This is a genomic window from Arthrobacter sp. alpha11c, from assembly GCF_054149985.1.
The window spans coordinates 572512-630182 of the sequence record NZ_CP196747.1 but is presented as its reverse complement, the minus strand read 5'-3'; the positions used below and the strand labels follow the sequence as shown (position 1 = coordinate 630182).

Annotated in this window: 50 protein-coding genes and 2 pseudogenes (1 of these 52 running past the window's edge); 13 read left to right on the top strand and 39 right to left on the bottom strand. The window is 61.8% G+C overall.

Annotation, left to right across the window (positions count from 1 at the left end):
• Window positions 1–87: 87 nt before the first annotated feature.
• A complete protein-coding gene (locus ACTAQJ_RS02910; RefSeq protein WP_498700566.1) occupies window positions 88–2040 on the top strand; it encodes a M13 family metallopeptidase in 1953 nt (650 codons plus the stop codon).
• A gap of 96 nt (window positions 2041–2136) precedes the next feature.
• Here ACTAQJ_RS02910 and ACTAQJ_RS02905 read toward each other — a convergent pair whose 3' ends face one another.
• The 5 genes from ACTAQJ_RS02905 to ACTAQJ_RS02885 all read right to left on the bottom strand — a co-directional run bounded on the left by ACTAQJ_RS02905 (window position 2137) and on the right by ACTAQJ_RS02885 (window position 7642).
• Window positions 2137–3708, bottom strand: a complete 1572-nt coding sequence (locus ACTAQJ_RS02905) for an LCP family protein (protein WP_431115342.1) — start codon at window positions 3706–3708, stop codon at window positions 2137–2139.
• A gap of 104 nt (window positions 3709–3812) precedes the next feature.
• Window positions 3813–4808 carry a GTPase Era gene (gene era, locus ACTAQJ_RS02900; RefSeq protein WP_498700564.1) on the bottom strand — a complete coding sequence of 332 codons (996 nt, stop codon included), beginning with the start codon at window positions 4806–4808 and terminating at the stop codon, window positions 3813–3815.
• Window positions 4759–6090, bottom strand: coding sequence for a hemolysin family protein (locus ACTAQJ_RS02895; protein ID WP_498700562.1), 1332 nt, complete (start codon window positions 6088–6090; stop codon window positions 4759–4761). Before ACTAQJ_RS02895 ends, era begins: the two co-directional genes overlap by 50 nt.
• Window positions 6087–6560 (bottom strand): rRNA maturation RNase YbeY, encoded by a 474-nt coding sequence (gene ybeY, locus ACTAQJ_RS02890; RefSeq protein ID WP_224090475.1) that lies wholly within the window; start codon window positions 6558–6560, stop codon window positions 6087–6089. The genes ACTAQJ_RS02895 and ybeY overlap by 4 nt, the downstream gene beginning before the upstream one ends.
• Window positions 6557–7642, bottom strand: coding sequence for a PhoH family protein (locus ACTAQJ_RS02885; protein WP_223946156.1), 1086 nt, complete (start codon window positions 7640–7642; stop codon window positions 6557–6559). The genes ybeY and ACTAQJ_RS02885 overlap by 4 nt, the downstream gene beginning before the upstream one ends.
• A 431-nt stretch (window positions 7643–8073) precedes the next feature.
• Here ACTAQJ_RS02885 and ACTAQJ_RS02880 point away from each other — a divergent pair, with 431 nt between their 5' ends.
• Window positions 8074–8946, top strand: a complete 873-nt coding sequence (locus ACTAQJ_RS02880; RefSeq protein ID WP_477515712.1) for a GerMN domain-containing protein — start codon at window positions 8074–8076, stop codon at window positions 8944–8946.
• Window positions 8947–8985: 39 nt separating this feature from the next.
• Here ACTAQJ_RS02880 and ACTAQJ_RS02875 read toward each other — a convergent pair.
• From ACTAQJ_RS02875 to hrcA, 3 genes and pseudogenes are all read right to left on the bottom strand, one after another.
• Window positions 8986–9758 (bottom strand): annotated as a pseudogene (locus ACTAQJ_RS02875) (16S rRNA (uracil(1498)-N(3))-methyltransferase).
• A 2-nt stretch (window positions 9759–9760) separates the two neighbouring features.
• Entirely contained in the window at window positions 9761–10888 is a 1128-nt protein-coding gene (dnaJ, locus tag ACTAQJ_RS02870; protein WP_216925593.1) for a molecular chaperone DnaJ, read from the bottom strand.
• Window positions 10889–10939: 51 nt separating this feature from the next.
• Window positions 10940–11947, bottom strand: coding sequence for a heat-inducible transcriptional repressor HrcA (hrcA, locus tag ACTAQJ_RS02865; protein ID WP_216925592.1), 1008 nt, complete (start codon window positions 11945–11947; stop codon window positions 10940–10942).
• A 173-nt stretch (window positions 11948–12120) separates the two neighbouring features.
• Here hrcA and ACTAQJ_RS02860 point away from each other — a divergent pair, with 173 nt between their 5' ends.
• Window positions 12121–12981, top strand: a complete 861-nt coding sequence (locus tag ACTAQJ_RS02860; RefSeq protein WP_498700556.1) for a DUF3097 domain-containing protein — start codon at window positions 12121–12123, stop codon at window positions 12979–12981.
• 135 nt (window positions 12982–13116) lie between these two features.
• Window positions 13117–13530, top strand: a complete 414-nt coding sequence (locus ACTAQJ_RS02855) for a DUF4870 domain-containing protein (protein WP_159699313.1) — start codon at window positions 13117–13119, stop codon at window positions 13528–13530.
• Window positions 13531–13560: 30 nt separating this feature from the next.
• Here ACTAQJ_RS02855 and hemW read toward each other — a convergent pair whose 3' ends face one another.
• On the bottom strand, window positions 13561–14790 hold the full coding sequence (hemW, locus tag ACTAQJ_RS02850; protein WP_498700554.1) for a radical SAM family heme chaperone HemW: 1230 nt from the start codon (window positions 14788–14790) through the stop codon (window positions 13561–13563).
• Window positions 14791–16644 carry a translation elongation factor 4 gene (lepA, locus tag ACTAQJ_RS02845; protein ID WP_442005675.1) on the bottom strand — a complete coding sequence of 618 codons (1854 nt, stop codon included), beginning with the start codon at window positions 16642–16644 and terminating at the stop codon, window positions 14791–14793.
• Between the two features lie 238 nt (window positions 16645–16882).
• On the opposite strand from lepA, the gene ACTAQJ_RS02840 reads away from it, so the two are divergent.
• Together ACTAQJ_RS02840 and rpsT are read left to right on the top strand one after the other, a co-directional pair.
• Window positions 16883–17425 carry a type II toxin-antitoxin system PemK/MazF family toxin gene (locus ACTAQJ_RS02840; protein ID WP_498700551.1) on the top strand — a complete coding sequence of 181 codons (543 nt, stop codon included), beginning with the start codon at window positions 16883–16885 and terminating at the stop codon, window positions 17423–17425.
• A 168-nt stretch (window positions 17426–17593) separates the two neighbouring features.
• Window positions 17594–17854 (top strand): 30S ribosomal protein S20, encoded by a 261-nt coding sequence (gene rpsT, locus ACTAQJ_RS02835; RefSeq protein ID WP_216925588.1) that lies wholly within the window; start codon window positions 17594–17596, stop codon window positions 17852–17854.
• Window positions 17855–17917: 63 nt separating this feature from the next.
• Here rpsT and holA read toward each other — a convergent pair whose 3' ends face one another.
• Window positions 17918–18934, bottom strand: a complete 1017-nt coding sequence (holA, locus tag ACTAQJ_RS02830; protein WP_498700547.1) for a DNA polymerase III subunit delta — start codon at window positions 18932–18934, stop codon at window positions 17918–17920.
• A 172-nt stretch (window positions 18935–19106) separates the two neighbouring features.
• Between holA and ACTAQJ_RS02825 the strand changes: the two genes are divergently transcribed.
• A complete protein-coding gene (locus tag ACTAQJ_RS02825) occupies window positions 19107–19358 on the top strand; it encodes a hypothetical protein (protein ID WP_498700545.1) in 252 nt (83 codons plus the stop codon).
• Complete coding sequence (locus ACTAQJ_RS02820; protein ID WP_477515719.1) at window positions 19358–19582, top strand: hypothetical protein; 225 nt, start codon at window positions 19358–19360, stop codon at window positions 19580–19582. The genes ACTAQJ_RS02825 and ACTAQJ_RS02820 overlap by 1 nt, the downstream gene beginning before the upstream one ends.
• Window positions 19583–19627: 45 nt before the next feature.
• Here the strand turns inward: ACTAQJ_RS02820 and ACTAQJ_RS02815 are convergent, their stop codons facing one another.
• From ACTAQJ_RS02815 to ACTAQJ_RS02785, 7 genes are all read right to left on the bottom strand, one after another.
• Window positions 19628–21268 carry a ComEC/Rec2 family competence protein gene (locus tag ACTAQJ_RS02815; RefSeq protein WP_498700543.1) on the bottom strand — a complete coding sequence of 547 codons (1641 nt, stop codon included), beginning with the start codon at window positions 21266–21268 and terminating at the stop codon, window positions 19628–19630.
• Entirely contained in the window at window positions 21261–22124 is an 864-nt protein-coding gene (locus tag ACTAQJ_RS02810; protein ID WP_498700542.1) for a helix-hairpin-helix domain-containing protein, read from the bottom strand. Before ACTAQJ_RS02810 ends, ACTAQJ_RS02815 begins: the two co-directional genes overlap by 8 nt.
• A 62-nt stretch (window positions 22125–22186) precedes the next feature.
• Window positions 22187–23218, bottom strand: a complete 1032-nt coding sequence (locus ACTAQJ_RS02805) for a DegV family protein (protein ID WP_498700539.1) — start codon at window positions 23216–23218, stop codon at window positions 22187–22189.
• A 16-nt stretch (window positions 23219–23234) separates the two neighbouring features.
• Complete coding sequence (leuS, locus tag ACTAQJ_RS02800) at window positions 23235–25763, bottom strand: leucine--tRNA ligase (RefSeq protein WP_431115360.1); 2529 nt, start codon at window positions 25761–25763, stop codon at window positions 23235–23237.
• A 309-nt stretch (window positions 25764–26072) separates the two neighbouring features.
• The gene (glpK, locus tag ACTAQJ_RS02795) at window positions 26073–27587 is read right to left on the bottom strand and encodes a glycerol kinase GlpK (RefSeq protein ID WP_498700536.1); all 1515 of its coding nucleotides are present in this window, start codon (window positions 27585–27587) and stop codon (window positions 26073–26075) included.
• 78 nt (window positions 27588–27665) lie between these two features.
• A complete protein-coding gene (locus ACTAQJ_RS02790; protein WP_498700533.1) occupies window positions 27666–28418 on the bottom strand; it encodes an MIP/aquaporin family protein in 753 nt (250 codons plus the stop codon).
• Window positions 28419–28587: 169 nt separating this feature from the next.
• Complete coding sequence (locus ACTAQJ_RS02785) at window positions 28588–30372, bottom strand: glycerol-3-phosphate dehydrogenase/oxidase (protein WP_498700531.1); 1785 nt, start codon at window positions 30370–30372, stop codon at window positions 28588–28590.
• A gap of 121 nt (window positions 30373–30493) precedes the next feature.
• Here ACTAQJ_RS02785 and ACTAQJ_RS02780 point away from each other — a divergent pair, with 121 nt between their 5' ends.
• The 4 genes from ACTAQJ_RS02780 to ACTAQJ_RS02765 are packed head-to-tail and all read left to right on the top strand — an operon-like array spanning window position 30494 to window position 34430.
• Window positions 30494–31456, top strand: a complete 963-nt coding sequence (locus tag ACTAQJ_RS02780; RefSeq protein WP_498700529.1) for a sugar-binding transcriptional regulator — start codon at window positions 30494–30496, stop codon at window positions 31454–31456.
• A 34-nt stretch (window positions 31457–31490) separates the two neighbouring features.
• Window positions 31491–32372: an aldo/keto reductase gene (locus ACTAQJ_RS02775; RefSeq protein WP_498700527.1), complete on the top strand. Its 882-nt coding sequence runs from the start codon at window positions 31491–31493 to the stop codon at window positions 32370–32372.
• Window positions 32373–32382: 10 nt separating this feature from the next.
• A complete protein-coding gene (locus ACTAQJ_RS02770) occupies window positions 32383–33327 on the top strand; it encodes an alpha/beta fold hydrolase (protein ID WP_477515728.1) in 945 nt (314 codons plus the stop codon).
• A complete protein-coding gene (locus ACTAQJ_RS02765; protein WP_477515729.1) occupies window positions 33324–34430 on the top strand; it encodes a glycosyltransferase family 4 protein in 1107 nt (368 codons plus the stop codon). The genes ACTAQJ_RS02770 and ACTAQJ_RS02765 overlap by 4 nt, the downstream gene beginning before the upstream one ends.
• Here the strand turns inward: ACTAQJ_RS02765 and ACTAQJ_RS02760 are convergent.
• The 13 genes and pseudogenes from ACTAQJ_RS02760 to pyrR form a co-directional block, all read right to left on the bottom strand.
• A pseudogene (locus ACTAQJ_RS02760) lies at window positions 34397–36497 on the bottom strand (primosomal protein N'). The gene ACTAQJ_RS02765 and the pseudogene ACTAQJ_RS02760 overlap by 34 nt on opposite strands.
• 158 nt (window positions 36498–36655) lie before the next feature.
• Entirely contained in the window at window positions 36656–37885 is a 1230-nt protein-coding gene (metK, locus tag ACTAQJ_RS02755) for a methionine adenosyltransferase (RefSeq protein ID WP_224090531.1), read from the bottom strand.
• 88 nt (window positions 37886–37973) lie between these two features.
• The gene (gene coaBC / locus ACTAQJ_RS02750; RefSeq protein ID WP_498700523.1) at window positions 37974–39233 is read right to left on the bottom strand and encodes a bifunctional phosphopantothenoylcysteine decarboxylase/phosphopantothenate--cysteine ligase CoaBC; all 1260 of its coding nucleotides are present in this window, start codon (window positions 39231–39233) and stop codon (window positions 37974–37976) included.
• A 27-nt stretch (window positions 39234–39260) separates the two neighbouring features.
• Entirely contained in the window at window positions 39261–39521 is a 261-nt protein-coding gene (gene rpoZ, locus ACTAQJ_RS02745; RefSeq protein WP_017197559.1) for a DNA-directed RNA polymerase subunit omega, read from the bottom strand.
• 39 nt (window positions 39522–39560) lie between these two features.
• Window positions 39561–40133, bottom strand: a complete 573-nt coding sequence (gene gmk, locus ACTAQJ_RS02740; protein WP_224090532.1) for a guanylate kinase — start codon at window positions 40131–40133, stop codon at window positions 39561–39563.
• A 21-nt stretch (window positions 40134–40154) separates the two neighbouring features.
• A complete protein-coding gene (gene mihF / locus ACTAQJ_RS02735; RefSeq protein WP_216925571.1) occupies window positions 40155–40481 on the bottom strand; it encodes an integration host factor, actinobacterial type in 327 nt (108 codons plus the stop codon).
• Window positions 40482–40580: 99 nt separating this feature from the next.
• A complete protein-coding gene (pyrF, locus tag ACTAQJ_RS02730; RefSeq protein WP_498700520.1) occupies window positions 40581–41456 on the bottom strand; it encodes an orotidine-5'-phosphate decarboxylase in 876 nt (291 codons plus the stop codon).
• A complete protein-coding gene (gene carB, locus ACTAQJ_RS02725) occupies window positions 41449–44757 on the bottom strand; it encodes a carbamoyl-phosphate synthase large subunit (RefSeq protein WP_431115372.1) in 3309 nt (1102 codons plus the stop codon). Before carB ends, pyrF begins: the two co-directional genes overlap by 8 nt.
• Window positions 44757–46007: a glutamine-hydrolyzing carbamoyl-phosphate synthase small subunit gene (gene carA, locus ACTAQJ_RS02720; RefSeq protein WP_498700516.1), complete on the bottom strand. Its 1251-nt coding sequence runs from the start codon at window positions 46005–46007 to the stop codon at window positions 44757–44759. Before carA ends, carB begins: the two co-directional genes overlap by 1 nt.
• Window positions 45988–46509 (bottom strand): PH-like domain-containing protein, encoded by a 522-nt coding sequence (locus ACTAQJ_RS02715; RefSeq protein ID WP_477515734.1) that lies wholly within the window; start codon window positions 46507–46509, stop codon window positions 45988–45990. Before ACTAQJ_RS02715 ends, carA begins: the two co-directional genes overlap by 20 nt.
• Window positions 46509–47864, bottom strand: a complete 1356-nt coding sequence (locus tag ACTAQJ_RS02710) for a dihydroorotase (RefSeq protein ID WP_416416026.1) — start codon at window positions 47862–47864, stop codon at window positions 46509–46511. The genes ACTAQJ_RS02715 and ACTAQJ_RS02710 overlap by 1 nt, the downstream gene beginning before the upstream one ends.
• Complete coding sequence (locus ACTAQJ_RS02705) at window positions 47864–48892, bottom strand: aspartate carbamoyltransferase catalytic subunit (RefSeq protein ID WP_498700512.1); 1029 nt, start codon at window positions 48890–48892, stop codon at window positions 47864–47866. The genes ACTAQJ_RS02710 and ACTAQJ_RS02705 overlap by 1 nt, the downstream gene beginning before the upstream one ends.
• Complete coding sequence (pyrR, locus tag ACTAQJ_RS02700; RefSeq protein ID WP_431115377.1) at window positions 48889–49473, bottom strand: bifunctional pyr operon transcriptional regulator/uracil phosphoribosyltransferase PyrR; 585 nt, start codon at window positions 49471–49473, stop codon at window positions 48889–48891. Before pyrR ends, ACTAQJ_RS02705 begins: the two co-directional genes overlap by 4 nt.
• Before the next feature lie 154 nt (window positions 49474–49627).
• On the opposite strand from pyrR, the gene ACTAQJ_RS02695 reads away from it, so the two are divergent.
• Window positions 49628–50881, top strand: a complete 1254-nt coding sequence (locus ACTAQJ_RS02695; RefSeq protein WP_498700510.1) for a PrsW family intramembrane metalloprotease — start codon at window positions 49628–49630, stop codon at window positions 50879–50881.
• A gap of 61 nt (window positions 50882–50942) precedes the next feature.
• Here ACTAQJ_RS02695 and nusB read toward each other — a convergent pair whose 3' ends face one another.
• From nusB to mltG, 8 genes are all read right to left on the bottom strand, one after another.
• The gene (gene nusB, locus ACTAQJ_RS02690) at window positions 50943–51353 is read right to left on the bottom strand and encodes a transcription antitermination factor NusB (protein WP_216925562.1); all 411 of its coding nucleotides are present in this window, start codon (window positions 51351–51353) and stop codon (window positions 50943–50945) included.
• Complete coding sequence (gene efp, locus ACTAQJ_RS02685; protein ID WP_011774957.1) at window positions 51353–51916, bottom strand: elongation factor P; 564 nt, start codon at window positions 51914–51916, stop codon at window positions 51353–51355. Before efp ends, nusB begins: the two co-directional genes overlap by 1 nt.
• Before the next feature lie 167 nt (window positions 51917–52083).
• A complete protein-coding gene (locus ACTAQJ_RS02680) occupies window positions 52084–52605 on the bottom strand; it encodes a tetratricopeptide repeat protein (protein WP_477515738.1) in 522 nt (173 codons plus the stop codon).
• The gene (gene aroB / locus ACTAQJ_RS02675; protein ID WP_431115381.1) at window positions 52602–53693 is read right to left on the bottom strand and encodes a 3-dehydroquinate synthase; all 1092 of its coding nucleotides are present in this window, start codon (window positions 53691–53693) and stop codon (window positions 52602–52604) included. Before aroB ends, ACTAQJ_RS02680 begins: the two co-directional genes overlap by 4 nt.
• Window positions 53690–54199, bottom strand: a complete 510-nt coding sequence (locus ACTAQJ_RS02670) for a shikimate kinase (RefSeq protein WP_498702144.1) — start codon at window positions 54197–54199, stop codon at window positions 53690–53692. The genes aroB and ACTAQJ_RS02670 overlap by 4 nt, the downstream gene beginning before the upstream one ends.
• 56 nt (window positions 54200–54255) lie before the next feature.
• Entirely contained in the window at window positions 54256–55455 is a 1200-nt protein-coding gene (aroC, locus tag ACTAQJ_RS02665; protein WP_431115383.1) for a chorismate synthase, read from the bottom strand.
• A gap of 26 nt (window positions 55456–55481) precedes the next feature.
• Window positions 55482–56336 (bottom strand): shikimate dehydrogenase, encoded by an 855-nt coding sequence (locus ACTAQJ_RS02660; protein WP_431115384.1) that lies wholly within the window; start codon window positions 56334–56336, stop codon window positions 55482–55484.
• Window positions 56333–57671, bottom strand: partial view of an endolytic transglycosylase MltG gene (mltG, locus tag ACTAQJ_RS02655; RefSeq protein ID WP_498700504.1) — the 3' portion only. It continues 380 nt past the right edge of the window; only the last 1339 of its 1719 coding nucleotides appear in the window; the start codon falls outside the window, past its right edge; the stop codon is at window positions 56333–56335. The genes ACTAQJ_RS02660 and mltG overlap by 4 nt, the downstream gene beginning before the upstream one ends.

Here is a 57671-nt window from a genome sequence, read left to right as displayed (position 1 = left end):
TGACATTGCAACACCTCATGCAACGTCCACTATGCAGACGCAGCGACGGTGGCAACGCCGGCTGCAGCGTCCATTCAAGGAGCCACAGTGCCACAGTCGGGGATCACTCTTTCCAACATCGATCACAGCGTCCGGCCGCAGGACGATCTCTACCAGCACGTCAACGGTGCATGGCTGAACAGCACGACGATCCCTGACGACCGCCCGCTGGAAGGCACCTTCACCGCTTTGCGGGACGAGGCAGAATTGGCTGTCAAGGCGATCATCGAGGAAGCCGCGAACAAGGGAGCATCAGCCTCCGGCATCGAACAGAAGGTCGGCGGGCTTTACGCGAGCTTCATGGATGAGGCCGCGGCAGAGGCGAAGGGACTCGAACCCTTGCAGGAGCGACTGGAGGAAGTCCGGTCAGTGGGTTCGGCAGAGGAGTTTGCGGCGTTACTGGGCCGGCTGTTCCGGTGCGACGTGTCCGGTTTGTTCTCCATCTACCCGGCACCCGACGCCGGCAACCCGGAGCGGATTCTTCTTTACATCGGCCAAGGCGGCCTCGGCCTCCCGGACGAGTCCTACTATCGCGATGAAAAGTTTGCGCCGATTGTGGCCGCCTACGGTCAATACGTCGCCAAGTTGTTCCGCCTCGCCGGAGTTGCAGACGCAGAAGCCGCGGCTGGCCGCATCGTTGCCTTTGAAAAGGCCCTCGCATCCCACCACTGGGACAACGTCACCCTTCGGGATCCCCAAAAGACATACAACTTGAAAACGGCGGAAGAAGCAGCGAAGCTGTTCCCCCTGTTGGATACCTGGTTTGAGGCTGGCCGCGTCGATGCCGGCAAACGCGGCGAGATCGTGGTCAGCACGCCGGACTTCTTTGCCGGCGCGGCAGCGCTTCTGGAATCGGAACCCCTTGCCGTCTGGAAGGAATGGCTGACCCTGAGGGTGCTCAGCTCTGCGGCGCCTTACCTGTCCTCGGAGTTTGTGGACACGAACTTCGACTTCTACGGGACCACACTCAGTGGCACACCACAGAACAAGGAGCGCTGGAAGCGCGGCGTGGCCGTCGTCGAGGCAGCACTCGGCGAGGCAGTGGGCCAAATCTACGTGGAGCGCCATTTCCCCGAGGGCCACAAGGCCAGGATGCAAACCCTCGTGGCCAATCTGATCGAGGCCTACCGGGAAAGCATTTCTTCCCTTGAGTGGATGGGTGAGGACACAAAGGCCGAAGCTCTTAAGAAGCTGGACGCGTTCCGCCCCAAGATTGGTTTCCCTGAGAAGTGGATCGACTACTCCGCCGTTGAGATCGACCCCAATGACCTCTTGGGTAACGTTGAGCGGGCCCACGACGCCGACGTCGATCGCCACCTGGATGAAATCGGCAAGCCGGTGGACTTGGACAAGTGGCTCATGACGCCACAGACCGTGAACGCCTACTACCACCCGATGCTGAACGAAATCGTGTTCCCCGCCGCTATCCTCCAGCCCCCGTTCTTCACGGCAGAAGCAGACGACGCCGTGAACTACGGTGGCATTGGTGCTGTGATCGGACATGAGATCGGCCATGGATTCGATGACCAGGGATCCCAATTCGACGGAAGCGGAGCCCTCCGCAATTGGTGGACGGAAGAGGACAGGACGGCCTTCGAAGCCCGCACGGCAAAGTTGGTTGCCCAATTCGACGCCCTATCCCCCTACGCGGCACCTGACCACAAGGTCAACGGCAAACTGACGCTGGGTGAGAACATCGGTGACCTGGGCGGACTCACCATTGCGTACAAGGCCTACCTGCTCAGCCTCGATGGTGCCGAGCCCGAGGTCCTGGATGGTTTCACCGGCCAGCAACGGTTCTTCATGTCCTGGGCTGCCGGCTGGCGCCAGGTGATCCGGGCCGAGGAAGCGGTCCGCAGGCTTGCTACCGATCCACACTCCCCCAACGAGTTCCGCACCAATGCGATTGCCCGGAACCTCGACGCCTTCCACGAAACATTCCAGGTCAACGATCAAGACCGGATGTGGATGGCACCTGAGGACAGAGTCAGCATCTGGTAAAGCCACTACGAAGAGTGGCCGGGCCCCAGGTGTGAACCGGGGTCCGGCCATTCGTCTTTGGTCCTGCCTTTGCCGCCAACTGCGCTGCCCTGGCTGCTATTGGGTGATGTAGAGCGGGTTCACCTGTTGGCAGACTGCTTCTTTGGCCGTCTGGTTGACAACATCGGGCGGAACCGATGCCGCCCCGTAGGCTGTCCCCGTTGCGAAGTCCGTACCCACGTAGAGCTGCACGCCCGAAACTCCCCGGGCTTGCTGAACCTGTGCCGCCGGGATGCCGAACAGCGTGGCAACGTCCGTAGCAACATCAGCGAAGTCCGGACCGTAGTAGACCACAGTCTTCTCCACTGGGTTTGCCAAATATGACACTGACTGTGTAAATCCATTGCCGGTCAGGGTCGCCAGGATTTCCTGTGCCCTGGTCCCAACTCCGCTGCCGTTGGCGACTGCCACTGGCTGGATGGCTTTGTTATAAGCCGGGACTGAAGGGGCAGCGGTGGTAGGCGCCGCCGAAGGTGTTCCGTCCCCGGGCGCTGTTGGAGCCGGGCTCGAGGTTGCTCCGGGATTTGTCAGGTCCAGATCGGCGCGAAGGGCCGCGAAGAGCTGTGATGCCTGGGGCTCAACGAGTTCCAACCGGTTGGGGTCCAATGCGGCCGGCTGGGTGGGGACGGCGACAAACGCGACCTTGGAGACATCAATGTCCTTCAGCCTTCCACCAATCGTCAACAGCGATGGCACGGACGCCAACCCCTCATCGACGGTGAGGTTTTGCGTGACGACGTCAGCGATCTGGAGGAGCCTTTGCGGATTGCCGAGCGTGCCGTCGGCCTTCAGCTTCCGCGTCAGTGATGAAAGAAATGCCTGCTGGCCCTTGATTCGACCGAGGTCGCCACCGTCGCCGAAGGCATGCCGGGTACGCAGGAATGCCAGGGCCTGCTCGCCTTCGACCTGGGAGTTGCCCTTCGCCAAACGAAGATGAGAGTCGGGATCAAAGACGGGATCACTGACACAAACATCCACTCCACCGACAGCCTTGGAGAGCTCCTTCACCGCGTTGAAGTCCGCCATCATGAAGTGATCAATTTCCAGGCCAGTGAGCTTGTTGATCGTGTCCACAGCGCAGCCGATTCCGGCTTCTGCCATGGCTTCGTTGATCATCACGCCGCTCCGCGCCGGGAACGTCTGGTTGTTGGTATGGTCCGTACACTGGGGCACATCAACCAGGAGGTCACGTGGGAAACTCATGACGCTGACCCGTTTATTGTCCGCAGAAATGTCCAGCAACATCATGACATCCGAGTGGCCGTAGCCCGTCGAATCGTCCGCATTGCCATACTGGGAGTTTTTCCCATCGCGGGTATCCGAGCCGAGGATAAGGATCTGCAGGCGGTCCGACTTGTCATTGACCACGGCGTCACTGCTATCGCGCGATTCGGCCGCCGATAGCGGGGCCTTGGTGATGTTGGTCTGTAGACGGATGAACCAGAAGGCTGCAAACGCAACGCCGGCAACGAGAGCCACCGACACGAGGCCAGTGACAATCTTCAGCCACAAAGGGAGCCCCTTGGGCGCGTTCATGTGGCGCGGAGTTCCCTCGGGGTCCTCCCCATGGCGCGCCGCATCGGCAGCAGCGGTGCCGGGGCCCAGCGGGCGGGCGTCACGACGTCGCACTATTCGGTTACCTTTCCTCAAACACGTGGATCCCCGCAATCATAGTGGCCGATTCTGGGAAGTTCCTTATCGAGCCCAAGCCACGCCGGTGCGGTGACGCCGGGTCAGAACCCGAGTTTTACCAATTGCTTGGGATCCCGCTGCCAGTCTTTGGCAACCTTGACATGCAGATCCAGGTAGATCCTGGTTCCCAAGAGCGTCTCGATTCCCTTACGCGCGTTGGTTCCGACTTCCCGCAGCCTGCTGCCACCCTTACCGATGATGATGGCTTTTTGGGAAGGCCGCTCCACGTAAAGATTGACGCGGACGTCCAGCAAGGGATTGTCCTCCGTACGTCCTTCACGGGGCACTATTTCCTCAACGACGACGGCAAGGGAGTGCGGAAGTTCATCCCGAACACCTTCGAGGGCCGCTTCGCGGATGAGTTCAGCAATCATGACGGCCTCGGGCTCGTCGGTCAGCTCGCCATCCGGGTAAAGGGGCGGCGACGACGGCATGTGCCCGATAAGTACGTCGGCAACAGTGGATACCTGGAAACCATCGGCGGCAGAAACGGGAACAATGTCCGCCCAGCCTTGTTCTCCGAGGACTTCACGGCCCAAAGCAGCGACTGCGAGCAACTGTTCCGTCAGTGCCTGCCGGTCCACCAAGTCAGTCTTAGTCACAATGGCAACAATGGGCTTGCGGCCCACGGCAGCCAGCTGAGCGGCGATGTACTTATCGCCGGGACCGATTTTCTCATTGGCCGGCAAGCAGAAGCCGATAGCGTCCACCTCGGACAACGTGTCAGCCACGAGGTCGTTGAGCCGCTTTCCCAAAAGCGTGCGAGGCCGGTGGAGGCCGGGGGTATCAACCAGGATCAGTTGTGCGTCCTCGCGGTGGACGATGCCACGGATCGTGTGGCGGGTGGTCTGCGGCTTGGCCGATGTAATGGCCACCTTCTGCCCCACCAACGCATTTGTCAGCGTGGACTTACCCGCGTTGGGGCGGCCAACGAGGACCGAGAATCCGGCGTGGAAGCCACCGAAATCGTCATCGGCGTCGAACTTCTTATTTTGCTTGCTCACGTGGAACTCCCTGTTGCGTTGTGTCTGCCTCATCGAGAAGGTCTTCAAAGTCAGTGTCTTCCTTTGGCATGGCTGCCGCAATGATGTGGCTGACCCGGTTTCGGCGACCCTCAAGCCTATCTGCCTTTAGCGACACACCGTTCACTTCAACGGAGCTTCCGACGATCGGAACCTGGCCAAGAGCCTTGGCCAGCAGGCCGCCAACGGTGTCCACTTCGTCGTCGTCGAGGTCGATATCGAACAGCTCCCCGAGGTCATCAATGCTCATGCGGGCACTGACACGGTAGGTTCCGTCGCCGAGGTCCACCGCTTCTTCCGCAGCAGAATCGTACTCGTCAACGATCTCTCCTACGATTTCCTCGATGAGATCCTCCAAAGTAACCAGGCCCGCGGTGCCGCCGTACTCATCGATAACGATGGCTACGTGGGTGGATTCCTTCTGCAGTTCCTTCAAGAGGTCGCTCACGGGCTTGGATTCCGGGACGTACCGAACATCCCGGGCGAGAGAATCGACGTCGTGCGGCTGCAGTCCAGGTTCGCCGCGATGCATCGCCGCAGCAACATCCTTGAGGTAGAGAATGCCGCGGATCTGGTCCGTGTTCTCGCCAATGACCGGTATCCGCGAGTAGCCGGAGCGGAGGAAAAGGGCCATGGCCGCTTCGAGGTCCGAGCCCGTCCCGATGCTGACGATGTCCGTGCGCGGAACCATGACCGAGCGAACCAAGGTATCGCCGAAGTCAAAGACCGAGTGGATGAGCTCTGCCTCGTTGTCTTCGATCATGTCCGATTCCGCCGCGCGGTCGACGAACTCGCGGAATTCTTCCTCGCTGACAAACGCGTCATCACCTGCGGGGGCTCCGGGCGCGACGGCGCTCCCCAACGCGACAAGCCAGCCGGGAATCGGTCCCAGGATCCAGCACAGGAACCTGATCAGCGGCGCGGTAAACCGCACGATGGGACCGGAATGCGCGCGTCCCAACTGCCGGGGCGAGACGCCAACCAAGACGAATCCGATGACAGCCATGATGCCGGTCGCCGCCAGGCCGGCAAGCCACACGTTGTCCAGAAAACTGTGCATGACGACAGCGACGGCGACCGCTGCCGCCATCTCGAACCACACACGCCAGAACCGCAGGGCACGCATATGAGCGATGGGCTTCTTGAGGATGCTCCCCAAGGCCTTGCCCTTGCTGCGGACTACCGATTGTTCAGCCTCGTGCCGGGGCAGGAAATTGAACGCAGCCTCAGCTGCGGTCAGCAAGGCAACGAAACTGAGGAAAACCAGCGCCATGCCGACCAGGATGAGCGAGGTCACTGCATGGTCTCCATGGGGGCATCCTTGCCCAGGAACTCAGACAGCAACTCACGCTGCAAACCGAACATTTCTTCCTTTTCCTCCGGTTCAGCATGGTCGAAACCAAGCAGGTGGAGGATGCCGTGCGTGGCGAGCAACAGCATTTCGTCCTGGGTGGTGTGTCCGGCGTTCCGCGCCTGCACCTCGGCCACCTGGGGACATATGGCAATGTCTCCGAGCATTCCCTGCGGTGTCGGCTTGTCGGGCGTGCCCGGCGTCAACTCATCCATGGGCACCGAGAGCACATCCGTGGCTCCTGGTTCGTCCATGAGCTCGATGTGCAGCTTCTCCATGGCGGGTTCATCCACCAGGAGGATGGACAGCTCAGCCTGCGGATGGATGTAGAGGCGCTCGAAGATGAACCGCGACAATGTCACCAGTTGGGCTTCGTCCACCTCCACGCCGGATTCGTTGTTGATTTCAATGCTCATTTTCGTTCTCCACGTTTGTGATGTGTGCCGGCGGCCCCATCGGTACGGTGCGCGTCATCCCACCTGCTGTAGGCGGAGACGATGTCTGCAACCAAACGGTGCCGGACGACGTCCGCAGCCTCCAGGATGGAGAAATTGACGTCGTCGATCCCACTGAGGATTTCCCGTACGATCCGTAGTCCGGAGGTGGAGCCAAAAGGCAGGTCGATCTGTGTTACGTCTCCCGTTACAACCATCTTGGAACCGAATCCGAGGCGGGTCAGGAACATCTTCATTTGTTCAGGAGTGGTGTTCTGGGCCTCGTCCAGGATGATGAAGGCGTCGTTGAGCGTCCGTCCACGCATGTAGGCCAACGGTGCGACCTCAATGGTGCCGGCGGCCATCAGCCGGGGAATGGACTCGGGATCCATCATGTCGTGCAAGGCGTCGTAAAGCGGCCGCAGGTAGGGATCGATTTTGTCGCTCAGCGTTCCCGGCAGGAAGCCCAGCCGTTCCCCCGCCTCAACAGCGGGCCGGGTCAGGATGATCCGGCTTACTTCCTTGAGTTGGAGGGCCTGAACGGCCTTGGCCATGGCGAGGTAGGTCTTGCCAGTACCTGCCGGGCCAATACCGAAGATCACCGTGTTCGCATCGATGGCATCCACATAGTTCTTCTGGTTCAACGTCTTGGGCCGGATGGTTTTGCCACGGCTCGAGAGAATGTTGTGGGTGAGGACATCCACGGGATTCTGGACTGACTGTGTCCTCAGGAGGGAAACGAGCTGCTGCAGGACATCTGGAGTAACGACCGTTCCCCTGGCCACCAGTCCGCGGACCTCCTCAAGAAGGCGCATGATGCGCGGTATGACCGTGGACGGACCGGACATGGACAATTCATTGCCGCGAACGTGGAAATTGACGTCCGGGAACTGCTCCTCGATGTAGCGCAAGGCTTCGTCATGGCTGCCCAATGAGTGAACCATCTGATCGGAGTTGTCGAACGTGACGATTTCCGTGCGCGTGCCCGGTAAGGTGTGCGGGAACTCGGTGGTGGCTGGGTTCCCGTTTCCGGTCCGCAGCCGCCCATTCAGGGATTCACTCATAGTGGTGGCCGTACGGCCTCTTCTCCTCCGGTCGGATCACAGTTGGTCCATCGTTTCGACAACGGGACTGGCTCAACCGCCAGGCCATATGCCGGAATGCCTTCAATCCTACGCCAGCCCGGCAGACCACGGGCGTTCGCCCGCGCATCCTCCCGTATCTTCCCCGCGGGGCGATCCGTCGGCTGCGACATTTTGTCTCAACTCGGCATCAAGCGGGTATCAATCCTGTTTCAGTTGCCCCCAGTACCCGCAAACCCGGCCAGCCGCCGTCGACGATATGCCAAGCTGGCAGAGCGGGTAGTCAGACTACGCGCGTTCGACGGGCCGGCGACAACCACCGGCCGCAAAGGCAAGGAACCCCCATCGCGCAGTCAGTAAGCCATCAGCCCGTCGGGCGAAAGCGGAAAAAGTCCGCCGTCGCAGCGCCCGCGATGCTTGCTGTCCTTTTGCTGACCGGCTGTATCGCCAACGGTGGACCCACCCAAGCTACCTCCAGTGCGCCGCCAGTCAGCGTCCAGGAAGCTCCGGCCAGCAATGCTCCCCTGGAGACCACCCAGGCGTCCACTAAGATCCCGGTCTACTGGATTGGGCGGAGCAAGGAAGATGTGTACCTGTATCGCGAATTCAGGGACATCTCCGGCGATGGAAACCCGGTCACCACGGCGCTGCGCATCATGATGGCCGAAAAGCCGCTGGACCACGACTTCTTCACCCCGTGGCAAGACCCCGGCAGCCTGGCAACATCCATCTCGGGCAAGAACGTGATCACCGTTGATATTTCCCGGGATGCCTTCAACTCCAACCTTGATGCGGGCATGGCGCAACGGGCTGTACAGCAGCTGGTTTACACGGCCACGGCAGCAGCCTCGTCGTCAGGCCTGATCAACTCCGGGCAGCAAATCCAAGTGGTCATCCTGGTTGACGGTCACACGGATTTCATGGCATTCGGCCAGGTGCGGCTCGGTCAACCGATGGCCAGGGATGCTTCCTTGGTGGCGCCACTATGGATCATCGATCCGCAGGAGGACACCTCCCTGCCCGCCGGCGCCGTTAAGTTCAATGGCCGCAGCACTGACAGCTCCAAGCCGGTCAGCTGGCAGATCCTCCGGGACAACGGCAATGGCGAAAAGGCCAGCCTCCTGACCGGCCAGACAAAAGCCACAGGAGAACCGGGACAATTCGGCGTCTTCTCGTTCAGCGCGACCCTGAAACCAGGGAAATACGAATTGCGCGTGTCCCAGGTTCAGGACTCCGGGCAAGCAGACACATCCACCACGGATACGCGGCTTTTCAGCGTCGGCTAGAGCCGGCGTCCGTTAGCGTTGCCTGGAAGGCGACAGAACCTACCAACGCCCCAGGACGTCGGAGGCGAGGACGACGGCGGCGGTCCCGCCGTCGAGGACCTCAGCACGTGGTGGCCCAAGAGAGCCGTGACCGCCCCGGCGTCGCTGAGGCGGGTTACCTCGCGCGGCGAGATGCCACCTTCGGGCCCTACGATCAAGAGGACTTCACGCGGCGAATCCAGCCCGCGGCCTTCAGCCACGATCGCCGCTTCAAGGACGGTCCGCAAAGGGTTCTTGGCGTCCTCGTGAAGGATCACGGCCAGGTCCGCGGCAGCAACAGCCTTTGCCAAAGCCGCGGAATCCAGAATAGGACGCACCTCCGGTATCCATGCCCGGCGGGCCTGCTTCGCCGCGGCAGTGACCACAGACTGCCACTTCGCGTGGGCCTTCGCAGCGCGATCCCCCTTCCAGCGGACGATGGATCGCTCAGCCTGCCATGGGATAACTGCGTCTATGCCCAGTTCGGTGGCCGTCTCAATGGCCAACTCGTCGCGGTCACCCTTGGCCAATGCTTGGACAAGGACCAAACGCACGTCCGGCTGGTCTTCGAAAATCACACCGGAGGCCATGACGGACAAACTTCCAGGGCCGACCTCTGCCACCGTGCCTGTCAGGCGGGCGCCTGCGCCATCGGCAATGTCCACGGCTTCACCGACAGTGAGCCTCTTCACCGTAACGGCATGCCGGGCTTCTGCACCGTCGATGACGAACAACGCGCCCGGCTCAACACCGTCCAGGCTCCCGGCAGGCGTGAAGAAAACGGGGTTGCTCACCGCTACAGGTTACCGAGCTTGTCCCGCAGCTTGGCGAACATGCCGCCGCTGGCCACGAGTTTGCCTTCGCTGAACTGCTCGCCGCGCAACTTGGCAAGCTGCTGCAGGAGCTCTTCCTGTGCCGGATCCAGCTTGACCGGTGTCTCAACGTGCAGGTGCACCTTGAGATCGCCGCGGCCGTAGCCCCTGAGGTGGGTGACGCCCAAACCGCGAAGCGTGATGACCTCGCCGGACTGGGTGCCAGCCTTGACGTCGATCTCCTGGGGCCCGTCGAAAGTTTCCAGGCTCAGTTCGGTACCCAAGGCTGCTGCCGTCATGGGAACGCTCAACGTAGCGTGCAGATCGTCGCCTTCGCGGATGTAGGTGGAGTCACTGTTGACGCGGATTTCTACATAGAGGTCACCGGCAGGTCCGCCTGCCGGTCCCGCTTCGCCCTGTCCGGAGAGCTGGATCCGCGTACCTGTGGCAACGCCGGCAGGTACCTTGATGGTGAGGGACCGGCGGCTGCGGATGCGGCCCTGCCCGTTGCACTCGTTGCAGGGATCCTTGATGACCGTACCGAAGCCCTCGCAGGAACCACATGGTGCGGTGGTCATGACCTGGCCCAAGATGGATCGAACGGCCCGCTGGACTTGGCCACTGCCGCCACAAATGTCACACCGCTCCGGGTGCGTGCCCGGCCGGCAGCAGCTGCCATCGCACGTCGGGCAGACGACGGCCGTGTCAACTTCAAGCTTCTTGTTGACACCAAACACGGCATCCTTGAGGTCGATGCGGACGCTGATCAGTGCGTCCTGGCCCCTGCGAACACGGGAGGCCGGACCAGCGTGCCCGCCGCCACCGCCGAAGAAGGTATCGAAGATGTCCTGGAACGCGAAGCCCTGGCCGGAGTAGCCACCACCGAAACCGTTGTCAGTGCCGTTCTCGTTACCGGTGGCATCGTAGACGCGACGCTTTTGGGGGTCGGACAGCACTTCGTAAGCATGCGTCACGGCCTTGAACTGCTCCGCGACATCCTCCCCCGGGTTGACGTCCGGGTGAAGCTTGCGCGCCAACTTGCGGTACGCCTTTTTGATCTCTTCCCCGGTGGCTTCCGGCGAGACTCCCAAAACGTCATAGTGGCTGCTCAAAGTCGGTATCTCTTCCTTGTTGTTACTGCGATTCTTATCTCGGGCCTGGCGTCAGCCGCCGAGAATGCGGGAAAGGTAGCGGGCCACGGCGCGCACGGCAGCCATGGTGGTGGGATAGTCCATCCGGGTTGGTCCGAGGATTCCCACCTTGGCACCGGAGCCGTACCCCGTTGCCACGACCGATGCTTCTGCCAGGCCGTCATAGGGATTCTCGCGCCCGATGCTCACTGTCACGCCGCGGGGATCATCACCCATGTCCGACAACAACCGGAGCATGACAACTTGTTCCTCAAGGGCTTCCAGCACTGGCCCGATACTCAACGGGAAATCCACGTTTGAGCGCGCAAGGTTGGCTGTTCCGGCCATGACGATACGCTCTTCACGGCTGGTGTCACTCAGGGCCTGCAGACCATGGGCAAGGTGCTGCGCGAGCCCACGAAGGTCCGGCGGACAAAGCGCAACCACGGACGGCAACACCTGCGGCAGCAATGCCAATTGGGTGCCCGCAATGCTGCCAAGGAACCGGGAACGCAGGGCCATCAAGGCCTCGTTGCTTACATCGGAACCGGCCTCGATGACCTTCTGGCCAACGCTTCCGGTATCTGCGATGAGCACCACGAGCACCTGCTTTGGCGCCAGGAGGACAAATTCGACGTGCCGGACCAGGGCCCGGTTGGAGTGCGGGTACTGAACGACGGCGACCTGGTTGGTCAGTTGCGACAGGAGCCTGACTGTGCGCTCAAGAATGTCATCGAGGTCGTCCGGCCCTTCAAGGAGCGAGTGGATGGCCCGACGCTCCGCGGCTGACAACGGCTTGACCTGCGAGATGCGGTCCACGAACAGGCGATAGCCCTTGTCCGTGGGGATGCGGCCTGCACTGGTATGCGGCGCTGCGATGAGGCCTTCTTCTTCCAGCACAGCCATATCGTTGCGGATGGTGGCGCTGGAAACGCCGAGATGATGCCGCTCCACAAGTGCCTTGGATCCAACAGGCTCACGTGAATGCACATAATCCTCAACGATTGCGCGCAGTACTTCAAGCTTGCGTGGCTCACTCATTGCAACACCTCCTGACGACTGTCCCGGCCTTTCTCGGACGGATAAATAGCACTCACTTAGCACTCAACATGCCCAAGTGCTAACAAGTCTAGTATGAGCCAGCACGTTGCTAGCATTGAAACCGCCCGCGGGAGTTATTCCCAACACAACCAGCGCAACCAGCAAAAAGGGGTATGAAGTCCTTGGCTTTCGATACGTGGGGCCCGCAGGATCTGTCCGTTCCTGCCAAACGCCAACTCCCCGAGGTCGCTGTCCAGCGCGGGATGGTCCTTGAAGACGTCCAGTCCGGCTGGGTGGGCGAAGTCACCCGGGTGGAGAAATCGGGGGGAATGCACATCGTCTCCCTTGAGGACAGGCGTGGTAAGACCAAGTCCTTCCAACTCGGGTTTGGTTTCCTGCTTGAAGGGCAGGCCATCCGTCTCATGCCTCCGGCCGCAAAGGCCCCTGCATCGTCTGTGCAGTCGGGTCGAACGGCATCCGGGTCAGTAAAGGTCCTGGGCCAGCGTGCCCAAGTGGCCAAAGCGAGCCGTATTTGGGTGGAAGGCAAGCACGACGCCGAACTGGTGGAGAAAGTCTGGGGCGATGATCTCCGCCTTGAGGGCATCGTCGTCGAGCCACTGCACGGCGTGGACGACCTCAAGTCAGCTATCGCCGCATTCTCCCCCGGGCCAGGGCGCCGGCTCGGGATCCTGGTAGACCACCTCGTAGCGGGCTCAAAGGAATCACGCATCGCCGCGGAAGCCATGACGGTCCCCGGAGCCGCCGGAAACGTGCTGATCGTCGGCCACCCGTATGTAGACGTCTGGCAAGCCATCCGGCCAAAAGTACTGGGTATTGAGCGGTGGCCGGAAGTTGCACGAGGCACTGACTGGAAGACCGGTATTCTGACCGCTTTCGGTTGGCCCCACGAAACCGCCGAAGACATTGGACTCGGCTGGCAGCGCCTGCTCAGCGGGGTACGCAGCTATGCGGACTTGGAAGCCTCGCTCCTGGGACGGGTGGAGGAAGTCATCGATTTCCTTACCACTCCCTGACTGCCTTGTCCTGATTTGCGTTTCCTGAATTCGCTTTTCCCAGAGACGTAACGGGGCGTTGGTCCCGGGATGACCCGGGACCCAGTATTCTGGGACAGCAACACCGCAGCATCTTTACAGCAAAGGGAAGACACCGTGGCAGAGAACGCTCCTGAAGAACCGGGCAGCGCCGCAGGCCAGCCCCAGTACCATGGCGCGCCCGCGAACGCACTCCCACTGACGGCAAGCGAAGACCGGCAGTGGGCCACCTTGGCGCACTTCGGGGGAATTCTGGGATGCCTGCCGTCCCTGTTGATCTATCTGATCTTCCGTGATCGCGGACCCTTTACGGCGCAGGAATCCAAGGAAGCCCTGAACTTCACGCTTCCTCCGACCATCGCGGCAGTCCTGGCAAATATCCTGGTTCTGCTTCCCGTAGTGGGCAATATCTTCGCAGTCATCGCCACGGGCATCTGGGTAGCACTCACGTGCTTTTCAGTCTCGGCGGGTATTCGTGTCAACCACGGTCAGCCCCACCGCTACAAGCTCAACCTGCGCTGGATCAAGTAGTCCAAGGCTTCCAGCGGATTCTGCCGACGGTTAGTCCGGCAGAATCCTGCGCACAACGGCGTCGGCCAGGAGTCGGCCTTTGAGCGTCAGAACCAGGCGACCCTTGAAGGCCGCACCTGGATCCACGAGTTCTTCAGCGATCAGTCCTGCCATCGCATGGCGGCCAACTTTGTCCAACGCGTCAACGGAGAGACCGGTACCGAGCCGTGCCTCAAGCATGATGCGCTCGACTTCCCGGGTTTCGGCGTCAAGGGTTTCCCTACCAGCTGCCGGCGAGTCTCCTGCAGCCAGCCTGTTGGCATAAGCCGTGGGGTGCTTAACGTTCCACCAGCGGACCCCGCCGACGTGCGAGTGAGCGCCCGGACCGATCCCCCACCAATCGTCTCCCCGCCAATAGGCAAGGTTGTGGCGGCAGGCCTGTTCAGGCGTTTTCGACCAATTGCTGACCTCGTACCACGTCAGGCCGGCCTCCGAAATCAGTTTGTCGGCCAGCTCATATTTGGCGGCGTGATCGTCGTCGTCGATTCCGGGAACTTCGCCACGACGGATTTGGGCTGCCAGCTTGGTTCCGTCCTCCACGATCAGAGCGTAGGCGCTGATGTGATCGGGTTCGTAGGACAGGGCAGTCTCAAGGGACAGTTGCCAATCCGCCATCGTCTCTCCCGGCGTGCCGTAGATGAGGTCAAGGCTAACGGCCAGGCCCGCCTCGCGCGCCCACTGGACCACCAGGGGAACGCGGCTCGGGGTATGGGTGCGGTCCAGCACTTTGAGCACGTGCGGTACCGCGGATTGCATGCCGAAAGAGACACGCGTAAAGCCGGCATCAGCCAGCACCTTGAGCGACTCGGGCGTCACGGAGTCGGGGTTGGCTTCGGTGGTCACCTCTGCGCCCGACTCAAGTCCCCACTGCACGACGGCGGCGCGAAGGATACGCGCCAGGTCCTCGGCAGGGAGCAACGTGGGTGTCCCCCCGCCAAAAAATACAGTACTCAGTGGCCGTTTCGGCAGGCCGGAGGCATCCATGGCCGTGGCTGCAAAGTCCAGTTCAGTGACAGCCGTGCCTGCATAAGCATCCTGCGACGCCCCACCACCCAGCTCCGTGGCCGTGTAGGTGTTGAAATCGCAATAACCGCACCGCACCGCGCAGAAGGGGATATGCACGTACAGGCCGAATTTGCGGTGCTCGACGCCGGTCAGCACCTGCGGGGGCAACAAGCCATCCGCAGGTGCCGGGTCGCCCAAAGGAAGGACGCTGGGCATCTACTTCTTGGCCTTGTCCTTGGACTCGTCGGTGGTCAGCGCGGCAATGAAAGCTTCCTGAGGAACTTCAACCCGGCCCACCATCTTCATGCGCTTCTTGCCTTCCTTCTGCTTCTCGAGCAGCTTGCGCTTACGGGTGATGTCACCGCCGTAGCACTTGGCAAGAACGTCCTTGCGGATGGCCCGAATGCTCTCCCGGGCAATAATGCGCGATCCGATGGCAGCCTGGATGGGCACCTCGAACTGCTGACGCGGGATGAGTTCGCGCAGCTTGCCGGTCATCATTACACCGTAGGCATAGGCCTTGTCACGGTGGGTGATGGCACTGAAAGCATCCACCTGCTCGCCCTGGAGCATGATGTCCACCTTAACGAGGTCGGCAACCTGTTCGCCGTCGGCCTTCCAGTCCAGCGAGCCATAACCGCGCGTCTTGGATTTGAGGATGTCGAAGAAGTCGAACACGATTTCCGCCAAGGGCAGGCGGTACCTGATTTCCACACGGTCCTCGGAGAGGTAGTCCATACCACCCATAACGCCGCGGCGGCTCTGGCACAGCTCCATGATGGCGCCAACAAACTCGTTCGGCGCCAGGATGGTGGCTGAGACCATAGGCTCGCGGACCTCGGAGATCTTGCCCGTGGGATATTCGCTGGGGTTGGTCACGTGGATCACCTTCTTGTCCTCCAGCGTTACCTCGTACTCCACGTTGGGAGCTGTGGAGATGAGATCGAGGTTGTACTCGCGCTCAAGACGCTCACGGGTGATTTCGAGGTGGAGCAGACCCAGGAAGCCAACACGGAAGCCGAAGCCCAGCGCAGCGGACGTCTCGGGCTCATAGACCAGAGCGGCGTCGTTAAGCATCAGCTTCTCGAGGGCATCGCGGAGCACAGGATAGTCAGTTCCATCAAGCGGGTACAGACCCGAGAAAACCATGGGCTTCGCATCGGCGTAGCCGCTGAGCGACTCCGATGCCGGCTTGGCGAGGTTGGTAACAGTATCGCCAACCTTGGACTGGCGGACGTCCTTAACACCGGTGATCAAGTAGCCGACCTCGCCCACACCCAAGCCCTTGGAGGGTGTGGGCTCCGGGGAGCTGACGCCGATTTCCAGGAGTTCGTGAGTGGCACGGGTGGACATCATCTGGATCCGCTCACGCGGGTGCAGCATGCCGTCCACCACGCGAACGTAAGTGACCACGCCGCGGTAGGTGTCATAGACGGAGTCGAAGATCATGGCCCGGGCAGGAGCATTGGCATCGCCCACGGGAGCCGGGAGGTCACGGACGATTTTGTCCAGCAACGCCTCCACGCCCACTCCGGTCTTGCCTGAAACCTTGAGGACATCTTCCGGATCTCCGCCAATAAGGTTGGCCAGTTCCGCCGCGTACTTCTCAGGCTGGGCTGCCGGAAGGTCGATCTTGTTCAGCACCGGGATGATGGTGAGGTTGTTCTCCATCGCCAGGTAGAGGTTGGCAAGCGTCTGGGCTTCGATCCCCTGTGCTGCGTCAACCAGCAGCACGGCGCCTTCACAGGCTGCCAGGGAACGCGATACCTCATAGGTGAAGTCGACGTGGCCAGGAGTATCGATCATGTTCAGGGCATAGCTGGTGCCATCGAGTTCCCACGGCATACGCACTGCCTGGGACTTAATGGTGATGCCGCGCTCACGTTCGATATCCATACGGTCCAGATACTGGGCCTTCATGTCGCGCTGTTGAACGACGCCGGTGTACTGCAGCATGCGGTCGGCCAAGGTGGACTTACCGTGGTCGATGTGGGCAATGATGCAGAAGTTCCGGATGATGGCCGGATCTGTTGCGGCGGGCACCGGTGCGGTGCGGGCCATGGGAGACACGCAGGATCCTTACTGTCGACACTCGCACGGCAAATCCACCGGCTGGGCAAAGGCCAGCCGGGACACGCCGCGCATCTGATCCTCTAGTCTCCCACGAACCGGCCGTTCACCGTACATTCCTGGTTCACCGTGCATTCTTGGTTCACCGCACATTCCTGCCGGAGCAGTACGTTCCAGCCGGACTCGAGGAAACGCTGTGCACCTTGGCTTGGCAAATCATCGCGGTAGCGTTGTCGGCATGGCTTTGGACTTGCGCCCACTGGGCAAACTCATCCTTCGATCCCTCAAGGCGCTCGGCGGCAGCAGTACCAGTAGTAGGAAGCATGCTCCCGCTGGTTCCCCTCGGCAGCAAACCCGGCAACCCGCCGTCGGGCATCAACCGGGCACGTACCCCGGCGACTTCAATGGCGTGACGAAACTGCACTACTCCCCCAAGCCTGATGGTCGGCCCGATCCCGGTGAAATTGTGTGGACCTGGGTTCCGTTTGAAGAGGATTTCTCACAGGGCAAGGACCGCCCGGTGCTGCTGGTTGGCAGGGATGGCGAATGGCTCCTGGGCCTCATGCTGACATCCAAGGACCACGACAACGGCAGGCGGGCTGGGGATTACGTTGATGTTGGGGTGGGGCAATGGGACCGTCAAGGACGCCCGAGTGAAGTCAAACTGGACCGTGTGATCCGGGTGAACCCTCATGCGATCCGGCGCGAAGGTGCAGTCCTCGGCAAGCCGGCATTCCTTGAAGTTTCCCGCGCCCTGAGGGACCATCACGGCTGGAGCTGATCAGTGGGTCCACACTGGGCCCCGCTTTCTGCTATCCTTTATAGCTGTGTGTCCGTGCAGGTCGACGGCCACTCATGGTTGGCTGCCATAGGCATCCCCACGCCGCTCAGTCGATGGCCAACCTGAAAACCCTCTAGACCATTTCCGCAATAAAAAGAGAGTTCATACGTGGCTAATATCAAGTCCCAGAAGAAGCGCATCCTCACCAACGAGAAGGCTCGCCTGCGTAACAACGCCGTCAAGTCCGAGCTGAAGACGGCCATCCGCGCCGTTGCCAACGCCGTTGAGTCTGCTGACAAGGATGCTGCTGCAACTGCACTTGTTGCTGCCAGCCGGAAGCTGGACAAGGCTGTCAGCAAGGGCGTTATTCACAAGAACAACGCTGCAAACCGCAAGTCGGCGATCTCCAAGAAGGTCAACGCACTCTAAGGTTTTTCCAGTTCGACTGAGCTGATCAAAAGGCCGGCACCCATGGGTGCCGGCCTTTTGGGTTTAACCCCGCCGCGCGGATGTGGCGATAACCGTTACGGCGTGTTCCACGGCATACACGGGGTCGCGGGACAGGCCTTTGACCTGGGCGTCGGCCTCGGCGACCACCTGGATTGAGCGGATGAGGCCCTCCGGGGTCCAGCGACGGACGTCCCGCTGCGCCTGCTCAACGAGCCAAGGCTGCATGCCCAGGCTTTTCGCGATCTGAGCAGACGATCCTTGGGCTCCGGCAACCTTGGCCAGCGTGCGGAGCTTTGCCGCAAGCGCAGCCACCAAGGGAACAGGATCAACCCCGGTGGACAGGGCATGCCGCAAGGTGGACAAAGCCACTGCTCCGTTACCCGCCATCGCGGCATCAGCCACCTTGAAAGCAGTGGCCTCGACTCGCCCGCCGTAGTAGCGTTCCACGGTTGCAGCATCCACGGCAGTCGTCGCGTCAGCAATTAATTGGTTGCAAGCGGCCGCAAGCTCGGACAGACTGGCTCCCACTGCATTGACCAGGGCCTGGACAGCTTCGCCATCAATCCGACGACCACCGGCCTTGAACTCCGAGACAACAAACGCAGTTTTGTCCGCATCCTTCTTAAGAGGCTGGCAATCGATCACAGGCCAACCTGCCGATTTCACTGCGTCAAGCAGCTTCTTCCCGCGAACACCACCGGCGTGACGCAGCACCAAAACGACATCCTGTTCCGGATGGGCCAAGTACGACAAACAGTCGGCCAGGAACGCATCATTCATGGCTTCCAAGCCCTCAACTTCAATGAGCTTTCCCTCGCCGAACAGAGACGGGGTCACGGTCATCGCCAATGATCCGGCCTCGTAGGAGCCCGCGTTCAGCCTGCTGAGTTCAACATCCGGAGTCGCCGTCCGCACTTGGGACCTGATGCGGTCCATAGCCCGAATACCGAGGTACTCCTCCGGTCCCGTGATCAGCACCACGGCGGCTGGGGTGGCGTCCCGCCAGCTGACGTTGTTCGCAGCGACGCTCTTGGCCCGGGTGTTTTGGGCAGCAGCCACAGATGGTTCCTTCCGGAGGATTTTTTGCAGACTTCAAGTCTGCCATGCCTTGGCAGCAGCCGGGTCGCCCGTCAGCTTCCCCCATCCTGCGGCACGATTCCACGAATCTCCCTACTAGGTGTGTGTTAGCGTCTGCAAGCAATCTGCCACAGGCACCTGTAAGGGGATACCAATGTACAAGAAATCGTTGCTGGGCCTCGGGGTCGTAGCACTTGTTGGGATGGCGCTGGGTGCATGCTCAGGACCTGGAACATCGCCGGACACAGCTTCCGCTCAGTCCAGTGAGAAGGCAGCGCAGGCGAAACAGTACAGCAACGGGGAACTCCTGGACTTGGTCAAGCAGATCAAGACCGCTGATGGCACCGGTTTGACCACGGTCTCCGGCGAAGAATTGTGGCATCAGTTGACACGCCCGGCGGGGTGATGAGCGGCATAACTCTTGTCTCCGGTGTGGAGGCGGACGCACTTCGGAACACAGTCAAGAACAACAAGTCCCAAGCTGCGGCGTGCGAAAATGTCACGCTCTCCATGGCGGGGCAGTCAATGGATATGACGACAAAACCAGTCGATGGCGTCAGCTCTTTACCTGACACCGTGGCATACAAGACGGCTATCAGCCTGCCCGATGGCAGGACGCAATCCACATAAAGTAACGACCTCGAAGCGCCTGTATCAGGAGCTCCGTAGTGAGCGCTACTTCCTTCGTGGTGGCAGTCCGCGAAACGTGAGGCAACTCCCGTGGCCTGTGACGTTGTGCAGCCTTTCCAAAACAACCATCACCCGGTGGTGAAGGACCATGATCCGCAGAAGCACGCCGCTTGGATGCAGGGCTGTCCAGACCATGAGTACGGTGACGGCCGAGGCGACGGACATGGCAACGATGCCCGCCGGACCTTCTGCCCATGGAAGCGCCGCGCCCGGTAATCCGCCAAAGAACCGCGCGATGCCCGCCACACCACTGGCGCTGGCACCGGCCAACGCGATCGGAATCGCGGCTGCCCAGGGATGGATCGCGGAGAGCGGCACGGCAAGGGTCCCCAGAATCGTTATGGGAGCCACGAGCGGACCAGCGATCACGTTTGCAATGAGTGCATACGGCGAGAACTGGGGTTGGAGTGCCACGATCACCGGCCCGCACATCACTTGCGCGGACAGTGGAACCGACACACCTACGGCCAACCATTTGGGAATGGCGTCAGGAAACCACGACGCTATACGGCTGGCAAGCAGCACGATGCCAAGCGTGGCCAGGACGGAGAGGAGGAAGCCAAAGTTGCCGGCAAGGGTGGGATCCAGCAAAAGAAGCACAACGGTAGCCAGGCATAGGAAAGTCAGCGGCCTCCCCCGCAACCCGCCCGTCAATGCTGCCACCCCGACAAATCCCATGACCGCTGCGCGCAGGACACTTGGCTCCGGTCCTACCAACACTACGAAGGCGCCAAGGCCACAACCCGCAAACGCGGCGGCCAGAGGACGCGGCAGTCTGAGAGATCTCGCAAGCAGGATGAAGCCGCCTAGGATGAGGCTGCAATTCGCGCCGCTGACCGCCGTTAAATGCACCATTCCGGTCGTTTTCATGTCCGCTTCCAGACCCTCCGGAAGAGTGCTGGTATCACCGGTCACCATGCCTGGCAGCAGCCCTGCAGCATCGGGAGGCAACCAACCTGCCGCATCGCGTAACTGCTCGCGCAGCTTGGCGGCCGAATCTTGCAGGTCGAAGGCAGAGCCCACCACAACCGGTCCGGTGGAAGCTGTCAGTATCGCCGCTTCTGATTGTCCGGGCCGGATCTCCTTGAGCGTGCCAGTTGTTCTCACGCGCTGTCCCGGGCGTATGTCCTGCCACGCATCGTCACCGATGACGATAAGAGAGGCAGAACCGCGACTTACCTTCCCTTCGGTGGTAAGACTGACCAGGCTCGCCGGAACCGACCACCGGGTATCGCCGGAATGCCCGGGCCGCGGTACAGCAGAAGGGCTGCCCATGACCTGGACCTGGATGACCACACCGGCGTGGGCGTCAACGGCCGCGGCAAGGGGTCCTTGGTCCCGCTTGCCGGCAGCCAAAGAACAATGCCCAGCGGCCACAGCACCAAGCACACAGGCCAAGGCGAGAGTGGCCGGAACTGTCCTGGCACGTGACGTCCCCGTTGCCCGCAGGCGCGAATACAGCAGCAACGCGATGGCGGCAGCGGCAAGCACTGCACCCATAGCGGCCGACCACGCAGCGGCGAGAACACTGCCAGCAAGTGCAGTGAACCAAGTGAGAAGCACCGCGGGGACCAACCGGAGATCCAGACGTCTCAACAACGGATCGTTGCCTGAATCCTCAGCCACCCTGCACCGTCACCAAATCCTGGAGCGACTCCATAAGCTTGGGCCCGATGCCATCAATGGCATCCAACTCATCCACTGAGGCAAACGCACCGTGCTCCTTGCGCCAATCCACGATGCGTTGGGCCGTCACCGGACCCACCCTGGGCAGTGTCCCGAGCTCCTCAACCGTGGCAGTGTTGATGTTAACTTTTGCTCCTCCGGATCCCGGGGTCGCAGAGGTTTCCGCCGACCCATCAGTGCCGATCCCGGTTCCCGTTCCCTGAGACGTCCCGCCTATGGCGGCCTCCCCCACAGCCGGAACATGGATCTTTGCCCCATCTGTGACTACTTCTGCGAGGTTAAGGCCATTTAGGTCAGCACTGGCGGTTGCCCCGCCTGCAGCATCGATCGCCTGAAAGATCCGGCCTCCTTCGGGAAGCGAAACGACGCCGGGTTTCTGTACTGCGCCGGCGACATGAACCAGTAGCATCTTCACGTCTTGTGGCGGCGGCGTCGGTCGAGACGACTCAAGCTCCTCCCCACCCTCAGGCACTGTTCCTGCCGATACCGACTGACTCAGTGGCTCCGTAGTGGGCTGGCCGGTGGCCGCCTGAATAAGGAACCATGCTGCGCATGCGGCACCAATAACGAAAACGGCAACTGCTACCCTCCACGACGTTCGCCACCGAGTCCGCACCGCTATCGTCTCTTGACCATGGAGGGGGTCGGTAGCCACTTTGTCCGGACCGAGCTGGTCCAACAGGGGCATGGAAAGCAAGGGAGCCGGATCTCCTGGAGGGTTCAGTCCCGATGCAAAGCGTCGCCTGGCTGCCAGCGCTGCGGCGTCTGGGGACCCATCCCGATTCCAGCGTGGCATGCTTCGAGCCTACGACGGACCTGATGGGAGCGGAGTGGGCCTCTTAGGCTATGTGGATAAGCTCACGTGGGAGTACTGCTCTCCCCCACGATCACCGCTAGAACGCCCAAACCCGCGTGCGCCGCGAGGACTGCCGGCAGGGCGCTGATCTGCGCGGGTGGACAGTCCGGGCATTTATCGCGCAGCCGTTCTGCCAACGCTTCGGCCTCTGACTGGTTACCGAAATGGTGAACCGCCAACCGTTGCTGACCAACAGGTCTTGAAGCAACATCAGCGGCCACAATCTCCTCAAGCCGGGCAACGGCCCGGACAGCGGAACGGACCTTTTCCAGCGGAACGATCCTGCCGCCGTCGACCGCGAGTATTGGCTTGATGGCCAGCACTGTGCCGAGCAGCGACGCTGCGGCTCCTATGCGTCCCCCGCGCCTCAGCTGCTCAAGGCTCGGAACGTAGAAATAGACCTTGGTTCGCTCCATGCGCTTCTCTGCAAAGGCACGAACTTCAGCTGCGGACTGGCCAGCAGCCGCTGCCACAACGGCACTCTGCACACCCATGCCTTGTGCCATACCGACCGTGCGGGAGTCGAGTACCTCCACCGGGATATCAACACGGGCTGCAGCAAGACGCGCGGCATCGGCCGTTCCGGACAGTTCAGAGGAAATATGGATCGACACAACCGCTTCAAAGCCGCGGCTCTGGGCGGCGCGATATGCCTGTTCAAACTGACCGGGCGAGGGGCGGGACGTCTTCACGGATGCACCCGATGCCAAGGCGACGGCCAACGTCTCGGTGATGTCGTCTTCGCCTTCACCATAGATCTCACTTCCCACCATGACAGGCATGGGAACGACGGCGAGGCGACCGTCCGCGGCAAAGGCTGCAACCCAGTCAGCCGGCAGGGCAGCTGCCGAATCTGTCACGACAGCAGTCTTGACGACGGCGGTACGCGCCTCATCGGCAAGCGGAACCGGGAGCGCAGGCTGCCGGAGGCGGGACGGCCGTTCCTTGAGCCATAACCAGGCAGGTGGTTCTCGCTCGGGCACGCAACCTCCAACAAAGGTGACCGGCCGCCGGCACATTGCCGGCGGCCGCAAAGTCCCTTGTACCTCGTTAGGCGGGGACGATGTTCACCAGTTTAGGCGCCCGCACGATCACGGTGCGGATGCCACGGCCATCCATGGCGCGCTGAACATTTTCGGACGCGAGTGCGAGTTCGCGGAGTTCGTCCTCGCTGATATCCGGCGACACTTCCAGCCGGTCGCGGACCTTCCCTTGGACCTGGACCACGGCTGTGACGGTCTCCTGGACGAGCAGGGCGTCGTCGTGCTTCGGCCAGCCGGCATTGGCCACGGAGGCAGGGTGACCCAGGGTGTTCCAGAGATCCTCTGCCGTGTACGGGGCGAAAAGGCTCAGGATCACAGCAACGGCCTCGACGGCCTCACGTACGGCGGGATCTGCTCCACCTGCTCCGGAGTCGATCGTCTTTCGCGTCGCGTTGACCAACTCCATGAGGCGTGCCACCACGACGTTGAACTTGTTGTTGTCCAACAGCTCAGCTGAATCCGCGATCGTCTTGTGGGTAACAGTTCGCAGGGCGCGGTCGCCGGCAGCAGGATCGACGCCGGGCTCGCTGCTGACGTCCTGGCCGAGGCGCCAGGCACGAGCCAGGAACTTTGCCGAGCCGGACGGCGAAACGTCTGCCCAGTCGACGTCGTCCTCCGGCGGGGAGGCGAAGACCATGGTCAGGCGTACGGCGTCCACACCGAACTTGTCCAACTGCTCGCCAAGGTCTACGCCATTGCCGAGGGACTTGCTCATTGCCTTGCCACCGTTGAGGACCTGGCCCTGGTTGAGGAGCGCGCTGAACGGCTCACTTGCCTCGATCAGGCCGATGTCCTTGATGACCTTGGTGAAGAAGCGGGCATAGAGCAGGTGCAGGATCGCATGCTCGACGCCGCCGACGTACTGGCCCACAGGCATCCAGTTGTTGATCTTTTCGGGATCAAACGGACCTTCTGTGTAGTCCGGAGAGACGAAGCGCAGGAAGTACCACGACGAATCCACGAAAGTGTCCATGGTGTCGGTATCGCGCTGGGCTGCGCGGCCACAGTTGGGACACTCCACGTTGACCCATTCGACGGCGGCAGCCAGCGGGGAGGTTCCCTTCGGCGCCAGCGCTTCACCACGGAGGTTCTCGGGCAGCTTCACGGGAAGTTGGTCGTCCGGGACGGGCACTTCACCACATTCGGCACAGTGGATGATCGGAATGGGCGTACCCCAGAAACGCTGGCGGCTCAACAGCCAGTCACGCAGGCGGAAGTTCACGAACTTTTCGCCGGTTCCCAGCTTCTCCAGGATTTCGATGGCAGCCGGGATGCCTTCGGACTTGGACAGGCCATCCAAGTCGCCTGAGTTCTTGAGCGTTCCTTCGCCCGCTGTGGCAACACCGGTCTCGGCGGGGTCTTCATCGCCGGTATCCAGTACGGCACGAACGGGCAGGCCGAAAGCCTTGGCGAAATCGAGGTCGCGCTGATCGTGAGCGGGAACGGCCATGATGGCACCGGTGCCGTAATCGGCCAGAACGTAGTCGGCTGCCCACACAGGGAGCTTCTCACCGTTGAGCGGATTGATCGCGTAGCGTCCGGTAAACACGCCGGTTTTCTCGCGCTCCGTGGACTGGCGCTCGATCTCGGAGAGGGCCTTGACCTTTTCCCGGTATGCCATGAGTTCGTCATGATGTTCGGGAGTGACGAGGTCAAGGGCCAAATGTGCATCGGCCGCAACAACGAAGAAGGTCGCGCCGTACAGGGTGTCGGGACGGGTTGTGAAGACGGTGACTTCGCGCTCGGCCCGGTCTTGGGTGGCCTCGATGACGAAGCGAACGTGGGCGCCCTCGGAGCGGCCAATCCAGTTCCGCTGCATGGCCAGCACCCGTTCGGGCCAGTGGCCCTGCAACTGGTCCATGTCCTCGAGCAGGCGATCGGCGTAGTCGGTGATCTTGAAGTACCACTGGTTCAGGGATTTCTTGGTGACAGCCGTGCCACAGCGTTCGCAGGCACCGTTGACGACTTGCTCGTTGGCCAGGACGGTGAGGTCCTTGGGGCACCAGTTGACGGGCGAGTCCTTGCGGTACGCCAAGCCACGCTCGTAGAAGCGCTTGAACAGCCACTGCGTCCAACGGTAGTACTCGGGGTCGGACGTGTGCAGGCGGCGGGACCAGTCAGCCGAGATGGCGTAGCGCTTGAATGATGCTGCCTGGGTGTCGATGTTGGCGTAGGTCCACTCGCTGGGGTGGGCGTTGCGCTTGATGGCCGCGTTCTCAGCAGGCAGGCCAAAGGAGTCCCAGCCGATGGGGTGCAGGACGTCGAAGCCCTTCTGGCGCAGGTAGCGCGCGACGACATCGCCCATGGCAAAGGCCTCAGCATGGCCCATGTGAAGGTCACCGGAGGGGTAGGGAAACATGTCCAGCACGTAGCGACGCTCCCGCGAACCGTCGTCAAGCGGGGTGAACACCTTGAGGTCTTCCCAGACCTGCGGCCACTTGGCTTCCATCGCGGCGAAGCTGTAGACGCCTTCTTCAGGCGCTCCAGCTGCGGCTGTCTGTGCTGTTCCGGTCTCTGTCTCCGGCTGAACGCTCACTGCTGCCCTCTTCTGTTCTTCGATGGCGGTTTTGCCTCCTGCTGCGCTCCAGGTAAGCCCCGGACACACAAAAGCCCCTCGACAATGGAGGGGCGGCCGCTCGGCTGTTGATTGCCGGGCGGCTAGCTAAGCAGAAGGATCGCACGCATAGATCTACAATAGCGCACGATCAAACACACAAGTCGCCACGAGCGGCTTACAGAAGGCCGGCTTAATGACGCCGTGCTGTTATGGGGGCCCGGGAGCGGCTTCGGGCGTCCGCGTAGCGGGCGGGGCCCCCATAACAGCTAAGGCGTCATGTCGCTGGCCTTACTTAACGTCCTCGTCGACCCAATCCATGGATTTGGTTACGGCCTTCTTCCAGAGCCGCAGCTGGCGCTCCTGCTCTTCGGCCGGCAATTGCGGCTCCCAGCGCTTGTCCTCGCCCCAGTTGGCGCTGAGTTCGCCCAGGTCCTTCCAGAATCCAACAGCCAGGCCAGCGGCGTAGGCAGCGCCCAAGGCCGTGGTTTCAACCACCTTGGGGCGGACTACGGGTACGCCGAGGATGTCGGCCTGGAACTGCATGAGTGCCTCGTTGGCGACCATTCCGCCGTCGACCTTCAGTTCGGTGAGGGGAACGCCCGAGTCGGCGTTGACGGCGTCCAGTACCTCGCGTGTCTGGAACGCAGTCGCTTCGAGGGCAGCGCGGGCAATGTGGCCCTTGTTGGCGAAGCGGGTGAGGCCCACAATGGCGCCGCGCGCGTCAGCCCTCCAATACGGCGCGAACAAGCCGGAGAACGCGGGGACGATGTACACGCCGCCGTTGTCCTGCACTGCGGCTGCCAGTTCTTCGACCTCCGGAGCGGAACTGATCATGCCGAGATTGTCACGAAGCCACTGGATCAATGAGCCGGTGACGGCGATGGAGCCTTCCAGTGCGTAGTGCGGCTTGTTGTCGCCCAGCTTGTATCCCAGCGTGGTGAGCAGGCCGTTCTTCGAGTGGACGATTTCTTCGCCCGTGTTGAAGATCAGGAAGCAGCCGGTGCCGTAGGTGTTTTTCGCTTCGCCGGCCTGGAATGCTGCCTGGCCGAACGTCGCTGCCTGCTGGTCGCCGAGGATGCCCGCCACCGGAGTTTCGCGCAGCAACTGGGAGGTGTGGACGTGCCCGTAGACCTCGGAGGATGACTTGATGGTGGGCATCATGGACGCCGGAACGCCGAAGACATCAAGGATTTCCTGGTCCCATTGCAGCGTCTCAAGGTCCATGAACAGGGTGCGGGACGCGTTGGTGACATCGGTGACGTGCACGCCGCCGTCGACTCCACCAGTCAGGTTCCAGAGAACCCAGGCGTCGGTGTTGCCGAACAACAGGTCACCGGCTTCAGCGCGTTCGCGGGCGCCGTCGACGTTGTCCAGGATCCATTTGATCTTGGTCCCTGAGAAGTAGGTGGCCAGCGGCAGGCCAACCTTCTGTTTGAAGCGTTCAGGTCCACCATCCTTGGCAAGCTCGTCCACAATCGACTGGGTGCGCGTGTCCTGCCAGACGATGGCGTTGTAAACGGCATCGCCTGTGTTTTTGTCCCAGACCACTGCGGTTTCGCGCTGGTTGGTAATGCCGACGGCGGCGATGTCGTGCCGTGTCAGGTTCGCCTTGGACAGGGCCGAAGCAATGACCTCCCGGGTGTTGTTCCAGATCTCGGTGGGGTTGTGCTCAACCCAGCCGGCCTGCGGGAAGATCTGCTCGTGTTCCATCTGTCCCGTTGACACAATATTGCCCGTGTGGTCAAAGACGATGGCTCGGGAGCTCGTGGTGCCCTGGTCGATGGCGATGACGTATTGGTTCATGGTGACGTCCTTGTCTCAGTGGTTTTGTACGGAATGTGGGATGAGTGTGTGATTTGTCCAGGACTGCGTGTCCAGGAATCAGCCAGCGGCTGAGGGCATGATGGCAGGCACCCAGACGGAAACGAGGCCAGCAAGAGTACCGCCAACAAGGGGCCCAACGACGGGGATCCAGGAGTAGGCCCAGTCGCTGGAGCCCTTCCCCTTGATGGGGAGGACGGCGTGTGCGATGCGGGGTCCGAGGTCACGTGCCGGGTTGATGGCGTAACCGGTGGGGCCACCAATGGAGACGCCGATACCGACCACGAGCAGCGCCACAGCCAACGGACCCAGGCCCGAGGGGGTGCCGCCGAAAGTCAGGATGACGAAAACCAAGACGAATGTGCCAATGATTTCGGTGATGAGGTTCCACGGGGTTGAACGGATGGCAGGACCGGTGGAGAACGTTCCCAGCTTGTTGGCTGCCAGCGGCTCCTCATCAAAGTGCTGTTTGTAAGCGAGCCAGCAAACAACGGCGCCCAGGAATGCCCCGAGCAGTTCGCCACCGAAGTACGTCAAGGTGGAAGCGAAGTCCACGCTGACATCGGGCGCGTATTCCTTGCTTCCCTTAACAAGCAGGCCCAAGGTGACAGCCGGGTTCAGGTGCGCACCGGACTTTGCGGCCACGAAAACGCCCGCGAAGACCGCAATACCCCAGCCCCACGTCACCATCAAGAATCCACCGTTGTTGCCCTTGGTGCCTTTGAGCGCAACGTTGGCCACGACGCCACAACCCAGCAGGGTCAGCATCATGGTTCCGAATACTTCGGAAAGGAAAACTATTCCAAGAGACATCTTTGACTCCTCATTTTTCTGTTGACAGCCTCCTCGCGGGTTGAAGAGGCCGTTGGGACAGTTCCGTTTTCCGCAACCATCCCGGCGTGGTGAGCCCCAAGGGGCTCACCTACCCCGTTTCCCGTCCCTGTCGCGCAGTGGGACGGTCAAGCATTGTGTGCAGTCGCCCTCAGGCTACGAGACTGTGCACGTCAACCTTGTGGAACCGACGCAGCACTTCCTGGGCGTGGCGCACTTCTGCCTCACGGACAGCGGCATCCCAGCCAAGCGGTTCAGCCAATGCTGCAGCAATCTCGTTCAGCAACTCGCCGGTCACCAGGCCGCGGAACGCGAGGGACGTCCGTCGGATGAGGACATCCACCAGATGCCCGACCTGCTCGTGTTCGGCCATGAATGCCAATTCACGAACACTGAGTTCCCGGGTGGAACGAAGCGGCGCGTCGTGTCCGGCGTTCAGGAAATCGATGACGGCCTCTGCCCGTGTTCCATACCGCGTCAGGAGACCAGACACGCGATCCGCGTCCAGTCCGGGGCCCATGTGCTTCTTGATCCATTCCTGCTCGCCTTGTTCCGTAGCAGGGAAGCCAGCGCCGCCGCCGATGGCGAGTTTCGCCGTCGAAACTTTCCGTTCCAGACCCAATTCGCGAAGGACGTCGTTGGTCATGTGTTCGGCTAGCGCCCGGAAGGTGGTCCATTTGCCACCTATCAAACTGAGTACGACGGCGGCCTTACCGCCTGGCGTCGCCATGGCACCTTCGCCGGTCCGGACACTGCGTTCGATCCTGTAGTCCCTTGAGACAAATCCCGGTTGGGTGGCGTCGTGGCGCGGCAGGGGACGGACTCCGGCGAAGCTGTACACGATCTGGCCTCGGTGCACCTTGATGGTGGGGAAGACATGGCCGATCAGCTCGAAGAAGTAGTCGATTTCGGATTCGGTGCAGACAGCGTCTTCTGTCATGTCTGCGTCAACGTCTGTGGTGCCGACCAGCACCCGGTCCCCCATGGGGTAAATAAGGACGATGCGGCCGTCTGTGTGTTCGAAGAAGATCTCCCGGCCATTGCAGGCGGCCAGCAGTTCAGGGTGGTCCAGCACGATGTGCGAACCCTTCGTGCCGCCCATGAACTGGCTGGCGGCTCCCATGGCCTGGTTGGTGAGGTCCACCCAGGCACCGGTGGTGTTGACGATGACGTCGGCCTGGAAGTTGAACTCCTTGCCGCTCAATTCGTCGCGTAGCCGGACTCCGTCAGTACCCATGGAAACCAGTGAGACGTAGTTGCTGGCGCGGGCCGTCCCGCCCGGCAGGCCACCGCCGCGGCCGGCCTTCTCGCCATCCTGAAGCACGTCCAGGGTGAGCCGCTCAGGGTTGTGGACGGACGCGTCAAAGTAGGTTGCCGCGTACTTGATTCCCGGGTGCAGCTTGGGTAGCTCCGCCAAAGCCTTGTCCTTGCCGCGGAACTGGTGCCGCGGGACGCTGCCGCCGTCACGGGAGAAGAAGTCGTACATGCTCAAGCCGAGCTTGATGAGGAAGGCTCCGCGTTCGTTCGGTTTGCCCTGCTTGTGGGTGAGGAAGCGCATCGGCGCGGACAGGATTCCCGAGAAGGTGCTGAAGATGGGAATGGTGGTCTGGAGCGGCTTGACGTAGTGCGGGGCGATCCGAAGGAGACGGTTGCGCTCCACGACCGATTCCTGGACAAGGCGGAACTCACCGTTCTCCAGGTATCGAATGCCGCCATGGATCATGTGCGACGATGCACCACTGGCTCCTTGGCAGTAGTCCCCACGCTCCACGAGCGCGACGTCAATGCCCTGCAGGGCGAGGTCCCGGAAGGTTCCTACGCCGTTGATACCGCCACCGATGATGAGTACTTTCGCCGAAGGCCGCTCCCGCAAGGCGGTTACAGATTCACGCCTGTGCGCATCAGAGGAGGTACCGGAAATCCTGTTGTGTCCCAAAACTGCTCCCTTGGGCTTGGTTTGTGCGCGGCGTTACGTTCGCTGCACCTTTCACCACTAATCTGGCGAAGGTGGAAAATGGAGTCAAGCTAATTGCACAAACGTGCAGTAAGGAAATGAGATGGGACGCTCACGTCACTCGGATGCCCTCCGGGCCGCACAAATGTACTACTTGCAGGACCTGACCATGGACGCGATCGCGCGGGAGCTCAGGACCTCTCGCTCCACCGTCTCCAGGCTGTTGTCTTCCGCCCGGGAAACAGGCCTGGTCCAGGTTCAGATCCGCAGCCCGTTCGATACCGCCCCCGAACTCGAAAGCCAGATTCGCGACAAATTCAAGGTGGACGTCCACGTGGTGCCGGTGCTTGACACCTTGAACGAGGCGGAGACGCTGGACCGCGTGGCCATGCAGGCAGCGCGGACCATAGGACCCCTGGTGGATTCCAATGCCATCATCGGCATTGCCTGGGGTGCCACGCTCAGCGCTGTGAGCCGGCACCTGACCAGGAAGCTCACGCACGACACCATCGTTGTCCAACTCAACGGCGCCGGGAACATGCAAACAACCGGCATCACCTACGCCAGCGACATCATGCGGCGCTTTGGCAGCGCCTACGGAGCGCGGGTGGAACAATTCCCCGTGCCTGCGTTTTTCGATCACGCGGCCACCAAGACGGCCATGTGGAATGAGCGCAGCGTTCAACGCATCCTGGATCTGCAGGCGCGCATGAGCATCGCCATTTTCGGTGTTGGATCCGTTGATTCGGACTATCCAAGCCATGTGTACGCTGGCGGCTACCTCGACGAACAAGACCTCAGCATGTTGGCTGCCGACGACGTGGTGGGCGACGTAGCCACTGTCTTCTTCCGCAGTGATGGATCATCTGACGGCATTACCCTGAACGAACGGTCAACCGGCCCAAGCCATGAACAGCTACGGCAGGTACGACGCCGGATTTGCGTCGTGTCCGGCGCCTCCAAAATCAACGGCCTGCAGGGCGCCTTGGCAGCCGGACTTGCCACTGACCTCATCCTGGATGAAGCCTCGGCGCGCCGTTTGGTGAGTTTCAGTGGCCAGTCCTGAGGCATTCCGCCGCGGAATGGGTAGAGTCGTTGATATGAGATTCCCGGCCCGGCTGACCTTGAACAACGGCGTGATGATGGACCGCTTGGGATTCGGACTCTATAAGGTGCCGCCAAAAGAAGCTGAAGCTTTGGTGAGCACTGCCCTCGGCGAAGGCTATCGGCGGTTCGATACCGCCGCCATGTATCACAACGAGGTGGGCGTAGGCCGCGCGATCGGGGGTGCAATCGGCGACGCCAACGAGGCAAACCTCGGCACGGGTGGTTCCGGCGAATCCGTGCATGCCCTGACCCGGGAAGACGTCTTTGTCACCACCAAGGTCTGGAATGACGACCACGGTTACGACTCCACGCTCCGCGCTTTCGATTCGTCCATGGCCAACCTCGGACTGGACTACGTGGACCTTTACCTCATCCACTGGCCGTGTGCCGGACGAGGCCTGTTCGTGGAGACCTATAAAGCCATGGAAACCCTGTACAGGGAAGGCAAAGTCCGGGCCATCGGGGTTTCGAATTTCCAGCCCGGGCATTTGGAAGAACTCATGCAGAAAGCCGAAGTGGTCCCGGCCGTTAATCAGATAGAGCTGCACCCCTGGCTTCAGCAGGGCAGGCTGCGGACACTGCATGAACAACTCGGGATCCGAACCGAAGCATGGAGCCCCCTTGGCCGTGGGCAAGTCCTTGCCGACCCCGCGATCGTGGATTTGGCTCACAAGTACGGCAGGACACCGGCCCAAATAATCCTCCGGTGGCATCTCCAGCTTGGGAACCTCGTCATTCCCAAAGCCAGTTCCGCGGGGCGGATCAAGGAGAACTTTGCCGTTTTCGACTTCGAACTCGAGGCAGAAGACATGGACGGCATGGGGGCGCTTGAACGCCACCACCGCACGGGCTCGCACCCGGACAACGTGAATTAGGAACGGCCGAATGGAAAAAGTGGACACCGCGCATACTCCGGAAGGCGCAGATGCCCCGATTGAATTCATCAGCAAGTCCCTGCAGGGACGCACTATCGCCTCTGATGTGGACGTCGATGGCAGCAACGTAGCGTATTGGACGTACGAACCCGTCAAAGCCACACAGGATACCCGCACGATTTTGGTCATTCACGGTTTTCGGGGCGACCACCATGGACTGCTCCGTGTAGCGGACCTGCTTCCGGACATGCGGATCATCATGCCGGACCTCCCGGCCTTTGGCAGTTCAGATCCTTTCCGTGAGGACGAACACACGGTTGAGCGTTACGGCCATTTCATCTCCGGCTTCATGGCCGCACTGGGCCTGGGCCCCAAGACCGTGCTGTTGGGCCACTCCTTTGGCTCCATCGTCGCGAGCCATTTTGCAGCCCGGAATCCGGGCGCCATTTATCCACTGATCCTGATCAACCCCATCGCTGCACCCGCTTTGGAGGGACCCAAGGGGATCATGACCAAGCTCGCGGTGTTTTACTACCAAGTGTCCGCCAAGCTTCCAAAGCGCCTTGGACTTGCCCTCCTGCGCAATCGGGCCATTGTGCGGATCATGAGCGTCACCATGGCCAAGACTAAAGACAAAGACCTGCGCCGCTTCATCCATGGCCAGCATGATGCCTACTTCAGCGCGTTCGCGGACCGAAGGAGCCTGCTCGAATCCTTCAAGGCATCCGTGTCGGGCACTGTGGCAGACGTCGCCGGGGAGTTGCGCCTCCCCGTACTGCTGATAGCCGGCGAAAAAGACGAGATCGCCACTTTGCCCAACCAGCACAAACTGATGGAGCGCCTTCCCGAGGGCACCCTGGAAGTGATTCCCGACGTCGGGCATTTGATCCATTACGAGACGCCGGCCCCGGCGGCCGCAGCTATCCGCACCTTCCTGGAGGAACACCCCGCGTGAAAATTGTCATCGACGCCCGCTTCACCAGGACGGACCACCACGATGGCATCAGCCGGTACGGTTCAAGCCTCATTGCAGCGACATCCAAAATTGCCGATGTCACTATGCTCATCAACGACAAACGCCAACTCGCGTTGCTTCCCGACGTGCCCTATGTGATGGTCAACAGCCCGCTGTCCCCACGTGAGCTGTTCGTTGCCGCCAAGGTCAACTCCTTGGGTGCGGACGTCGTGGTGTGCCCGATGCAGACCATGGGAACCCTGGGGCGGAAGTATGGCCTGATCCTTACGCTGCACGACCTCATCTACTACGAACACCCCGCTCCCCCGGGTTTCCTTCCGGCTCCGGTGCGCCTGCTCTGGAGGCTGTACCACAAGGCGTTCTGGCCGCAACGCCTGCTGCTGAACCGGGCTGACGTGGTGGCTACCATCAGCAGGACCACAGAGGCTTTGATGGCCAAGTACACCTTGACCCGCCGCCCCGTGCGGATCGTTGGCAATGCCCCGCAGCCCGGCCAGACCCCCCGCGATCCTTCGGCAGGGGCGGATAAGACCCTGCTGTACATGGGTTCGTTCATGCCTTACAAGAACGTGGAAACCATGATTCGGGGAATGGCAGGCCTGCCGGAATACACACTGCACTTGCTCAGCCGGATTACTCCCCAGCGTCGGGCGGAACTCGAGGCCATGATCCCTCACGGGGCTAAGGTCCAGTTCCACAACGGTGTAACAGATGCCGAGTATGAAGAGCTTTTGACCAGGGCGACTGCACTCATCAGCTTGTCCCGGGCCGAGGGATATGGCTTGCCCCTGGTGGAGGCGATGTCACTGGGAACTCCTGTTATCGCCAGCGACATTCCGATTTTCCGGGAAGTGGGCGCCGATGCGGTCAGCTATGTTGACCCCGAGTCGCCCTCGGAGTTCGCTGCGGCTGTCACGGCGTTGGGCGATGGCAGATTGTGGCAACAACGTTCCCGCAGGTCCGTGGAACGTGCTGGAGACTTCAACTGGGACGAATCCGCCCGGCAGTTGCTGGCCGCGGCAGAGGAGGTCGTAGAACTTCGAAAACGCTACAAGACGTCCACGCCGTCGAGCCGCAGTTGAACTGGTCCGGCTGTGCGTTTCGCCGCGTTCGCTGCCTTGACAGCACGCATGGCACGGGTAGCGTCTGCGGCGTCTGCGTAGGGAATGAAGTACAGAGTGCGGACGTCTGCCTCGGCCTCACTTCCGGCGCCTTGGGCACCACTGGAGAACAGCTGAAGTGGCGCCGGACCGGCGCTGAGGAGCTTCGTACCGGACTTTAGCTTGACGCTCGCCTCGAAGGTATCGGAAAAATGCGCGACGTCGGCCCTTTGCCCGGTCACTGAAGCTACCCGCACTGCCGGGGGAAGCTGGAGTTCCTTCCGGAGTGCCAGTTCACGCGACGCGTAGCCCGATGCGTCCCAGCGCAGCAGGGCTCCGGTAGCGGTTGTGTCGTCTGCCGTGATGATGACCAGCCCACCCTGGTTGGAGGGTCTCACCAGGGACGCAGCGTTGAACCACCGCCGAACAGTGTCCTCACCCGCCCTCAGGTTTTCCCGGCGGAGCAATGAATTGCCGTCCAGAAGCAGCGCGGCCGCGTACCCCTGGGGAGCCACGGGTTCGGCGCCAACTGTAGCAACGACCAATGCCGGAGCATCAGGCACCGTTGCCTTGATGTTCTCCCCCGACGAGGTGATAACCGTCTTTCCAGGAAAAGCCCGCCCTAGTTCCTCCGCGGTTCTCACAGCTCCTGCCGCAACCCGGCGCAGGTGTGTGCCGTTGCAATGGTTGCAGCGCCACTGCGGTGCCGGCGTGGAACACCAGCGGCAAAGCGGCATGGCGGAACTGCTGGAGATAGCCAGCGGTCCTTGGCAGTTGTTGCAGCGCGCCAGCTCCCGGCACGTCTCGCAAGCCAAAGAGGGCGCGTAGCCAGCACGTGCAACCTGCACCAGCACAGGGCCATGTTCTAGGCCTTCCTTGGCCGCACGCCATGCTGCTCCGGGCAAACGTGCAATCCGGGCCAGGGGATCACGTTCCTGTTCAAAGCTGTCAGCTGTGTTCAGGACACGCGGAACAGTGGAGCGAATGACCGTTCGCGGCGCCTCGATCGGCACGGCCCATTGCATTTCAACCAGGCGCTGGAGTTCAGTGCTGCGGCTGTGGGATGCCATCAGGCACGCTGCGTTCTCCTGCTCGGCCCGCAAGAGCAGAACTTCGCGCGTGTGCGCATAGGGAGCCCGCTGATCGATGTGGAGGTCGTCGCCGTCGTCCCAACAGACCACGAGTCCCAACTCCCGGACCGGCGCATAGGCGGCGGATCTGGTGCCGATGGCGACGCGCGCTTCCCCACTGAGGATTCGGAGGAAACTTCTGTAACGGGGAGTTTGACCGTCATCGGCCGTTAGCCGTGCGACATCGCCCGCTGGCAGGACTTTGGCGAGAGCCGCCTCCAGCTGTTCGAGATCCCTGTAATCGGGAACAACCACCACTGCACCACGGCCGGATGCACGAACTGCGGCAACCGCCGAGGCAACCAACGAAGGCCAACCCCCGGGGCCGAATCCCTGAAGCGCGGTGAGGACAGCCTTGGGTGATCCCCCGCCGGCCAGGTGATGGAGGTACGAGGCTCCGTTGGAGTAGGAACCCCAGGCATGGGCGTCCGGCGCATGTGACGGTGGCTCCGATTCCTGTGCTGCGTCCCCGGAGAGCAGCTCCTTCTCCACTTTGGCAACGCGGGGGGGAACAGCAGTACGCAGGACATCGCTCAAGGTTCCGGCGTAGCGCGCAGCTACCGTTCCAGCCAACTCCGCGATGTGGGGCGTCAGGACCGACAGCGGTGACACTACTTTGTGAAGTGGGGTCAGCGGGTGACCGGCATCCGAAGTATCGACGCGTTCCAGCACGAAGCCGTTAAGCTTCCTGGCCGTTGAACTTCACTTTCACTCGGACTCCGGGAACAGCAGAATCAGCGAGTTCAGCGGGCACGCTGTAATCGAAGGGCCTGTCCAGGTGTGGCAGGGAGGATTCCAGCACCACGCGGGCCACGGGATTTACTGCTGCCAGCGGGGGTCCACTCACGGGAGACTTGTCAGGGAAACCTTGAAGCAAAGAAGGTTGAAGCAGCGACGGCTGGGCTTCGTGTCCGGCCATGCTCGTCACCTCCAACTCAATTGCGCGGACTTTCCACGCAGGAACGAAGGATGCCCGCAGCGGGATCGACCCACTGCGGGCATCTCTCTGGCTCCAGCCAACCATGGGCCACCGACAAAGTTACAAACACCGGCTGGCACACGCGGATGAGCGGGAGATCAGGCGTTGAAGAATTCCTTCAGGTCCGCCACGCGGTCCAGGCGCTCCCACGTGAAGTCGGGCTCGTCGCGGCCGAAGTGGCCATGAGCCGCCGTCTTGGTGTAAATGGGACGCTTGAGGTCCAAGGCGTCGATGATGGCCCGGGGACGGAGATCGAAGAGCTCGTTGATGGCCTCGCTGATGCGGGCCGGGTCAACAGTTTCCGTGCCGAAGGTCTCTACATACGTTCCGACCGGACGTGCCTGGCCAATGGCATAGGCAATCTGGATCTCCGCGCGCTTGGCCAGACCTGCAGCTACCACGTTCTTGGCAACCCAGCGCATGGCGTAGGCAGCCGAACGATCTACCTTGGACGGGTCCTTGCCGGAGAAGGCGCCTCCACCGTGCCGGGAGAACCCGCCATAGGTATCGACAATAATCTTGCGACCAGTGAGACCGGCGTCGCCAACCGGGCCGCCGATCACGAATGCACCCGCAGGGTTCAGGATGTTGGCTACATGGGAGATGTCAAGGTTCGATGCCGCCAGAACGGGATCGATGACGTGGCTCGCGAGGTCGGCGCGCAGCTGCTCCAGGCTCGCGTCTTCCGCGTGCTGGCTGGAAATCACTACCGTTTCAACGGAAACCGGGCGATCGCCGTCGTACCCTACCGTGACCTGCGTTTTGCCATCCGGACGGAGGTACGCAAGTTCGCCGCTCTTGCGGACTTCGGTGAGGCGCTCCGACAAACGGTGGGCAAGCCAGATGGGCGTCGGCATGTAGGACGCAGTCTCATCGCTGGCATAACCGAACATGATGCCCTGATCGCCCGCACCTTGGAGATCGTAGTCGTCCTCCTGGCGGCCTTCACGCGCCTCAAGCGAGTTGAAGACGCCACCGGCGATGTCGTTGGACTGCTGCCCGATCGACACCGAGACGCCACAGCGGGCACCATCGAAACCGTTGGCCGAAGAGTCGTAGCCGATGCCGAGAATGGTCTCGCGGACAATCTGCGGTATCTCCACATAAGCGTCAGTGGTTACTTCACCGGCCACATGGACCAGGCCGGTGGTGGCCATGGTCTCGACAGCCACCCGGGATTCAGGATCAGCAGCCAGCAGCCCATCCAGGATGGCGTCACTGATTTGGTCGCAGATCTTGTCCGGGTGCCCTTCAGTGACCGACTCGGACGTGAAGAGCCGGAGCTTGGACGGGGTGCCATGATGTTCATGGTGCAGCGGTAAAGTCACTCGACCACCTTACTGTGTTGCGGGGCGGCGGCATCTGCCGTGTGTCCCTATGCTAAGAATTGCGGGCGGAGGCTACCGCCGGTGGATGTTACCGGGCAGGAAAAACCCTTGCCAGTTCGGAGCCCACCCGATCCACAACTGCCGCGGCGACGTCAGCCTTGGATCCGGACGCCGACTGCGGTTCGGCCCCATGCCCGGAAAGGATTACTACGGAGTTGTCGTCCTGCCCGAAGACGCGACCAACCCCGACGTGGTTGACCACCAGAAGGTCACAGCCCTTGCGCTTGAGCTTCGCCGCGGCATGCTCCAGAACGTCACCTTGGGCATCGCCGGTCTCGGCAGCAAAGCCCACGATCAGCTGCTGGCCACCCTCGGCGTTACGCCGTTCGACGAGCTCATGCAGGATGTCCGGGTTCCGAACCAGGCGCACCAACGGTGCGTCCTCGCCGTCGACCTTCTTGATCTTGGTGTCCGAAACCTCTGCGGGACGGAAATCCGCCACAGCGGCAGCCATGATGACGACGTCGGAATCCACTGCCGCTTTCAGCGCTGCCTCACGCAGTTCCAAGGCGGACTCAACGCGGACGAGCTCGACGCCGGCGGGCGGCTCGACGTCCATATGGGCGGCAAGGAAACGAACGGTGGCACCGGCGGCCAAAGCAGCCGCCGCCAGGGCCGCACCCTGCTTCCCTGACGAACGGTTACCCAGGAAACGCACCGGGTCCAACGCTTCCCTGGTACCACCGGCGGAAATCGTCACCGTTCGGCCGGCGAGGGAAGCATGTGTTGCCGGTACAGCCTTGGGCGAATCCGCCTCGGTCGCGGCCTCGGCCAACGCCATGGCAGCCGTGAAAATTGCCTCAGGTTCGGGCAAGCGGCCCGGACCCGAATCGGCACCGGTCAGGCGGCCGCTGGCAGGCTCCAGGACTGTGACGCCACGGCTCCGCAAGGTTTCCACGTTGGCCTGGGTTGCAGCATGCTGCCACATTTCCGTGTGCATCGCAGGAGCGAACAGCACCGGACCGTGAGCCATGAGGAGCGTGTTGGTCAGGAGGTCACCGGCCTGGCCTGTGGCTGCCTTTGCCAGGAGGTCCGCAGTGGCCGGCGCGACGACGATCAAGTCAGCCTCGTGGCCCAGACGGACATGGTTGACCTTCTCGACGTCGTCAAAAACGCTGTTGCTGACCGGGTTACCGGAGAGCGCCTCCCACGTGGCAACACCGACGAAACGGGTGGCTGCTTCGGTGGGGATTACCGTCACGTGGTGACCGGCTTCAGTAAAAAGCCGGAGGAGCGATGCAACCTTGTAGGCTGCGATCCCTCCCCCGACTCCGAGGACTATGCGCACGTGACCTCCGTCAACAGGCAGTCTGTTTTATTCTGCGGGCTCGATCGGCGTGGAAACCAGGAGGCCTTCGTTGATCTCGCGGAGGGCGATCGACAATGACTTCTCGTTCAGCTTGGTGTCTACCAAGGGACCGACGTACTCGAAGAGGCCCTCGTGCAGCTGGGCGTAGTAGGCGTTGATCTGGCGGGCACGCTTGGCGCCGAAGATCACCAGGCCGTACTTGGAATCGGCAGCCTCAAGCAGCGAATCGATCGGCGGGTTGATGATGCCTTCAAGGTTCGTGGACACGAAATCTCCAAATTCTAGCGGGCCGACAAGTGCAAGCGCTTAGCGCTCGTGCGGGGTTAGCCCCATGAGTGAAACAAGCTCGTCCGCTGCCCGGCGAACGTCGTCATTAATGACGGTGTGGTCAAACTCCGGTTCAGCAGCAAGTTCCAGTTTAGCGGTTTCCAGCCTGCGCTGCTGTTCCTCGGCAGATTCAGTGCCGCGGCCCACAAGCCGACGCACCATTTCTTCCCAACTGGGCGGTGCCAGGAAGACGAACTTGGCATCCGGCACAGCAGCCTTTACCTGCCGTGCACCTTGGAGGTCAATCTCGAGCAGCACCGATTTCCCCTCCGCAATGGCGGCATTCACGGTGCTCCGGAGCGTGCCGTACCGGTTCTGGCCGTGGACCACGGCCCACTCCAGGAGTTCGCCATCGGCTACCAGCGAGTCAAACTCTTCGGCAGACTTGAAGAAGTAGTGAACCCCGTCCTTCTCCCCTGGACGCGCGGCGCGGGTAGTGGCGGAGACGGAAAGCCAAACCTCTGGATAGTTGTCCCTGATGTAGGTGGATACGGTTCCCTTGCCAACAGCAGTTGGGCCTGCGAGGACAGTCAGTCCAGGTTTCTTGCTCACGGATTCCTTCGGGGAGATGCGTCAAACGCTTTGCTGGGTATCCATAAAATCTACCAGCGCCCGGGCCTGGTGAATTCCCAACCCCCTGATGCGCCGGGATCCGGCGATGCCTATCTCCGCCATGATCCCGGCCGCACGTACAGGTCCTATGCCTGGGAGGGCCTCCAACAGCTCCACCACCCGCATCCGCGCAATGGCTTCATCCGTGGTGCCTGAAGAGATCAGCTCAGCAATGCTCACTTCACCGCGTTTGAGCCGTTCTTTGGCTGCGGCCCGCACAGCGCGCGCCTTTGCAGCCTTATCCAAAGCATCGGAACGCTCCTGCGGTGTCAGCTCTTTCAGACCCACGGCCAAACCCCTGTCAGATCGGATTTGTGATTCACGTCACGCGAAACTGATCCTGAACCTACCGGCAGGCGGCGGGTTGCGCAATGAGGCGCCAGCGAATCATTCCGCCCGCAGGCCGTCGAGCGTTTCCTGGGTAGCCGCCCGCAATGCAGCCCTCGTTGGACCGGCGGCAAGGATGCCCCGGCTCGACGTAGCCAGCACTGTGGGATAGGCGGCCCCGAAGGTCGAGCGGAGATCCGCGGGCGTAGCACCCTGCGCCCCCAAGCCGGGCGCCAGGATCGCGCCACGGACCGGGCCGAGGTCGATGTCCAGATCCTCAAGTGCAGAACCGATGGTGGCGCCCACAACAAGTCCCACTGAACCCAGGACGCCCGCGTACCGCTGGTTCTCGGCTGCGGCCGCATTGACGATCCCCCGGGCCACGGAATGGCTTCCGCCGACGTGCTGGACAGACTTTCCCTCCGGATTGGATGTCAATGCGAGCACAAACACTCCCCTGCCATTTTGCGCAGCAAGGTCCAGGGCCGGACGCAAGGATTCGAAACCCAGGTAGGGACTCAGGGTCACTGAGTCCGCAGCCAGGGCCGAACCGTCCCGCAGCCACGCATCTGCGTAGGCGGCCATGGTGGACCCGATATCACCGCGCTTGGCATCGGCGATGCTCAACACATCCGCATCAGCAGCTGCGGCCAACGTCCGCTCCAGGACAGCCATGCCCGCAGAGCCGTGACGCTCGTACAAGGCCACTTGCGGCTTCACCGCGGCAGCGAGGGAAGCCACGGCCTCCACAACGCTGAGCGAGAAGCGCTCCAGCCCGGCGACGTCGTCGTTCAATCCCCAGTCAGCCAGCAGCTGGGGGTGGGGATCGATTCCAACGCAAAGCGGGCCACGGGCGGCCATGGCGGCAGCCAGCCGGGAGCCAAAGGACTCCCGGGCCGGCTGCTGTGCAACCGTTGCGTCAACAGACTCAGGCATTGGCAGCTTCCTGGGCCGCGGCCAGGTTTGCAGCGTGCTCCTGCAGGCTGGTGACAGACCATTCGTAGGTGCGCAGTGCCTCAATTGCCTGCACGGCTGCGTTGAATTCAGCCACGGTGGTGATGCAGGGAATGCCGATTGATGTTGCCGCGGCACGAAGTTCGTAGCCGTCGCTGCGGGCTTCCCCGCCGGACGGGGTGTTGAAGACCATATCGATCTCGCCGGCAATGACGAGGTCGGCGATGGTGCCTTCACCTTCGGCGCTGCTGCCCTCGGCCACCTTACGGACCGGAGTCGCCTGGATGCCGTTGCGGCGCAGAACGTCAGCCGTGCCTCCCGTGGAGACGATCTCGAAGCCGAGGTCCGAGAGGCGCTTGACGCCCATGATCACCGAGCGCTTATCGCGGTTGGCCACGGAAACGAAGATCTTGCCTTCGGTGGGCAGCGCGTTGTTTGCGGCCGCCTGGCTCTTGGCGAATGCGGTATCGAAGTGCTTGTCGATGCCCATCACTTCACCTGTGGACCGCATTTCCGGGCCGAGCAAGGAGTCGACAACCTTGCCCTCCGGCGTACGGAAGCGGCTGAACGGCAGGACAGCTTCCTTGACAGCGACCGGAGCGTCCAGGGGCAACGTGGAACCGTCACCGGTTTCCGGCAGCATCTTGTAGGCACTGCGCAGTTGGTTGATGGTGACACCGGTGCCGATCAGTGCGGCAGCCTTGGCCATCTGAACGCCAGTTGCCTTGGAAACGAAGGGCACCGTACGCGAAGCACGCGGGTTCGCTTCAAGGACGTACAGGACATCGGAGGCCAGCGCGAACTGGATGTTGATGAGGCCACGGACACCCACGCCCTCAGCGATGGCCCGCGTTGCAGTGCGAACGCGCTCGATCACGTTGTTGCCCAGTGTGATCGGAGGAAGGACACAGGCGGAGTCTCCGGAGTGGATACCGGCTTCCTCGATGTGCTCCATGATGCCGCCCAGGTACATGTCCGTGCCGTCGAAGAGGGCGTCGACATCGATTTCGACTGCGTCTTCCAGGAAGCGGTCGATCAGCACGGGGTGATCCGGCGTGATTTCCGTGGCATTGGCAATGTAGCGGGAAAGGTTGGCTTCATCGTAGACGATTTCCATGCCGCGACCGCCCAGGACATAGGACGGACGGACAAGCACGGGATAACCGATCTCGTCAGCGATCTTCTTGGCATCCTCAAAGGAAACGGCAGTGCCGTTCTTCGGGGAGGTCAGGCCTGCCTCGTCCAGGACGCGGGCGAAGGCGCCACGGTGCTCTGCGAGGTCAATTGCCTCAGGCGAGGTGCCCAGGATCGGCACGCCGGCGTCGGCAAGCTGCTGTGCGAGCTTCAGGGGTGTCTGGCCGCCGAGCTGGACGAAAACGCCCATGACGCCGCCGGTGCGCTCTTCAGCGGCGATGACCTCAAGGACGTCCTCAAGGGTCAGCGGCTCGAAGTAAAGTCGCGTGGAAACGTCGTAGTCGGTGGAGACGGTCTCGGGGTTGCAGTTGACCATGACAGTCTCGTAGCCGGCCTTGCGCAGCGCCATGGAGGCGTGGACGCAGGAGTAGTCGAACTCGATGCCCTGGCCAATGCGGTTGGGCCCTGAACCAAGGATGATGACGGAGGGCTTGGCGTGCAGGCCTACCTCATCTTCCTCGTCGTAGGACGAGTAGTGGTACGGGGTGTAAGCGGCAAACTCAGCGGCACAGGTGTCCACCGTCTTGTAGACCGGACGGATACCCAAGGCCTGGCGGACGCCGCGGACCACTGCCTCATTGTTGTGCGTCAAGGCACCGATCTGCTCGTCGGAGAAGCCGTGGCGCTTGGCGTTGCGGAGCATTTCCTCGGTGAGGACGCCGGCCTTGCGGATCTCCTGCGCGGTCTCGTTAAGGAGCTGCAGTTGGTCCAGGAACCAAGGATCGATCTTGGTGGCCTCGAAGAGGTCTTCCACCGTGGCGCCACCCAGGAGCGCGCGCTGCACCTGGTGCAGGCGGTCCGTCGTGGGACGCTTGGCCTTCTCGATGAGCTCGGCAACCTCGTACTCCGGCACGGAGCTGAAGTCCAGCTGCGAGCCCTTCTGCTCCAATGAGCGGAGGGCCTTCTGCAGGGCTTCGGTGAAGTTGCGGCCCATGGCCATGGCTTCGCCAACAGACTTCATGGTGGTGGTCAGAGTGTTGTCGGCTGCCGGGAACTTCTCGAAGGCAAAGCGCGGAACCTTGACCACAACGTAGTCCAACGTAGGCTCGAACGACGCCGGCGTCTTCTGGGTGATGTCGTTCGGGATCTCGTCCAGGGTGTAACCAAGGGAGAGCTTGGTGGCGATCTTGGCGATGGCGAAGCCGGTTGCCTTCGAAGCCAGCGCGGAGGACCGGGATACGCGCGGGTTCATCTCGATAACCACTACGCGGCCCGTGGCGGGGTCGATGGCGAACTGGATGTTGCAGCCACCGGTGTCCACGCCGACTTCGCGGATAACGGCGATGGAGACGTCACGAAGCTTTTGGTACTCGCGGTCCGTGAGGGTCAGTGCCGGAGCAACCGTGATGGAGTCACCGGTGTGGACGCCTACGGGATCGAAGTTTTCGATGGAGCAAACAACAACGACGTTGTCGTTCTTGTCGCGCATCATCTCAAGCTCGTATTCCTTCCAACCGAGAATGCTCTCTTCGAGCAGGACCTCGGTGGTGGGGCTGTACTGGAGGCCCTGGCCCACGATGCGGCGGAGATCGTCCTCGTTGTACGCCAGGCCTGAGCCAAGGCCACCCATGGTGAAGGACGGGCGAACAACCATCGGATAGCCGAGGTCTTCGGCCGCAGCGAAGGCTTCGTCCATGGTGTGGATGATGTGGCTGCGGGCCGACTCGGCGCCACAGCGCTCGACGACGCCCTTGAACTTCTCGCGGTCTTCTCCGAGCTCAATGGCAGCAATGTTTGCGCCAATGAGTTCCACGTTGTACTTCTCCAGCACACCGTTCTTGTCCAACGCGATGGCAGTGTTCAGGGCCGTCTGGCCACCCAGGGTGGGCAGGATGGCGTCCGGACGCTCCTTGGCGATGATCTTCTCAACAACCTCGGGCGTGATGGGCTCGACGTAGGTGGCGTCGGCGAACTCGGGGTCCGTCATGATGGTGGCGGGGTTGGAGTTCACGAGGATGACCCGGAGGCCTTCCTCCTTGAGGACGCGGAGAGCCTGGGTACCGGAGTAGTCGAACTCGGCTGCCTGGCCGATGACGATGGGGCCGGAACCGATGACAAGGACGCTCTTGAGATCTGTACGCTTGGGCATTACTTCTTGTCCTCAGTCTTGGATTCGGTGGAGTTGGCGGCGCCGGCGGTGGCCGATTTGGTTTCGGCCATGAGGTCGATAAAGCGGTCGAAGAGGTACGCAGCATCGTGCGGGCCAGCCGCAGCTTCAGGGTGGTACTGGACCGAGAACGCCGGGATGTCCAGGCACGCAAGGCCTTCAACGACGTCGTCATTCAAGGAGACGTGGCTGACTTCGACGCGGCCGTAACGCTCCTCGGGGGCGATCGTGGCACCGTTCAGCGGTGCGTCGACGGCGAAGCCGTGGTTCTGCGAGGTGATTTCAACCTTGCCCGTGCGGCGGTCCATCACCGGCTGGTTGATGCCGCGGTGGCCGTAGCGGAGCTTATAGGTTCCAAAGCCGAGGGCCCGGCCCAGGATCTGGTTGCCGAAGCAGATGCCGAAGTAGGGCAGTTTCTCGTCCAGCACCGAACGCAGGAGTGAGACCTGGTGGTCTGCGGTAGCGGGGTCACCGGGCCCGTTGGACATGAAGAAGCCGTCCGGGTTGACCGCGTTGACATCCTCCAGGGTGGAAGTGGCCGGCAGGACGTGCACGCGAACGCCGCGTTCGGCGAAGCGAACCGGGGTCATGGCCTTGATGCCGAGGTCCACGGCGGCAATGGAGAACCTGGGCTCGCCTTCCCAGCCGTGGTCCTTGGGTTCCACGACGTAAGCCTCGTCAATGGAGACCTCTTCGGCCAGCGCTGCGCCTTCCATCGGGGCGCTTGCCAGCACGGCGTCCAAGAGCTCCTTGTCCGATGCCTGTGCGGCCTCACCCGAGAAAATGCCTGCGCGCATGGTCTTGTGCTCGCGGAGGTGGCGCGTGATGGCACGGGTATCGACACCCTGGATGCCCACGATGCCTTGCTCGACGAGTTCATCATCGAGGCTGCGTTCCGAGCGCCAGTTGGAGGGGCGGCGGGCGGCGTCGCGCACAATGTAGCCGGCGACCCAGATGCGGCGGGACTCAGCGTCTTCGCTGTTGACGCCCGTGTTGCCGATGTGGGGTGCAGTCTGCACCACGAGCTGGCGGGCGTAAGAAGGATCGGTGATGGTCTCCTGGTAGCCGGTCATTCCGGTGGCGAAGACGGCCTCACCGAGGGCCGTTCCCTGGGCGCCGTAGCTACGGCCGCGGAACATGCGGCCGTCTTCAAGCACCAGTACTGCTGCTGAGGGGGTGGGTGTGGTGGCTGCTTTACTGTCCGTCACTTTATTACTTTCCACTATCGGCATCTGCCTGAGGGGCTGCGGAGATCAATTCTTGAATGGCTTCGAGGAGAAGCTCTTTGTCGGCTGCGTGCCTGGTCCGGAATCCTGTATCCAGTTCCTTGCCGCCCAGCTTCCAGCTGATGACCAGGAGTCCGTCTTTTTCCACGAACTTCCCGGCCATGCCGGCTGCTTGGCGGCTGTCAGCCACTGCGGAGCGTGGGATGAACACCGGGGCGGCGCCTGAGCGGTCGAACAAGATGCCTTCGGCATGGATGCTCAGTTCCGCGTTGGTGCGGATTCCAAGGCCCTGCACTGCGATCCGGTCCAGCCAGTCACCTGCCGTGGTGGTGGCAACGTACTGGCCCTCAGCTACGACCGTGGCTGGCGTCAGTTGCTGCGGCACCTCCGGGAGGCGTTCGACGTCGGCTTGTCGCCTGAGCCGGTTCCGCCACCCCAGCCAGATCATCATCAGGACGATGATGATCAACGGCACCGTGATGAGCACGGTGAGTGTCTGGTTGTTCATCAGCTACCGCTGACTGCCCCGGCGGCATCCGGGGTTGGGTAATTTCCGGCGTACCTGTATGGCGTGTTGAGCTTGCCGTTGAGAACGGTGGGGTGGCCCTTGAAGAAGGTCGCGACCACGGATCCGGGCAGCTCTTTGCCCTTGAACGGTGAATTGCGGCCCATGGTGGCCATCTTATGTGGGTCAACCGTCCAGCGCGCAGCAGGGTCCACCAGGATGACGTTGGCGGGCTCGCCTTCCTCCAACGGCCGGCCTTGGTCCGCTACGCGGCCAATAACTGCCGGAGTGAAGGACGTGACCCGGGCGAAGTCTGCCCATGTCATGAGTCCGGTTTCGATCATGGTTTCCTGAACCACGGACAATGCCGTTTCCAGGCCGGTCATGCCCATGGCCGCCTGCGCCCACTCGCATTCCTTGTGCTCGCTGGGGTGCGGGGCGTGGTCCGTGCCGACAACATCGATGGTGCCGTCGGCGAGGCCTTCGCGGAGCGCCTGGACGTCGGCATCCGTACGCAGCGGCGGGTTGACCTTGTACACGGGATCGTAGCTGCGGACCAGTTCGTCAGTGAGGAGCAGGTGGTGGGGCGTGACCTCGGCCGTGACGTTGATCCCCCGGGCTTTGGCCCAGCGGACGATTTCAACAGATCCAGCGGTGGAGACGTGGCAAACGTGGAGGCGGGAACCCACATGCTGCGTGAGCAGGACGTCGCGGGCGATGATGCTTTCCTCTGCCACGGCCGGCCAACCGGCGAGACCCAGCACCGCCGAGACGGCGCCTTCGTTCATCTGTGCCCCGGCGGTAAGGCGGGGTTCCTGCGCGTGCTGGGCAACCACGCCGTCGAACGCTTTGACGTACTCCAGCGCGCGGCGCATCAGCACGGGATCGTGCACGCAGATGCCATCATCGGAGAACATCCGCACCTGGGCGCGGGAATCCGCCATCGCACCCAATTCCGCAAGTTGTTCACCGGCCAGGCCAACCGTGACAGCGCCAACAGGACGCACGTCCACCCAGCCGGACGCGCGGCCGAGGCTGTGGACCTGTTCGACGACGCCTGCCGTGTCAGCAACGGGGTTGCTGTTGGCCATGGCGTGGACGGCCGTGAAGCCACCCAGGGCTGCGGCACGAGTGCCGGTCTCGACCGTTTCAGCATCTTCGCGGCCGGGTTCGCGCAGGTGCGTGTGGACGTCAACCATGCCGGGGAGGGCAACCAGGCCCGTCCCGTCGATCACTGTGGCGTCGTCGTCGTGCAGATCCTTGCCCCGGGCGGCGATGATGCCATCGCGGATCAGCAGGTCTTCAGCTTCGCCGCCGAGAATGGCGGCCCCGCGGATCAGGTACGTGTTCTCGGCCATCAGTTGCTCTCCTTGGTGGGCTGGCTTACAGCGTGGGGGGTTGCTGCCGTTGCGGCAGTTGCTTCGCGGGAATCCCCGGAGAGCAGCAGGTAAAGGGCGGCCATGCGCACTGAAACACCGTTCCGCACCTGTGCAAGCACTGTTGAGCGGGGCGAATCGGCGGCGGCCGAGGAAATTTCCAGGCCACGGTTCATGGGGCCGGGGTGCATGATGATGGTGTCTTTCATGCCAAGGTCATCCAAGGCCCGAAGCCGGGCGTCATCGAAGCCCCAGCGCCGTGAGTACTCACGGGTAGACGGGAAGAACGAGGCATGCATGCGCTCACCCTGGACTCGCAGCATCATCATCGCGTCGACGCCCGCTTCCAGCGTTTCGTCCAAGTTGTAGCTGACCTTGCAAGGCCAATGCTCGACGCCGATCGGCAGCAGCGTGGGTGGCGCAACCAACGTGACCTCTGCACCCAGCGTGCGCAACAACCAGACGTTGGACCGGGCCACGCGGGAATGCAGGACATCTCCGACGATCGCCACACGCATGCCTCGAAGGTCCGCCCCAGTGGACTTCGTCCCGTTGAGCTGGGACCAGTGGCGGCGCATCGTGAATGCATCCAACAGCGCCTGCGTGGGGTGTTCGTGGGTGCCATCGCCTGCGTTGATCACCGCGGCGTCGATCCAGTCCGTGGCAGCAAGCCGGTGCGGAGCGCCGGAAGCCCAATGGCGGATGACCACCGCATCCGCGCCCATGGCGGCCAGCGTCTGCGCAGTGTCTTTGAGGGACTCGCCCTTGGAAACCGAGGAGCCTTTGGCGGCGAAGTTGATGACATCGGCTGAAAGCCGCTTTGCTGCAGCTTCGAAGGAGATCCGGGTACGGGTGGAGTCCTCGAAGAAGAGGTTCACTACCGTGCGGCCACGGAGGGCGGGGAGCTTCTTGACCTCGCGGTCGCCCACGGCCGACATTTCTTCGGCCGTGTCCAGGACGCGGATGGCGTCGAAAGCGCTGAGGTTCTGAGTGGAGAGGAGGTGCTTCACTTTCCGGCCTCGATTACTACTTCGTTGACCGGAACGCCGTCCACGGAGTCGATTTCCTCGAGGTGGACGCGGACTTTTTCCGCGGAGGAAGTTGGTAGGTTCTTGCCTACATGGTCCGCACGGATGGGAAGCTCACGGTGCCCCCTGTCCACCAGGACGGCCAGACGGACAATCCTGGGACGGCCAAGATCCACCAAGGCATCAAGCGCTGCCCTGATGGTGCGGCCGGAATACAGGACGTCGTCAATGAGGACAACAACCTTGTTGTCTATGCCGGACAGTGGCAGGCGCGTGTGGTGGGGCGGCCTGGTGGGCTGGTGTGAAAGATCGTCACGGAACATGGTGACGTCGAGTTGCCCGACGATCGTTTCCGCGTTGACGCTGGGGTCAGCCGCAGCGATCTTGTTGGCGAGCCGCACGGCCAACGGATAGCCGCGGCTGGGAATGCCCAAAAGAACCAGATCCTGGGAACCTTTGTTGGCTTCGAGGATCTCATGGGCGATACGAGTCAGCGCGCGATCGATGTCCGCTTGGTTGAGAACAACCCGCGACGGAACCTGCGCTGAAGTGACTTCAGTCATTCGCTCGTCTCCCCTTTCCCCGCCTCACGGGACGGAATTAAAAAAGGAATATTTGCCTTTCAAAACTACCACAGCGGAAACTGGCAGCCTCACCGGGCCGCAGAAGAGGCGTGAGTTTAAGCTCACATCCGGCCCGTGCAATAGGCTCTAGGCCATGAGCAGCGACCATCCTGGGCACCCCGGCGGACACCAACCCTACCCGCGGCCCTACCTGGAACCGGCAGCCAATCCGACGTGGATCGGACGCGTACAGCCCGGAAACTACCAACCAGCCCCCGGGAACCCCGGGAACCTTCCCCAGCAGAGTTGGGCGGCTCCGCCGGCATCCACGGGACGCCGGTCGCCGAGCACACTCCCCCTGCTCGTGGCGGGCGCCATATTGGTCTTCGGCAGCCTGCTTCTGGTGGTTCCCTTCCTTCTGGGCAATACAGGAGTCACTGGCTTCGTGATCGGGTTCATCGCCTCCCTGATCCCGTTGTCGGTGGTGCTGCTGACCGTACGGCTCATTGACCGTTGGGAGCCGGAACCGAACAGGCTGCTCTGGTTCGCTTTCACGTGGGGAGCCGCAGTCTCGATCGCCGGAACCCTGTTGATTCAGCCCCTCTTCGCCTTGGCAGCCCCTACCACCAGCGAAGAAGCATTCACATATTTCATGGCCACTGTCCAGGCCCCCATCGTGGAGGAATTCACCAAATCGCTTGGCCTGTTGCTTCTCATCCTTGGCGCCCGGAAGTATTTCGATGGTCCCGTGGATGGTGTGGTGTTTGCCTTTACCATCGCCGCCGGCTTCGCCTTCACCGAGAACATCCTCTACTTCGGGCGTGAGATCGCCTCGTCGTCGGAGCCCGGCACGGACCTTGTCCGCATCTTCATCCTTCGCGGCGTCATGTCACCGTTCGCTCACGCCATTTTCACGGGGACAACCGGCCTGATCATGGGATTCGCCGCCCGTCGATGGCATTCCGGCTACGCAATGCTGGCCTTTGTCATCGGCCTCCTGCCGGCCATGTTCCTGCACAACCGGTGGAACAGCATGGGCCAGGACTTCCTGCTGGACTACTTCGTGGTGCAGGTGCCGATCTTCCTGATTGCGGCCCTCGGCATCATTTTCCTGCGCATGGCCGAAGGCAAACTCACGCGCCAGCGGCTGCTCGAATATGCCAGGGCCGGATGGTTCACGCCAGCCGAAGTTGAAATGCTGGCCACATCCCAGGGAAGGCGACATGCGCTTCGCTGGGCAGCCTCGCGTGGCCGTGCCGCGCAGATGCGGGCATTCATCAAGGGTGCCACGGCCTTGGCGTTCACGCGCCAACGCATCCTCAGCGGCCGCGATGTACCGGTTCATCAGCAGGATGAACTTGAGCATCTTCGTGCGATTCCAGGGCTCCGGGCCGCAGTGCTGCACTAGGGTTGCGCGAGCTTAAAAGAGAGGACCCGCATCCTGAGTGGATGCGGGTCCAGCAACCCGCCTACGCGAGCAGTGACGGCTTGAGCTTCTGGAGCCGGCCCAGCAAGCCGTTGATGAAGGCCGGTGATTCGTCCGTGGACATCGTCTTGGCGAGGGCCACAGCTTCGCTGACTGCCACTCCATCCGGGACTTCGTCGTTATAGAGGAGCTCCCAGGCACCAATGCGGAGGATGATGCGGTCTACCGAAGGCATCCGCTCCAGCGTCCAGCCCTGGGCATAGGTCTGCAGGAACTCATCGATGGTTGGCTGCATGGAGACGACACCCTCAACGATTTCCATCGTGTAAGGGTTAATGACGAGATCCGTCTTCTCCCGACGCGCCTTGAGCGCGTCAAAAGCCGAAACGGAACGCTGCTCCGCCTCGAAAAGTACTTCAAGTGCCCTGCTACGGGCTTTACCGCGTGCGCTCACTAGTCGTTGACCCGGCCCAGGTAGCTGCCGTCGCGGGTATCAACCTTGACTTTGGTGCCCTGCTCCACGAACAGTGGAACCTGGATTTCGTAGCCGGTTTCCACGGTGGCCGGCTTGGTGCCTGCCGAGGAGCGATCGCCCTGGAGGCCAGGCTCGGTGTAGGTGATTTCGAGAACGACGCTCGGCGGCAGCTCGATGTACAACGGCGTGCCTTCGTGGATGGCGATGTTCACCATCTGGTTCTCAAGCATGAAGTTTGTGGCGTCGCCGACCGTAGCACCGGAAACGGTGATTTGGTCGTAGTCCTGGGTGTCCATGAAGACGAAGTCTTCGCCATCCTGGTACAGGTACTGGTAGTCACGGCGGTCAACCGTAGCGGTCTCGATCTTCAGGCCAGCGTTGAAGGTCTTGTCAACCACCTTGCCGGACATGACATTGCGCATCTTGGTGCGAACGAAAGCGCCACCCTTGCCCGGCTTGACGTGCTGGAACTCAATGATGTTCCAGAGCTGGCCCTCGAGCTTCAGTACGGTTCCGTTCTTGATGTCGTTTGTGGTTGCCACTCGTATCCTCTGGTTTCTCTCACTGGTTCTAGCTACGGTTTCTAGCTTCCAGCCGGGTATGCCAGCCAGCATGCCAAAAGGCGTGCCAGCGCGTATTTATCAAAAATCCAAGAACCATTCTACCGGCAAATGGGAAGGGGCTTGGCTTCGGGTGGTTCCAGCGTGGATCAGGACGCGAGTTCCAGTACGTCCCTGGCCCGCTGGAGGGCCACCGCGGAGGAGTAAATCAGTGCGGCATCGGCGGCCTTCGCAACCCTCAGGTCCAGGGCCTTGGCAAACTCCTCGGATGCTGCCAGGGCATTTCCGCTCACGAAATAGGCCCTGCCCAAATACTGATGGACGATCGCTTCCTTGGACGTTCCTTGGACTTCCTGCAGCAGCTGGCGGAACAATTGGATGGCACGGTCCAGGCGATTGGTGGCCCGGTGGACTTCAGCTTCAAAAATCCGCAAGCGGAAGGATTCGGGGTCCTTGTAGCGGGCTTCGGCCAGCAATTCCGCCGCTTCCTTGGGCTGGTTTTCCAGCAGCAGCGCCATGATGCGGTCGGCAGGGTCTTCCGAAGCGGCCAAGGCAGATTCCAGTGCGTCTTCGTTGACGATAACGGGCAGCAGAGTATCGGGGTTTGTGCGGACACCCGGGAATCCGCCGGTTGGCCAGTCGCTGACGCCTTCTCTGAGGACGGTCATCATGAAGCAATCTCCTGGTAGGCGGCAAACAACAGGGACGTGTCGGGGACGTCCAGAATGCCGGGCTTGGCTACGCCATCCAGGACAACAAAGCGCAGGAGGTCCCCACGGGACTTCTTGTCCCGGCGCATGCCATCCAGCAGGCCTTGCCAGCGGTCCTTGCGGTAGGTGATGGGCAATCCAAGGCTCTCAAGGATGGTGCGGTGCCGGTCGGCGTCGGCATCGGAGAGTCGTCCAACGCTTCGCGCCAGTTCAGCGGCGAACATCATACCCACCGAAACTGCTGCACCATGGCGCCAAGAGTACCGTTCCACTAATTCAATGGCATGGCCCAAGGTGTGTCCATAGTTCAGGATTTCGCGCAGCCCGGATTCCTTGAGGTCCTGGGAGACAACGTTGGCTTTGACCGCAATGGCACGCTCGATAAGTTCACGGACAACGTCGGATTCCGGGTCCATCACTGCGTCCGTGTTCTTTTCAACGAGGTCAAGGATCACGGGATCGGCGATAAAGCCGCACTTGATGACCTCTGCCATTCCGGAAATCAGCTCATTCCTGGGCAAGGTCTTGAGCGTGTCCAGATCCGCCAGTACAGCCGCAGGAGGATGGAACGATCCCACCAGGTTCTTGCCTTCGGCAGTGTTGATACCCGTTTTGCCGCCAACTGAGGCATCCACCATACCCAGCAGGCTGGTGGGCATGTGAATGACTTTAACTCCCCGCAGCCACGTGGCTGCAACGAATCCGGCGAGGTCGGTCACAGCGCCGCCACCGACGGCAACAATAGCGTCCGAGCGGGTGAAGTCGTTCTGTCCCAGTACCTGCCAGCAGAAAGCGGCAACCTGTATGTGCTTGCCTTCTTCGGCGTCCGGGATCTCGGCTGTCAGTGCCGTAAAGCCAGCAGCTTCGAGCTCATCGCGGACGGTGTCCCCGGTCAGGCGAAGGGCGCGCGGGTGAATGACAAGCACGCGCCGAACCCGCTCGCCAAGTTTGGCGGGGAGGGATTGCAGGAGGCCACGGCCCACCACGACGTCGTAGTTCTCCGCGGTTGATTGGCCGGTCACCTTGATGACAGTTGCTTCGTTGCTCACTTTTCAACTTCCTCTTTCAAGGCTGCATGCTGGCGCAGCCGCTCCTCCAACTGGAGGCCGATTTCAGCCACGGATCCCGAACGGACGTCCAGGACGATATCTGCAAGACGCTCATAGACCGGACGCCTGGTGGCAAACAGGGCCTCCCATCGGGACATAGCGTCGCCCTGCAGCAAAGGCCTTCCGGTGTTTCGCGCGATCCGGTCCGCAACAGTCGAGGCATCGCATTCCAGGTAAACCACGGTGCACTCCCCCAGCAATTGCTGGGTTCCCGAGTCCAGGACGGCTCCGCCACCCAGCGAAATCACCGCTGGTTGTTGCTTGGCGCCCTCGATGGCCTTCGCCACCGCCCGGGCTTCAATTTCCCGGAACGCGTGTTCTCCCCGACCAGCGAAAATGTCAGCGATGCTGCCGTGCGCTGCGACCACCACGGCGTCGGTGTCCACGAAGGGAACGCCGAGCTGCTGCGCAAGTTGCTGGCCGATCGCAGACTTGCCAACTGCCATGGGGCCCACCAGGACAACGGGACGGCCAGCGCAGCCGTCCTGGGTAGCGCGGCCCACTACCGGCCGACCGAGTCCAAGGTTGCCGGAATGTTATCCAGGTAGCTCTGCAGGTTACGCGTGGTCTCGGCAACAGAGTCACCGCCGAATTTTTCGGCAATGGCTTCTGCGAGGACAAGGGCCACCATGGCCTCCGCCACAACGCCCGCTGCCGGAACTGCGCAGACGTCCGAACGCTGGTGGTGCGCCTTGGCTGGCTCCCCGGTGCTGACATCAATGGTTCGCAGCGCACGGGGAACTGTGGCAATGGGCTTCATGGCGGCGCGGACGCGCAGAACTTCGCCGATGCTCATGCCACCCTCGATGCCGCCGGCACGGTTGGTCTGACGAATGATTTTGCCGTTCTCATCCTTGAGGATTTCGTCGTGCGCTGCAGAACCACGGCGGGCAGCGGTGAGGAAGCCGTCACCGACCTCCACGCCCTTGATGGCCTGAATACCCATCAGCGCTGCGGCGAGGCGGGAATCGAGGCGGCGGTCCCAATGGACGTAACTGCCCAATCCAGGGGGAAGTCCGTAGGCAAGGACCTCAACCACGCCTCCAAGGGTCTCGCCTTCCTTGTGGGCGGCATCCACCTCGGCCACCATGGCATCCGACGTTTCGCGGTCGAAGCAGCGCAAGGGATCTGCGTCAAGGGCGATAACGTCCTTGGGCAGAGGCAACGCCTTGCCCTCAGGTACGGTGACGCTGGCGATGGAAACGGTGTGGCTGACCAATTCCACGCCCAGCTGCTTAAGGAACTGGGCGGCAACGGTACCGAGAGCAACACGGGTGGCGGTTTCACGCGCACTTGCGCGCTCAAGCACCGGACGGGCTTCGTCAAAGCCGTACTTCTGCATCCCGGTGAAATCGGCGTGCCCAGGGCGCGGGCGGGTCAGCGGGGCGTTCCGGGCTTGGTCGGCAAGGACTTCAGGGTCCACTGGATCAGCAGACATAATCTGCTCCCATTTTGGCCATTCGGTGTTGCCCACCTGAATGGCAACCGGACCACCCTGGGTGATGCCGTGACGCACGCCACCGAGGATCGTGACTTCATCCTGCTCAAACTTCATGCGGGCGCCACGTCCGTAGCCCAGGCGACGACGCGCCAAAGCATCACGGATTTGCCCGCTGGTGAGCTCAACACCGGCAGGCACGCCTTCAACAATTCCGATCAGAGCCGGACCATGGGATTCACCGGCAGTCAACCAACGCAACATATAACCAATCCTGCCATGTAAGGCCTCTAGAACACTCGCCGGGGAAGCCCAACTGAGTCGCACATCACATCTATGACGGAGGCGTCAACGTCACAGCCACTGAACTGCCGGATCTGCTCCGCCGCTTGGTACATCAGCATTTCTAGTCCGGGAACCACCGCTCCCCCATGGCCGTGCCAAACCTCGGCGAGGCGGCTCGGCCAAGGGTCATAAGCGACGTCCAGCAAAACCCCCGCGCCTGTTCCTGGCAGGGCAGCGAGTTCCTCTGCAAGCGCATCGGCCGCGCGCGGAGGAAAGGTGGAGATGACCAGCCCGGATCCGGCCACTGCTGTAGCCGCCTCACTGAGGGGGCGGAGCCGCAGGGAAATTCCGACGGCGGCCGCGGCGGCTTGCGCGTCGACGGCGCGTGTTGTGTCGCGAACGAAAACGTCGACGTGTTCAGCTCCGAGCTCGTGGATGGCAGCGATGGCGGCAGCTGAGGTACCCCCACCGCCAAGAACGGCGGCATGCTGTGCAGAAGCGATTCCTGCGTAACGTACTGCCTCCACGATGCCCTTGACATCGGTGTTGTAGCCGACGCGGCGGACCGATCCGCCGTCGTTCTCGAAGACCACCGTGTTGATAACACCCAAGTGGGCGCCAGCGCCACGAACCTCGTCGACTTCCCTGACCATGGCCGACTTCAACGGCATGGTTACCGAAAGCCCACACCACGCCCCATCCCCGCGAAGGGAATCCATGAACGCCGGAAGCCTATCCACTGTCAGGTCGATGGCCGAGTATTCGATGTCCACACCGAGCTTGGCATAGGCAGCAGTGTGCATCGCCGGGGACTTCGAATGTGAGATCGGGTGCCCGAGGACAGCGGCGCGACGACTCACACGCACCGTCCGGCGTTGGCCTGGCACCATGCGTTGTACTGCTCAACGTAAGTGCTGTGTTCGGCCAGTGTCTTGGAGAACTTGGTCTCCTTGGTGTCCAGGTTGATGGTCACCCAGTACAGGTAATCATTTTGCGTCGGTTTGGCCGCCGCATCGATCGCCGTCTTGCCCGGGGAACCAATCGGACCGGCCGGCAGCCCTGGGTTTGCATAGGTGTTGTAGGTGTTGGACTTGTCCGCCTTCTCTTCATCCGTGAGGTGGAAGGACTTCTTGCCCAGACCATAGGTGACTGTGGCGTCTGACTGGATGAGGCCGTTGGTCTCGGTGTTATTGGGCTTGAGCCGGTTATAAATTGCGCCGGCGACGTTTCCGTAGTCGGCCTGGCCGCCCTCTGCCTGGACGATGCTGGCGATGGTTACGGTGTCGTACTGCTTGGCCGGATCCGTAATTCCTTGGGCCTTGAGCTCATCAAGGGTGCTGGATACCAGCTTCTGGATGATGTCCTTACCCGATGTGCCCAGCGGGAAGCGGTACTCTCCCGGAGCGAGGAAGCCCTCCAGGTTCTTGGCCTTCGCAGGCACCCCGAATTGTCCGGGCGCCTGGTTGAAGCCATTGAGCTGGGCCATGGGAATGCCGGAGCCCTTGGAGATTGCCTCCAACGACTCGTTGATCCGGAGACCTGCACTCAAGGCGAAGTAGATCACCTTGGAAGCGTCTTTGTTGGCGAGGACCGCAACGGCGTCGGAGTTTTTCATCTCGGTACGGAAGGTGAATTCCCCCGGCGAGAGTTCACCGCCCTCGCTCACGAATTCCTTGACGAAGGAATCCGCATCTGCCACGACGTGGTTTTCCACCAAGGCGGTTGCCACAGCCTTGGGGCCGGCCCCTTCCGGCACCGTAATGCTGACGGAGCCAGTGCCCGGACCGGGGTAATCGGTGACTTTGTCCATGCCAAGGAGGGGCTTGAGGAATTGCGCGCCGATCGCGATGGCGGCAACAAAGACTCCCAGCGTGATCAGCAAGGCAAGGACACGACGGCGGCGCCGCGCCTTCTTGGCCGCGGCTTTGGACGCGGCCGTAACTTCTACTGGAGCGATGAGGTGGTGGTGCTCGTCATGTAGCTCTTCATGAAGCTCTTCATGGAGCTCCATGTGACCTTCGTGGGCTTCGTAATCGTACTCGGTCGCGTGTTCTGCAAATGCATGATCGTCAACGTGCACAGAGCCTTCGTGGACCGAGCCTTCGTGGACACCGTAATGGTGGGCCTCGTTGGCATGACCGGCATAGACATGTGCAACAGCTGGTACCGGAAGGGCATCGTCATGGTGCTCCTCT

Coding starts and splice junctions, on each gene's coding strand:
- ACTAQJ_RS02860 (WP_498700556.1), top strand. CDS start 12,121: ATGAAGTCCTTGGCTTTCGATACGTGGGGCCCGCAGGATCTGTCCGTT.
- pyrR (WP_431115377.1), bottom strand. CDS start 49,473: ATGACTGAAGTCACTTCAGCGCAGGTTCCGTCGCGGGTTGTTCTCAAC.
- ACTAQJ_RS02840 (WP_498700551.1), top strand. CDS start 16,883: ATGGCTTTGGACTTGCGCCCACTGGGCAAACTCATCCTTCGATCCCTC.
- ACTAQJ_RS02770 (WP_477515728.1), top strand. CDS start 32,383: ATGGAAAAAGTGGACACCGCGCATACTCCGGAAGGCGCAGATGCCCCG.
- era (WP_498700564.1), bottom strand. CDS start 4,808: ATGAGGCAGACACAACGCAACAGGGAGTTCCACGTGAGCAAGCAAAAT.
- ACTAQJ_RS02775 (WP_498700527.1), top strand. CDS start 31,491: ATGAGATTCCCGGCCCGGCTGACCTTGAACAACGGCGTGATGATGGAC.
- hrcA (WP_216925592.1), bottom strand. CDS start 11,947: ATGAGTGAGCCACGCAAGCTTGAAGTACTGCGCGCAATCGTTGAGGAT.
- ACTAQJ_RS02825 (WP_498700545.1), top strand. CDS start 19,107: ATGTACAAGAAATCGTTGCTGGGCCTCGGGGTCGTAGCACTTGTTGGG.
- ACTAQJ_RS02780 (WP_498700529.1), top strand. CDS start 30,494: ATGGGACGCTCACGTCACTCGGATGCCCTCCGGGCCGCACAAATGTAC.
- ACTAQJ_RS02710 (WP_416416026.1), bottom strand. CDS start 47,864: ATGGCCGAGAACACGTACCTGATCCGCGGGGCCGCCATTCTCGGCGGC.
- ACTAQJ_RS02695 (WP_498700510.1), top strand. CDS start 49,628: ATGAGCAGCGACCATCCTGGGCACCCCGGCGGACACCAACCCTACCCG.
- ACTAQJ_RS02885 (WP_223946156.1), bottom strand. CDS start 7,642: ATGAGTGAATCCCTGAATGGGCGGCTGCGGACCGGAAACGGGAACCCA.
- carB (WP_431115372.1), bottom strand. CDS start 44,757: ATGCCCAAGCGTACAGATCTCAAGAGCGTCCTTGTCATCGGTTCCGGC.
- ACTAQJ_RS02680 (WP_477515738.1), bottom strand. CDS start 52,605: ATGATGACCGTCCTCAGAGAAGGCGTCAGCGACTGGCCAACCGGCGGA.
- ACTAQJ_RS02670 (WP_498702144.1), bottom strand. CDS start 54,199: ATGGCAGTTGGCAAGTCTGCGATCGGCCAGCAACTTGCGCAGCAGCTC.
- hemW (WP_498700554.1), bottom strand. CDS start 14,790: ATGCCCAGCGTCCTTCCTTTGGGCGACCCGGCACCTGCGGATGGCTTG.
- aroC (WP_431115383.1), bottom strand. CDS start 55,455: ATGTTGCGTTGGTTGACTGCCGGTGAATCCCATGGTCCGGCTCTGATC.
- glpK (WP_498700536.1), bottom strand. CDS start 27,587: ATGAACCAATACGTCATCGCCATCGACCAGGGCACCACGAGCTCCCGA.
- ACTAQJ_RS02810 (WP_498700542.1), bottom strand. CDS start 22,124: ATGCCACGCTGGAATCGGGATGGGTCCCCAGACGCCGCAGCGCTGGCA.
- ACTAQJ_RS02715 (WP_477515734.1), bottom strand. CDS start 46,509: ATGAACAACCAGACACTCACCGTGCTCATCACGGTGCCGTTGATCATC.
- ybeY (WP_224090475.1), bottom strand. CDS start 6,560: ATGAGCATTGAAATCAACAACGAATCCGGCGTGGAGGTGGACGAAGCC.
- carA (WP_498700516.1), bottom strand. CDS start 46,007: ATGCCGATAGTGGAAAGTAATAAAGTGACGGACAGTAAAGCAGCCACC.
- ACTAQJ_RS02790 (WP_498700533.1), bottom strand. CDS start 28,418: ATGTCTCTTGGAATAGTTTTCCTTTCCGAAGTATTCGGAACCATGATG.
- ACTAQJ_RS02820 (WP_477515719.1), top strand. CDS start 19,358: ATGAGCGGCATAACTCTTGTCTCCGGTGTGGAGGCGGACGCACTTCGG.
- ACTAQJ_RS02880 (WP_477515712.1), top strand. CDS start 8,074: ATGCTTGCTGTCCTTTTGCTGACCGGCTGTATCGCCAACGGTGGACCC.
- pyrF (WP_498700520.1), bottom strand. CDS start 41,456: ATGCCTGAGTCTGTTGACGCAACGGTTGCACAGCAGCCGGCCCGGGAG.